Source organism: Kineococcus sp. NBC_00420, assembly GCF_036021035.1.
Lineage (GTDB): Bacteria > Actinomycetota > Actinomycetes > Actinomycetales > Kineococcaceae > Kineococcus.
In genome coordinates this window covers 1,322,817-1,380,487 of record NZ_CP107930.1, presented here as the reverse complement: position 1 = coordinate 1,380,487, position 57,671 = coordinate 1,322,817, and the positions used below count along the sequence as shown (strand labels likewise).

54 protein-coding genes, 1 pseudogene and 1 riboswitch (2 of these 56 cut by a window edge) are annotated in these 57,671 nt (G+C 72.5%); of the genes and pseudogenes, 39 read left to right on the top strand and 16 right to left on the bottom strand.

What is annotated here, in order from left to right:
* The 12 genes from OG218_RS06695 to OG218_RS06640 form a co-directional block, all read left to right on the top strand.
* A protein-coding gene (locus OG218_RS06695) for a serine O-acetyltransferase (protein ID WP_328292426.1) crosses the window boundary here: on the top strand, positions 1-631 show its 3' portion. Its footprint begins 11 nt before the window's first position; only the last 631 of its 642 coding nucleotides appear in the window; its start codon lies beyond the left edge, outside the window; its stop codon occupies positions 629-631.
* Between the two features lie 69 nt (positions 632-700).
* On the top strand, positions 701-2,767 hold the full coding sequence (locus tag OG218_RS06690; RefSeq protein WP_328292425.1) for an HAD-IIIC family phosphatase: 2,067 nt from the start codon (positions 701-703) through the stop codon (positions 2,765-2,767).
* On the top strand, positions 2,764-3,030 hold the full coding sequence (locus OG218_RS06685) for an acyl carrier protein (protein WP_328292424.1): 267 nt from the start codon (positions 2,764-2,766) through the stop codon (positions 3,028-3,030). Before OG218_RS06690 ends, OG218_RS06685 begins: the two co-directional genes overlap by 4 nt.
* Positions 3,031-3,055: 25 nt before the next feature.
* Positions 3,056-4,141 carry a redox-regulated ATPase YchF gene (ychF, locus tag OG218_RS06680; RefSeq protein ID WP_328292423.1) on the top strand — a complete coding sequence of 362 codons (1,086 nt, stop codon included), beginning with the start codon at positions 3,056-3,058 and terminating at the stop codon, positions 4,139-4,141.
* Between the two features lie 582 nt (positions 4,142-4,723).
* Positions 4,724-6,364 carry a peptide ABC transporter substrate-binding protein gene (locus tag OG218_RS06675; protein ID WP_442906466.1) on the top strand — a complete coding sequence of 547 codons (1,641 nt, stop codon included), beginning with the start codon at positions 4,724-4,726 and terminating at the stop codon, positions 6,362-6,364.
* 144 nt (positions 6,365-6,508) lie between these two features.
* Positions 6,509-7,435: an ABC transporter permease gene (locus OG218_RS06670; RefSeq protein ID WP_328292421.1), complete on the top strand. Its 927-nt coding sequence runs from the start codon at positions 6,509-6,511 to the stop codon at positions 7,433-7,435.
* Positions 7,428-8,405 carry an ABC transporter permease gene (locus tag OG218_RS06665; RefSeq protein WP_328292420.1) on the top strand — a complete coding sequence of 326 codons (978 nt, stop codon included), beginning with the start codon at positions 7,428-7,430 and terminating at the stop codon, positions 8,403-8,405. Before OG218_RS06670 ends, OG218_RS06665 begins: the two co-directional genes overlap by 8 nt.
* Positions 8,402-10,138, top strand: a complete 1,737-nt coding sequence (locus tag OG218_RS06660; RefSeq protein ID WP_328292419.1) for an ABC transporter ATP-binding protein — start codon at positions 8,402-8,404, stop codon at positions 10,136-10,138. The genes OG218_RS06665 and OG218_RS06660 overlap by 4 nt, the downstream gene beginning before the upstream one ends.
* 117 nt (positions 10,139-10,255) lie before the next feature.
* Entirely contained in the window at positions 10,256-10,411 is a 156-nt protein-coding gene (locus OG218_RS06655; RefSeq protein ID WP_328292418.1) for a hypothetical protein, read from the top strand.
* A 132-nt stretch (positions 10,412-10,543) separates the two neighbouring features.
* On the top strand, positions 10,544-11,179 hold the full coding sequence (locus OG218_RS06650) for a DUF3105 domain-containing protein (RefSeq protein ID WP_328292417.1): 636 nt from the start codon (positions 10,544-10,546) through the stop codon (positions 11,177-11,179).
* Positions 11,179-11,835, top strand: a complete 657-nt coding sequence (locus OG218_RS06645; protein ID WP_328292416.1) for a DUF305 domain-containing protein — start codon at positions 11,179-11,181, stop codon at positions 11,833-11,835. The genes OG218_RS06650 and OG218_RS06645 overlap by 1 nt, the downstream gene beginning before the upstream one ends.
* A complete protein-coding gene (locus OG218_RS06640; RefSeq protein ID WP_328292415.1) occupies positions 11,832-12,230 on the top strand; it encodes a (deoxy)nucleoside triphosphate pyrophosphohydrolase in 399 nt (132 codons plus the stop codon). Before OG218_RS06645 ends, OG218_RS06640 begins: the two co-directional genes overlap by 4 nt.
* Before the next feature lie 67 nt (positions 12,231-12,297).
* On the opposite strand, the gene OG218_RS06635 is transcribed toward OG218_RS06640, so the two are convergent.
* Positions 12,298-13,977, bottom strand: a complete 1,680-nt coding sequence (locus tag OG218_RS06635) for a BCCT family transporter (RefSeq protein WP_328292414.1) — start codon at positions 13,975-13,977, stop codon at positions 12,298-12,300.
* A 228-nt stretch (positions 13,978-14,205) separates the two neighbouring features.
* On the opposite strand from OG218_RS06635, the gene typA reads away from it, so the two are divergent.
* The 4 genes from typA (at position 14,206) to OG218_RS06615 (ending at position 21,093) form a co-directional block, all read left to right on the top strand.
* Complete coding sequence (gene typA, locus OG218_RS06630; protein WP_442906372.1) at positions 14,206-16,098, top strand: translational GTPase TypA; 1,893 nt, start codon at positions 14,206-14,208, stop codon at positions 16,096-16,098.
* 230 nt (positions 16,099-16,328) lie between these two features.
* Positions 16,329-17,267, top strand: a complete 939-nt coding sequence (gene mshB, locus OG218_RS06625) for an N-acetyl-1-D-myo-inositol-2-amino-2-deoxy-alpha-D-glucopyranoside deacetylase (RefSeq protein WP_380162437.1) — start codon at positions 16,329-16,331, stop codon at positions 17,265-17,267.
* 219 nt (positions 17,268-17,486) lie between these two features.
* The gene (locus OG218_RS06620; RefSeq protein ID WP_328292411.1) at positions 17,487-19,460 is read left to right on the top strand and encodes an AAA family ATPase; all 1,974 of its coding nucleotides are present in this window, start codon (positions 17,487-17,489) and stop codon (positions 19,458-19,460) included.
* 231 nt (positions 19,461-19,691) lie between these two features.
* A riboswitch (SAM riboswitch) is annotated at positions 19,692-19,802 on the top strand.
* Positions 19,803-19,848: 46 nt separating this feature from the next.
* On the top strand, positions 19,849-21,093 hold the full coding sequence (locus OG218_RS06615; protein ID WP_328292410.1) for an acyl-CoA dehydrogenase family protein: 1,245 nt from the start codon (positions 19,849-19,851) through the stop codon (positions 21,091-21,093).
* Position 21,094: 1 nt separating this feature from the next.
* Here the strand turns inward: OG218_RS06615 and OG218_RS06610 are convergent, their stop codons facing one another.
* Positions 21,095-22,114, bottom strand: a complete 1,020-nt coding sequence (locus tag OG218_RS06610; protein ID WP_328292409.1) for an NAD-dependent epimerase/dehydratase family protein — start codon at positions 22,112-22,114, stop codon at positions 21,095-21,097.
* A gap of 128 nt (positions 22,115-22,242) precedes the next feature.
* On the opposite strand from OG218_RS06610, the gene OG218_RS06605 reads away from it, so the two are divergent.
* Positions 22,243-23,067 carry a helix-turn-helix domain-containing protein gene (locus OG218_RS06605; RefSeq protein WP_328292408.1) on the top strand — a complete coding sequence of 275 codons (825 nt, stop codon included), beginning with the start codon at positions 22,243-22,245 and terminating at the stop codon, positions 23,065-23,067.
* Here OG218_RS06605 and OG218_RS06600 read toward each other — a convergent pair.
* Positions 23,043-24,041: a GNAT family N-acetyltransferase gene (locus OG218_RS06600; protein WP_328292407.1), complete on the bottom strand. Its 999-nt coding sequence runs from the start codon at positions 24,039-24,041 to the stop codon at positions 23,043-23,045. The genes OG218_RS06605 and OG218_RS06600 overlap by 25 nt on opposite strands.
* Positions 24,042-24,144: 103 nt before the next feature.
* Here OG218_RS06600 and fdxA point away from each other — a divergent pair, with 103 nt between their 5' ends.
* The 3 genes from fdxA (at position 24,145) to OG218_RS06585 (ending at position 27,012) form a co-directional block, all read left to right on the top strand.
* Positions 24,145-24,471 carry a ferredoxin gene (gene fdxA / locus OG218_RS06595; protein WP_328292406.1) on the top strand — a complete coding sequence of 109 codons (327 nt, stop codon included), beginning with the start codon at positions 24,145-24,147 and terminating at the stop codon, positions 24,469-24,471.
* A 1-nt stretch (position 24,472) separates the two neighbouring features.
* The gene (gene dapC / locus OG218_RS06590; RefSeq protein WP_328292405.1) at positions 24,473-25,645 is read left to right on the top strand and encodes a succinyldiaminopimelate transaminase; all 1,173 of its coding nucleotides are present in this window, start codon (positions 24,473-24,475) and stop codon (positions 25,643-25,645) included.
* An 80-nt stretch (positions 25,646-25,725) separates the two neighbouring features.
* Positions 25,726-27,012, top strand: a complete 1,287-nt coding sequence (locus OG218_RS06585) for a citrate synthase (protein ID WP_328292404.1) — start codon at positions 25,726-25,728, stop codon at positions 27,010-27,012.
* Positions 27,013-27,097: 85 nt separating this feature from the next.
* On the opposite strand, the gene OG218_RS06580 is transcribed toward OG218_RS06585, so the two are convergent.
* Both OG218_RS06580 and dapD read right to left on the bottom strand, forming a co-directional pair.
* The gene (locus OG218_RS06580; protein WP_328292403.1) at positions 27,098-27,958 is read right to left on the bottom strand and encodes a hypothetical protein; all 861 of its coding nucleotides are present in this window, start codon (positions 27,956-27,958) and stop codon (positions 27,098-27,100) included.
* A gap of 73 nt (positions 27,959-28,031) precedes the next feature.
* A complete protein-coding gene (gene dapD, locus OG218_RS06575) occupies positions 28,032-29,015 on the bottom strand; it encodes a 2,3,4,5-tetrahydropyridine-2,6-dicarboxylate N-succinyltransferase (RefSeq protein WP_328292402.1) in 984 nt (327 codons plus the stop codon).
* 71 nt (positions 29,016-29,086) lie between these two features.
* On the opposite strand from dapD, the gene dapE reads away from it, so the two are divergent.
* From dapE to OG218_RS06540, 7 genes are all read left to right on the top strand, one after another.
* Complete coding sequence (dapE, locus tag OG218_RS06570; RefSeq protein ID WP_328292401.1) at positions 29,087-30,223, top strand: succinyl-diaminopimelate desuccinylase; 1,137 nt, start codon at positions 29,087-29,089, stop codon at positions 30,221-30,223.
* Positions 30,220-30,870 carry a TIGR00730 family Rossman fold protein gene (locus OG218_RS06565; RefSeq protein WP_328292400.1) on the top strand — a complete coding sequence of 217 codons (651 nt, stop codon included), beginning with the start codon at positions 30,220-30,222 and terminating at the stop codon, positions 30,868-30,870. The genes dapE and OG218_RS06565 overlap by 4 nt, the downstream gene beginning before the upstream one ends.
* Positions 30,867-31,148, top strand: coding sequence for a DivIVA domain-containing protein (locus OG218_RS06560; RefSeq protein WP_328292399.1), 282 nt, complete (start codon positions 30,867-30,869; stop codon positions 31,146-31,148). The genes OG218_RS06565 and OG218_RS06560 overlap by 4 nt, the downstream gene beginning before the upstream one ends.
* Positions 31,127-31,630, top strand: coding sequence for an SRPBCC family protein (locus OG218_RS06555; protein WP_328292398.1), 504 nt, complete (start codon positions 31,127-31,129; stop codon positions 31,628-31,630). The genes OG218_RS06560 and OG218_RS06555 overlap by 22 nt, the downstream gene beginning before the upstream one ends.
* Positions 31,627-32,868: a hypothetical protein gene (locus OG218_RS06550; protein WP_328292397.1), complete on the top strand. Its 1,242-nt coding sequence runs from the start codon at positions 31,627-31,629 to the stop codon at positions 32,866-32,868. Before OG218_RS06555 ends, OG218_RS06550 begins: the two co-directional genes overlap by 4 nt.
* A 157-nt stretch (positions 32,869-33,025) precedes the next feature.
* On the top strand, positions 33,026-33,193 hold the full coding sequence (locus OG218_RS06545) for a DUF3117 domain-containing protein (RefSeq protein WP_106210338.1): 168 nt from the start codon (positions 33,026-33,028) through the stop codon (positions 33,191-33,193).
* Positions 33,194-33,276: 83 nt separating this feature from the next.
* Complete coding sequence (locus tag OG218_RS06540) at positions 33,277-34,821, top strand: leucyl aminopeptidase family protein (RefSeq protein ID WP_328292396.1); 1,545 nt, start codon at positions 33,277-33,279, stop codon at positions 34,819-34,821.
* A gap of 21 nt (positions 34,822-34,842) precedes the next feature.
* On the opposite strand, the gene OG218_RS06535 is transcribed toward OG218_RS06540, so the two are convergent.
* Complete coding sequence (locus OG218_RS06535; protein ID WP_328292395.1) at positions 34,843-35,496, bottom strand: O-methyltransferase; 654 nt, start codon at positions 35,494-35,496, stop codon at positions 34,843-34,845.
* A 202-nt stretch (positions 35,497-35,698) separates the two neighbouring features.
* On the opposite strand from OG218_RS06535, the gene sigE reads away from it, so the two are divergent.
* From sigE to OG218_RS06515, 4 genes are read left to right on the top strand one after another with little or no spacing between them, the layout of a single operon-like run.
* Positions 35,699-36,406, top strand: coding sequence for an RNA polymerase sigma factor SigE (gene sigE / locus OG218_RS06530; protein ID WP_380161367.1), 708 nt, complete (start codon positions 35,699-35,701; stop codon positions 36,404-36,406).
* Complete coding sequence (locus tag OG218_RS06525; RefSeq protein ID WP_328292393.1) at positions 36,403-37,005, top strand: hypothetical protein; 603 nt, start codon at positions 36,403-36,405, stop codon at positions 37,003-37,005. The genes sigE and OG218_RS06525 overlap by 4 nt, the downstream gene beginning before the upstream one ends.
* The gene (locus tag OG218_RS06520; protein ID WP_328292392.1) at positions 37,005-38,315 is read left to right on the top strand and encodes a S1C family serine protease; all 1,311 of its coding nucleotides are present in this window, start codon (positions 37,005-37,007) and stop codon (positions 38,313-38,315) included. Before OG218_RS06525 ends, OG218_RS06520 begins: the two co-directional genes overlap by 1 nt.
* 9 nt (positions 38,316-38,324) lie before the next feature.
* Positions 38,325-38,711 (top strand): Sec-independent protein translocase TatB, encoded by a 387-nt coding sequence (locus tag OG218_RS06515; RefSeq protein ID WP_328292391.1) that lies wholly within the window; start codon positions 38,325-38,327, stop codon positions 38,709-38,711.
* A 3-nt stretch (positions 38,712-38,714) separates the two neighbouring features.
* Here the strand turns inward: OG218_RS06515 and OG218_RS06510 are convergent, their stop codons facing one another.
* Positions 38,715-39,860, bottom strand: a complete 1,146-nt coding sequence (locus OG218_RS06510) for a P-loop NTPase (RefSeq protein WP_328292390.1) — start codon at positions 39,858-39,860, stop codon at positions 38,715-38,717.
* Positions 39,861-39,976: 116 nt separating this feature from the next.
* Here OG218_RS06510 and OG218_RS06505 point away from each other — a divergent pair, with 116 nt between their 5' ends.
* Together OG218_RS06505 and OG218_RS06500 are read left to right on the top strand one after the other, a co-directional pair.
* Complete coding sequence (locus OG218_RS06505; RefSeq protein ID WP_328292389.1) at positions 39,977-41,344, top strand: Gfo/Idh/MocA family protein; 1,368 nt, start codon at positions 39,977-39,979, stop codon at positions 41,342-41,344.
* Positions 41,345-41,423: 79 nt separating this feature from the next.
* Positions 41,424-42,641, top strand: a complete 1,218-nt coding sequence (locus OG218_RS06500) for an MFS transporter (protein WP_328292388.1) — start codon at positions 41,424-41,426, stop codon at positions 42,639-42,641.
* Here the strand turns inward: OG218_RS06500 and OG218_RS06495 are convergent.
* The 5 genes and pseudogenes from OG218_RS06495 to OG218_RS06475 form a co-directional block, all read right to left on the bottom strand.
* A complete protein-coding gene (locus OG218_RS06495) occupies positions 42,569-43,447 on the bottom strand; it encodes a helix-turn-helix transcriptional regulator (protein WP_328292387.1) in 879 nt (292 codons plus the stop codon). The two genes, OG218_RS06500 and OG218_RS06495, sit on opposite strands and share 73 nt — an antisense overlap.
* 36 nt (positions 43,448-43,483) lie before the next feature.
* Positions 43,484-44,530, bottom strand: coding sequence for an NAD(P)-dependent alcohol dehydrogenase (locus OG218_RS06490; RefSeq protein WP_328292386.1), 1,047 nt, complete (start codon positions 44,528-44,530; stop codon positions 43,484-43,486).
* Between the two features lie 81 nt (positions 44,531-44,611).
* Entirely contained in the window at positions 44,612-46,366 is a 1,755-nt protein-coding gene (locus OG218_RS06485) for a GspE/PulE family protein (protein WP_328292385.1), read from the bottom strand.
* Between the two features lie 182 nt (positions 46,367-46,548).
* Positions 46,549-47,022 (bottom strand): annotated as a pseudogene (locus tag OG218_RS06480) (DUF1003 domain-containing protein); the annotation flags it as partial.
* A gap of 34 nt (positions 47,023-47,056) precedes the next feature.
* Positions 47,057-48,364 (bottom strand): magnesium transporter MgtE N-terminal domain-containing protein, encoded by a 1,308-nt coding sequence (locus tag OG218_RS06475; RefSeq protein ID WP_328292383.1) that lies wholly within the window; start codon positions 48,362-48,364, stop codon positions 47,057-47,059.
* A 64-nt stretch (positions 48,365-48,428) separates the two neighbouring features.
* Between OG218_RS06475 and OG218_RS06470 the strand changes: the two genes are divergently transcribed.
* Together OG218_RS06470 and OG218_RS06465 are read left to right on the top strand one after the other, a co-directional pair.
* Positions 48,429-49,028 carry a Dps family protein gene (locus tag OG218_RS06470; protein WP_328292382.1) on the top strand — a complete coding sequence of 200 codons (600 nt, stop codon included), beginning with the start codon at positions 48,429-48,431 and terminating at the stop codon, positions 49,026-49,028.
* A gap of 133 nt (positions 49,029-49,161) precedes the next feature.
* On the top strand, positions 49,162-49,968 hold the full coding sequence (locus OG218_RS06465; RefSeq protein ID WP_328292381.1) for a general stress protein: 807 nt from the start codon (positions 49,162-49,164) through the stop codon (positions 49,966-49,968).
* A gap of 88 nt (positions 49,969-50,056) precedes the next feature.
* Here the strand turns inward: OG218_RS06465 and OG218_RS06460 are convergent, their stop codons facing one another.
* Positions 50,057-51,505 (bottom strand): aminopeptidase P family protein, encoded by a 1,449-nt coding sequence (locus tag OG218_RS06460; protein WP_442906465.1) that lies wholly within the window; start codon positions 51,503-51,505, stop codon positions 50,057-50,059.
* Between the two features lie 251 nt (positions 51,506-51,756).
* Between OG218_RS06460 and OG218_RS06455 the strand changes: the two genes are divergently transcribed.
* The 3 genes from OG218_RS06455 to OG218_RS06445 are packed head-to-tail and all read left to right on the top strand — an operon-like array spanning position 51,757 to position 53,929.
* Complete coding sequence (locus tag OG218_RS06455) at positions 51,757-52,425, top strand: DUF6758 family protein (protein ID WP_328292379.1); 669 nt, start codon at positions 51,757-51,759, stop codon at positions 52,423-52,425.
* Positions 52,426-52,481: 56 nt separating this feature from the next.
* On the top strand, positions 52,482-53,330 hold the full coding sequence (locus tag OG218_RS06450) for a PHP domain-containing protein (RefSeq protein WP_328292378.1): 849 nt from the start codon (positions 52,482-52,484) through the stop codon (positions 53,328-53,330).
* Complete coding sequence (locus OG218_RS06445) at positions 53,327-53,929, top strand: MarC family protein (RefSeq protein ID WP_328292377.1); 603 nt, start codon at positions 53,327-53,329, stop codon at positions 53,927-53,929. Before OG218_RS06450 ends, OG218_RS06445 begins: the two co-directional genes overlap by 4 nt.
* A 6-nt stretch (positions 53,930-53,935) precedes the next feature.
* On the opposite strand, the gene OG218_RS06440 is transcribed toward OG218_RS06445, so the two are convergent.
* The 3 genes from OG218_RS06440 to OG218_RS06430 all read right to left on the bottom strand — a co-directional run bounded on the left by OG218_RS06440 (position 53,936) and on the right by OG218_RS06430 (position 56,991).
* Positions 53,936-54,610: an oxygenase MpaB family protein gene (locus tag OG218_RS06440; protein WP_328292376.1), complete on the bottom strand. Its 675-nt coding sequence runs from the start codon at positions 54,608-54,610 to the stop codon at positions 53,936-53,938.
* Between the two features lie 81 nt (positions 54,611-54,691).
* Positions 54,692-56,467 (bottom strand): DEAD/DEAH box helicase, encoded by a 1,776-nt coding sequence (locus OG218_RS06435; protein WP_328292375.1) that lies wholly within the window; start codon positions 56,465-56,467, stop codon positions 54,692-54,694.
* A 299-nt stretch (positions 56,468-56,766) separates the two neighbouring features.
* A complete protein-coding gene (locus OG218_RS06430) occupies positions 56,767-56,991 on the bottom strand; it encodes a DUF3107 domain-containing protein (RefSeq protein WP_328292374.1) in 225 nt (74 codons plus the stop codon).
* 185 nt (positions 56,992-57,176) lie between these two features.
* On the opposite strand from OG218_RS06430, the gene OG218_RS06425 reads away from it, so the two are divergent.
* Positions 57,177-57,671 carry the 5' portion of a DUF3152 domain-containing protein gene (locus tag OG218_RS06425; RefSeq protein WP_328292373.1) on the top strand. The gene runs 315 nt beyond the window's last position, so 495 of the gene's 810 nt are visible here — the first part of the coding sequence; its start codon is at positions 57,177-57,179; the stop codon falls past the right edge of the window.

Here is a 57,671-nt window from a genome sequence, read left to right as displayed (position 1 = left end):
CGGAGGGGGCGTTGTGGGGCACGAGAGCACGAGCGGGGTCAGGCACGGGGTGGGGTCGGGGGAAGCCGCCTCGACGGCACCGTTGTGGACGTTGCTGCGCGAGGACTTCGAGCGGCACTCCCGCTCGGTGGTGCACCCCGGGCTGCACGCGCTGGTCGTCCACCGCGTCGGTCACTGGGGGCTGTCGCAGCCGGCCCCGGTCCGCCGCCTGGTCAAGGTCGCGCACCGCCTGGTGAACCGCCTCGTCATCCAGAACGTCTACGGGACCGAGATCGCCGACGAGGCCGTCATCGGGCGCCGCGTCGCCATCGGCCACCACCAGGCCGTGCAGATCCCCGCGTTCGCGGTGATCGGCGACGACTCGACGTTGCGTTCCGGGATCACCCTGGGGTTCACCAACGGCGAGACCCGCCGCGAGGCCGTGCCGCACATCGGGCGCGACGTCTCCATCGGTCCGGGCGCGGTGCTGCTGGGGGCCATCACCATCGGCGACGGAGCCTCCATCGGGCCCAACGCCACCGTGAGCATGGACGTCCCGGCCGGGGCCGCCGCGTTCGCGCCGCCCGCCCGGATCCTCAAGCCCCAGCAGCCGCGACCGCAGTCGAGCGACACGGCCTCCTCCGCGTCCTGAGCGCGGGCAGGTCGCAGTTCTCCGGGAGTTTCCAGTCGTCCTCCGCCGGGACGCCACGAGGGGATGGACATGACGGTCGAAGAGCCGAACGCTTCGCGCACGGACGACACCACGGACGGCACCACGGACGGCACCACGGACGGCACCACGGACGAGGTCCGGGAGGCCCTCGCCGCGATCGGGGCCACCGCGGTGCCGACGTCGCGGGCCTGCCTGGCGCTGGCCAAGGCCCACCGCAGCGCCGGTTCGCCCCGTCGCAGCGCGCAGTGGGCGTTCGCCGCGACCGACGCCGCGACGAGCGGCGCCGGCGCCGACTTCGCCGCGTGGCTGGGCGCCGACCGGGTGTGGCGATCGGTGCGCGAGCAGCTGCCGCCCGCCCCGCGCACGGCGCGGGTCGCGGTCCTGGGCAGCTACACCACGACGCAGTTCACCCAGCTCCTGCCGCTGGCCTGCGCGCGCGCCGGTGTCGACGTCGAGGTCTACGAGTGCGGGTACGGGTTGTTCCGCGCGGAACTCCTCGACCCCACCAGCGGGTTGCACACCTTCGCCCCCGACGTCATCGTCCTCGCGGTCGACGAGAGCGCCGTCGACCTGCCCGCGCGCAGCGACGACCCCGAGGCGAGCGTCGAGGCGGAACTCGCCCGGTGGACGTCGCTGTGGGACACCGCCCGGTCCCGGTTCGGGGCCCGCGTCGTCCAGCACGACGTCGTCGTCCCGGCCGACGTGGCCCTCGGCCACCTCGCCGACCAGACCCCGGGGTCGCGGCACTGGATGCTCCGGCGCTTCTCCGAGCGCCTCGGCGAGCTCGCCGGAACCGCTGCGGGACAAGGGGTCGGGATCGTCGACTGCGAACGGCTGGCCTCCACGGTCGGCAAGCGCACCTGGATCGACGCGCGCTACGTCCACGCCGCGAAGCAGGCCGTCGCGCTGGGGTGCGTGCCGCTGCTCGCCCAGCACACCGCCGCCGTCATCGGCGCCCAGTACGGCCGCTCGCGCAAGTGCCTCGTCCTCGACCTCGACAACACCCTGTGGGGCGGGATCCTCGGTGAACTCGGCCCGCACGGCATCGAGATCGGGCACGGCGCCCGCGGCGAGGCGTTCACCGCCTTCCAGCGCTACGTCCTCGACCTCAAGGAGAAGGGCGTCGTCCTGGCGATCTGCTCCAAGAACGACGAGGCCCACGTCCGCGAGGCGTTCGAGCAGAACCCCGAGATGCTGCTCTCCCTGGACGACGTCGCCGTCCTCGAGGCCGGCTGGGGGGACAAACCCACGGCCGTGCGCTCCATCGCCCGCACGCTGGGCATCGGCGAGGACTCCCTCGTGTTCGTCGACGACAACCCCGCCGAACGCGAGGCCGTCCGGGAACTCCTCCCCGACGTCGACGTCGTCGCGCTGCCCCGCGAACCCGCCGGCTACGTCGCGGCGCTCGCCGACTACCCGTTCTTCGAGACCGAGGCGCTCACCGCCGAGGACGCCGCCCGCACGGCGCAGTACAAGGCACGGGCGCAGGCGGTGGAGGTGCGCGAGAACGCCGGGACCCTCGAGGAGTACCTGGCCTCGTTGGACATGCACGCCGAGGTCGCGGACCTCGGGCCGGACAACCTGGCCCGGGTGGCGCAGCTGCTCGGCAAGACGAACCAGTTCAACCTCACGACCCGTCGCCACTCCCTCGCCGACGTCGAGGCGATGGCGCAGGACCCGGCGTGGACGGCGCAGGTCGTGCGGGTCCGCGACCGCTTCGCCGACCACGGGGTCGTGGGGGTGCTCCTGGCCCGCCGGGACGGCGACGTCCTCGACGTCGACAGCTGGCTGCTGAGCTGCCGGGTCATCGGGCGCACGGTCGAGGACGAGATGTTCGGGGTGCTCGTGCGCACGGCGGACTCGCTGGGGTGCACGTCGCTGCGGGGCACCCACGTGCCCAGCGCGAAGAACTCCCAGGTGGCGGGGCTCTACGAGCGCCTCGGCTTCGAGCAGGGGGGCCGGGACGGATCGTCCACGGTCTGGACGCTGGAACTGCCGGCCGCGGTGAGCACACCGGGGCTGGTGCAGGTGGAGGTGGCGCGGCGCGTCATCGACCTCAGGGACGTGCCGTCGGCACGTCTGGACGACGAGCAGAAGGTGGAGGTGTCCTGGTGAGCGAGCAGTCGAACCGAACGCTGGGTGGGGACGGCGTCGAGGGACGCATGCTGCAGGTCTTCCGCGAGGTGCTGGCGGTCGACGACCTCCAGCTGAGCGACGCCAGCACGGCGGCCGACGTGCCGGGGTGGGACTCGCTCGCCCACATCAACATCATGTACTCCCTCGAGGCGGAGTTCGACGTGCAGTTCTCCGACGAGCAGCTGACCTCCTTCCAGGACGTCGGCGAGCTGCGGCGCTTCCTGGTCGAGCAGGCGGGCTGAGCGCAGCGGGTAGGGTCCTGTACCCGTGGCACTCACCATCGGCATCGTCGGCCTGCCCAACGTCGGCAAGTCCACCCTCTTCAACGCGCTCACCAAGAACGACGCGCTCGCGGCGAACTACCCGTTCGCCACGATCGAGCCGAACGTCGGGGTCGTCGCCCTGCCCGACCCGCGCCTCGACAAGCTCGCCGAGGTCTTCTCCAGCGAGAAGACCGTCCCGGCGATGGTCTCGTTCGTGGACATCGCGGGCATCGTCAAGGGCGCCAGCGAGGGGGAGGGGCTGGGCAACAAGTTCCTCGCCAACATCCGTGAGGCCGACGCGATCTGCCAGGTCACGCGCGCCTTCGCCGACCCCGACGTGGTGCACGTGGCCGGTGCCGTCGACCCGGCCGACGACATCGAGACGGTGCACACCGAGCTCGTCCTGGCCGACATGCAGACCCTCGAGCGCGCGATCCCGCGGCTGGAGAAGGAGGTCAAGGGCAAGAAGGCGGACCCCGCCGTGCTCACGGCGGCCCTGGCCGCGCAGACCGTGCTCGACTCCGGCCGCACCCTCTACGCCGCGACGAAGGCCGACGACGTCGACCTCCCGCTGCTCAGGGAGCTCGGGCTGCTGACGACGAAGCCCTTCCTCTACGTCTTCAACGTCGACGAGACCGTCCTCGGCGACGCGGCCCGGATGCAGGATCTGCGTGACCTCGTGGCGCCGGCCGAGGCCGTGTTCCTCGACGCCAAGCTCGAGTCCGAGCTCGCGGAGCTCTCGGCCGAGGAGGCCGCGGAGCTGCTGGAGTCCGTCGGCCAGACCGAGTCCGGTCTGGACCAGCTGGCCCGGGTGGGGTTCCAGACCCTCGGCCTGCAGACGTACCTGACGGCCGGGCCCAAGGAGTCGCGGGCCTGGACGATCCCGCGGGGCGCGACGGCCCCGCAGGCCGCCGGCGTCATCCACACCGACTTCCAGCGCGGCTTCATCAAGGCCGAGGTCGTCTCCTTCGAGGACCTGGTGTCGTTCGGGTCGATGGCGGAGGCCAAGTCCGCGGGCAAGGTGCGCATCGAGGGCAAGGAGTACGTCATGGTCGACGGCGACGTGGTGGAGTTCCGGTTCAACGTCTGACCTTTCCGCACCACGTCGAAACACGCCCGAAACAATCCCGACACGCCTCGGAAACGGTTGTGTGACGGTTTGCTCTCGATGTCTTCCGGAGCTGGGCTGCGACGTCAGGATGTGCCACGGTGCGGGGACGCGGTGGGGTCGATGGGGATCCCACCGCTCCTCGCTCTCCGCCGGTGGCCGGTTCCCCGGACCGGAGCAACCAGCGACCAGACCGCAACAACATCGTTACCTCGGGCGCCCGAGAGGGCGTCCAACGCGCTGACCTGCGACTCTGCGTGGTTCCGTGGTTGCAGAACGTCCCGAAGAGGGTGCAGGCGCGGTCGGTGCGGGGGACACTGGAGCACGCGTGCCCGAGGCCACGACGTTTTCGGCCGGGCACGCGTCCGAAATCAGGTTGGCCCAGTGTTAGCGTGCGTTCCGACCTTTTGAGGTGGACATCCTGCTCGGCAGGAGTCGCCGAAGTTGGGCAACCTGCCCAAGAAGACATGCCCCGCGAGGAGGAGTTCCACCTTGAGCAGCTTCGAGAAGGACGACGAAGTGCAGCCCACCAAGCGTTTCGGGATCGTGAGCCGCGGACCCGTCCTGACCCGTCGTGACGGCCTCAAGGGCGCCCTGGGCGCCGCGGCCCTGGCGACCCTCGCCGCCTGCGGGGGCGGCGACGACGACAAGGGCTCCGGCAACGGCGCCAGCAGCGGCGCCTCCGGCGGCGACGTCGTCGCCAACGGCACCGAACCGCAGAACCCGCTGGTCCCGACCAACACCAACGAGGTCGGCGGCGGCCGCCTCCTCGACTCGCTGTGGGCCGGTCTCGTCTACTACAAGGCCGACGGGACCCCGGAGAACGACCTCGCGGACTCCATCGAGACCACCGACGCGCAGAACTACACGATCAAGATCAAGTCGGGTCAGAAGTTCTCCGACGGCTCCGCCGTGACCGCCAAGTCGTTCGTCGACGCGTGGAACTACGGCGCGCTGGGCACCAACGCGCAGCTCTCGAGCTACTTCTTCGAGCCGATCGCCGGCTACCCCGAGGTCCAGGCCGACCCGCCGACCGCGCAGACGATGTCCGGCCTCAAGGTCGTCGACGACACCACCTTCACCGTCGCGCTGCTGCAGCCGGAGTCCGACTTCCCGCTGCGTCTCGGCTACTCGGCCTTCTACCCGCTGCCGGACACCGCCTACACCGACATCAAGGCCTACGGCGAGAACCCGGTCGGCAACGGCCCGTACAAGCTGAAGGAGACCGGCGCCTGGCAGCACAACGTCCGGATCGACTTCGTCAAGAACGACGGCTACGACGGCCCGCGCAAGGCCCAGAACGACAGCCTCGCCTTCGTCTTCTACGAGACGTACGACGCCGCCTACTCGTCGTTGCAGTCGGGTGACCTCGACGTGCTGGACAACATCCCGTCCTCCGCGCTGGCGACCTACCAGGACGACCTCGGCGACGGGGCCGTCAACCAGCCCGCCGCGATCTTCCAGTCCTTCTGCATCCCCGAGGGCCTGGCCGGCTTCGGTGGCGAGGAGGGCAAGCTGCGCCGCCAGGCCTTCAGCTACGCCTTCGACCGCGCCGCGGTGTGCAAGGCGATCTTCAACGACACCCGCACCCCGGCCAAGGACTTCTCCTCCCCGGTCATCGCCGGCTACTCGGAGACCGTCGAGGGCAACGAGGTCCTCTCCCTCGACGCCGACAAGGCCAAGCAGCTGTGGGCGCAGGCCAACGCCATCGCCCCCTGGAACGGCAGCACGTTCACCATCGCCTACAACGTCGACGGTGACCACCAGGCCTGGGTCGACGCGGTGACCGCGGCGATCCGCCAGGTCCTGGGCATCCAGGCCGAGGGCAAGCCGTACCCGACCTTCGCCCAGATCCGCACCGAGATCACCAACCGCACCATCTCGGGCGCGTTCCGCACCGGTTGGCAGGCCGACTACCCCGGTCTGTACAACTTCCTCGCCCCGATCTACGCCACGGGCGCGGGCTCCAACGACGGGGACTACACCAACCCGGCGTTCGACGAGCTGCTGGTGAAGGCCTCCGGCACCACCGACCAGGACGCGGCCAACAAGATCCTGCAGCAGGCGCAGACGATCCTGTTCGCGGACCTCCCGGTCATCCCGCTCTGGTACTCCAACGCCAGCGGTGGGTTCGACAAGGACGCCAAGAACGTCCAGTTCGGCTGGAACAGCGTTCCGCTCTACTACCAGATCACCAAGTCCTGACGTGAGGTCCCGGGGGTGGGTCGGAGCTCTCCGACCCACCCCCGTTCGCGCGTGGACAGCCGGCCGGGAGCACACTGACCCGCCGGGACGGAATCGTGAACGGCCGGGCCGGCCATGGATGGTCGTGCCCCGAGGAGGCTCGTGATGGGTTGGTACATCGGGCGCCGTCTGTTGCAGATGGTGCCCGTCTTCTTCGGAGCCACGCTCCTGATCTACGCGCTGGTGTTCCTGCTGCCGGGGGACCCGATCCTCGCGTTGTTCGGGGACAAGCCCGTCAGCGCGACGGCCCGGGCGACGCTGACCGCGCAGTACCACCTGGACCAGCCGTTCCTCGTCCAGTACCTGCTCTTCATCAAGGGCATCTTCACCCTGGACTTCGGGACGTCCTTCTCCGGCCAGCCGGTCATCAGCCAGATCGGCCGCGCCTTCCCCGTCACGATCAAGCTCGCGGTGGTGGCGCTGGTCATCGAGGCCGTCTTCGGCATCGTCTTCGGCTTCATCGCCGGCCTGCGCCGCGGGGGGATCTTCGACTCCACCGTGCTGTTCATCAGCCTCGTGGTCATCGGCATCCCCGTCTTCGTCCTGGCCTTCATCGGCCAGTACTTCGTCGGGGTGAAGTGGGGGATCGTCCGGCCCACGGTCGGTGGTGATCCCGCGCTGACCGACCTGCTCCTGCCCGGCATCGTGCTGGGGGCGTTGTCCTTCGCCTACGTGCTCCGGCTCACGCGGAACTCCGTCGCGGAGGGCCTCTCCGCCGACCACGTCCGCACCGCGACGGCCAAGGGCCTCTCCGGACCGCGGGTCATGACGGTCCACGTGCTGCGCAACTCCCTCATCCCCGTGGTGACCTTCCTCGGCACCGACCTGGGTGCCCTCATGGGTGGCGCCGTCGTGACCGAGGGCATCTTCAACATCCCCGGTGTCGGCAACCTGCTGTACCAGTCGGTCATCCGGCAGGAGGGGCCGACCGTCGTCTCGGTCGTCACGATCCTGGTCGTCGTCTACCTGGTGGCCAACCTCGTCGTCGACCTGCTCTACGCCGTCCTGGACCCGAGGATCCGCTATGTCTGAGCCCACGCACGCGACCGGAAACCCCGGCGGCACCCTGGTGCGCCCGGGGCAGGAGCACTTCGTCGCCCCGCTGGAGGAGACCCCTCTCGCGGCCGTCGACGCCGTCGACGAGTCCGCCCCCTCGGGCGGGTTGTTCGCCGACGCCTGGAAGCAGCTGCGCAAGCGACCGATCTTCATCGTCGCCTGCCTGATCATCCTCGCGCTGATCGTCGTCTCGCTCTTCCCGTCGTGGTTCACCGACCAGGACCCGCGCTTCGTCGACCTCTCGCTCTCGCTGCAGGCGCCGTCGTCGGCGCACCCCCTGGGTGTCACCAGGGCCGGCACCGACGTCTTCGCCCGGTTGATCTACGGTGCCCGCGCCTCGGTGAGCGTCGGTCTGCTGACGACGGTCATCGTGGTGGTCATCGGCGGCGTCGTGGGGGCCCTGTCCGGGTTCTTCGGCGGCTGGCTGGACGCGATCCTCTCCCGGGTCGCCGACATCTTCTTCGCCGTGCCGCTCATCCTCGGCGCGATCGTGCTCCTGCAGACGCTCAAGGGCCGCAACGTCCTGACCGTCGCGCTCACCCTGGCCCTCTTCGCCTGGCCGCAGGTCGCGCGCATCATGCGCGGGGCCGTGCTGCAGGTGCGCAGCGCCGAGTACGTGACGGCGGCGAAGTCGCTGGGGCTCAGCCGGATGGCCACGCTGGTGCGCCACGTCATCCCGAACGCGATCGGCCCGGTCATCGTCATCGCGACGATCTCGCTCGGCACGTTCATCGCGGCCGAGGCGACGCTGTCCTACCTCAGCCTCGGGTTGCCGCCGAACATCGTGTCCTGGGGTGGCGACATCTCCAACGCCCGCGTCTCGTTGCGGACCGACCCGTGGATCCTGTTGTGGCCCTCGATCGGCCTCTCGATCACGGTGCTGTCCTTCCTCATGCTCGGCGACGCCCTGCGCGACGCCCTCGACCCGAAGGGCCGCACCCGATGAGCCCCGAGAAGAACGCCCAGCCGGTCGACCGCAGCAAACCGCTGCTGCAGGTCAAGGACCTCCAGGTCGACTTCCGTTCCGGCGGGCGGGACGTGCACGCCGTGCGCAACGCCAGCTTCACCGTCTACCCGGGTCAGACCGTCGCCATCGTCGGCGAGTCCGGATCGGGCAAGTCGACCTCGGCGATGGCCGTCATCGGTCTGCTGGCCGGGACGGGCAAGGTCGTCGGCGGGCAGATCCTGTTCGACGGCAAGGACATCGCGCACGCCAGCCGGCGTGAGTACGTCGCCCTGCGCGGCAACCAGATCGGACTCGTCCCGCAGGACCCGATGTCGAACCTGAACCCGGTGTGGAACATCGGGTTCCAGGTCAAGGAGGCCATCGAGGCCAACGGCCTGGCCAAGGGGGCGGCGGCCAAGAAGCGGGCCATCGAGGTCCTGGGCGAGGCCGGGCTCGGTGACGCCGCCCGCCGCTACAAGCAGTACCCGCACGAGTTCTCCGGCGGGATGCGCCAGCGTGCGCTCATCGGGATCGGGCTGGCCTCGCGGCCGCGCCTGCTCATCGCGGACGAGCCGACCTCGGCGCTCGACGTCACCGTCCAGCGCGGGATCCTCGATCACCTGGACTCCCTCACCGCCGACCTCGGCACGGCCGTGCTGCTCATCACCCACGACCTCGGCCTCGCCGCGGAACGGGCCGAGCACCTCGTGGTCATGTACAAGGGCCAGGTCGTGGAGTCCGGTCCGGCGCTGCAGATCCTCCGGGCGCCGCAGCACCCCTACACCCAGCGCCTCGTCTCCGCGGCGCCCTCGCTGGCGTCGCGGCGCATGCAGTCCGAGCACCGGGCGCGCATCGTCGAGCAGGCCGAGGCGAAGGCCGTCGGTGCGCACGCCGTCGTCGCGGCCGAGACCCCCGTCACGGTGCCGGACGCGGCGACCCCCGAGGTCATCGAGGTCCGCAACCTCACCAAGGAGTTCGTCATCCGCGGGGCCGGTCCGCGCGGGGAGAAGCTCCTCGCGGTGGACGACGTCAGCTTCTCGGTGAAGCGCGGGACGACGCTGGCCGTCGTCGGTGAGTCGGGATCCGGCAAGTCGACGGTGGCGCAGATGGTCCTCAACCTGCTGCCGGCGACGAAGGGGGAGGTGCTCTTCGACGGCGTCGACACCACCACCCTCGACCGGCGCCAGTCCTTCGCGTTCCGCCGCCGGGTGCAGCCGATCTTCCAGAACCCCTACGGATCCCTGGACCCGAGCTGGAGCATCTTCTCCTCGATCGAGGAACCGCTGCGGGTGCACGGCGTCGGGGACGCCAAGAGCCGCGAGGCCCGGGTGCGCGACCTGCTCGACAAGGTCTCGTTGCCCCAGAGCTCGTTGCGCCGCTACCCCAACGAGCTGTCCGGTGGTCAGCGCCAGCGCGTGGCCATCGCCCGGGCGCTCGCGCTGCAGCCGGAGGTCGTGGTCTGCGACGAGGCCGTCTCGGCGCTCGACGTGCTCGTCCAGGGCCAGATCCTGCGGCTGCTGAACGACCTGCAGGCCGAACTGGGTCTGACCTACCTGTTCATCACCCACGACCTCGCCGTCGTGCGCGAGATCGCCGACGACGTCGTGGTGATGCAGCGGGGCAAGCTCGTGGAGCACTCCAGCGTCGACGCGGTCTTCGACGACCCGCAGCAGGAGTACACCAAGGCCCTGCTCGAGGCGATCCCCGGAGCGCAGCTCGAACTGGGTGCCTGAACCTCGCTCGACCTCCTGGGGAGATCCCACCCGCCGGTCCTCCGGAAGGGTGGGAATCTCCCCAGAAGTCGTCCGGGGGGACTGTGCGGCACGGGGTACCGGGTCTACGGTGGTCCGATGCAGTACGTCGTCCTCGTCGTCCTCGCCATCGCTGCCGGGTTCGCCGTCGTCTACTGGCGGACCAGTCCGCGGCACCGCGTCGCCGCTGTGGAGCGCGCCGACCACGGTGACCGCGCCCGTCGGGCCCGGGAGGCCTCGCGACACCCCCAGTGAGCCGCGCTGTGGTGTGCGTCACGCTCCGGAGTGTGCTCACGGTGAACCTTCTCCGCGTCTGCGACGTTGCAGACTGAGAGATGTCGCCACCCGCCGTGGCGGTGCCCCACCACGACGGGAAGGAACACCCCCATGGCCGGCTCGACCTCCGGGGAGCCCCCACGGAACTCCGCCAGCGACCGCGCCGCCCGCGTCGCCGCGATGCAGCGCCAGGAGAAGGCCCACGCACGACGCCGCCGGGCGGTGGTCATCGCGATCCCGACCGTCGTGGTCCTCGCCGCCGCGGGCGCCGTGACGGCCGTGCTGGTGAACCGGCCCTCCCCGCCCTCGCTGGACGCGGTGAAGACCTACTCCTACAAGGGGGGTGTCCACGTCAGTGACCCGGTCACCTACGCGGAGGACCCGCCCGTCGGGGGCTCGCACTTCGACCGGTGGCTCAACTGCGGGGTCTACAACGCCCCCGTCCAGAACGAGAACGCCGTCCACAGCATGGAGCACGGCGCCGTCTGGATCACCTACCGCCCGGACCTGCCCGCCGCCCAGGTCGATCAGCTGAAGAACGACGTCGCCGACGAGACCTACACGGTGCTCTCGCCCTACGAGGGCCTGCCGGCGCCGATCGTGCTCTCCGCGTGGAACCACCAGTTGCCGGTGCAGAGCGCGGACGACCCCAGGATCGGCGCGTTCCTCTCCGAGTACGTCCAGGGCGCACAGACCCCGGAGCCCGGCGCGTTGTGCTCCAACGGCGTCGGGACGCCGACGGGCTGATGCGAGCGCTCTCCGCCCGGACGGTGCTGCTCGGCCTGGTCGCGCTGCTGCTCGCGCTGGTCCTGGGGATCATCGCGGGCCGGGCCCTGCCGACCGCGCCGGGGGCCAACTCCGTCGACGTCGGTTTCGCCCGCGACATGGCGACCCACCACTCCCAGGCGGTCTCGATGGCCTACACGGCCATCGAGGCGGCCCCGAGCCCCGAGGTGCGCCTGCTCGCCGTGGACATCGCCTCCACCCAGGGCAACCAGGCGGGCCGGATGCAGCAGCTGCTCATCAGCTGGCACCAGCCGATCTCCGGCTCCGGCACAGCCGTCATGGCGTGGATGGCGGGCACCGACCTGCACGCCCGTCACGTCGTCGAGCAGCGGCAGGGGCGGATCATGCCCGGCATGGCGACCCCGGCGGAGATGGCCCGGCTGAACTCCGAGACGGGGGAGACCTTCGAGGTCGACTTCCTCCAGCTCATGCTGCGCCACCACACCGGCGGCATCGAGATGGCCCGCTACGGCGCCGACCACGCCACCACCGACGAGGTCCGCGACCTCGCCGGCGCCATCGTCACCAGCCAGACCTCGGAGTCGCAGCTCCTCGAGAGCTACCTCGCCGCCCGCGGCGCGTCACCCCTGCCGGCCGCCTCGGCGGTGACCTCGTGAGACTCGTGGTGGGCGCGGCGATCGTCGACTCCCTCGAGGGTCCCACCCGGCTGCTCGCCGCCCGCCGCAGCGCCCCGCCCGCCCTGGCCGGGCGGTGGGAACTCCCCGGCGGCAAGGTCGAGGCGGGGGAGACGCCGCTCGAGGCCCTGCACCGCGAACTGCGCGAGGAACTCGGCGTCCGCGTCGAGCTCGGCTCCGAGGTCGTCCACCCCGACGGCGCCTGGCCGCTGAGCCCGGACCTGCAGATGCGGGTCTGGTGGGCCGTCCTGGTCGACGGCACCCCCGAACCGTTGCAGGACCACGACGACCTGCGCTGGCTGCCCCGCGGGCAGTGGCTGGGCGTGGACTGGCTCCCCGGTGACGTCCCACTGGTGTCGGTGATGCAGGGCGGCTGACCAGGGCCCGAGCAGGACGAGACCCCCGGGACCACGTCGGTCCCGGGGGTCTCGTGCTCGCGGTGGGTCAGCGGCTCTCGTCCACGGGGACCGGGCTCTCCCAGTCGTGGTCGACGGCCGTGATCCGCGGGTCCTTGGTGTCGCCGCGGCGACGCTTCGTGGCCGTCACGGCCGGGTCGCGCGTCAGGTCCTTCACCAGGGCCACGCACATCAGCACCATGATGACGAGGAACGGGGCGGCTGCGATGATCGTGATGTCCTGCAACGCTTCCAGCCCGCCGGCGAAGAACAGCACGATCGCGACGAGCCCCATCAGCCCGCCCCAGAGCGCCACGAGCCACTTCTGCGGTTCGTCGACGCCGTAGGAGCTCAGCGAGCCCATGACGATGCTGGAGGCGTCGGCGCCGGAGACGAAGAAGATCGCGACGAGGAGGACGACCAGCACCGACGTGGCCCCGGCCCAGGGGAACTGCTGCAGGAACGTGAACATCTGCGACTCCTGGTTGGCGATGCCCGCGATGTCGGCACCCCCGGTGCCCTCGACGAACTTGCGCTGCAGGTCGATCGCCGCACCGCCCAGCACGGAGAACCAGACGAGGCTGACGGCGGTCGGGATGAGCATGACGCCGACGATGAACTCGCGGATGGTGCGGCCCTTGGAGATCTTGGCCAGGAAGGCGCCGACGAAGGGCGTCCACGACACCCACCACGCCCAGTAGAACAACGTCCAGGCGCTGAGCCAGTCGGTGCCGCCGAAGGCTCCCGTGCGGAAGGCCATGGTCGGCAGCGCCGCCAGGTAGTTCCCGGCGGAGGCCGGGATCAGGTTGAGCATGAAGACGGTCGGGCCCACGACGAAGAGGAAGAACAGCAGCACCAGGGCCAGCACCATGTTGGTGTTGGAGAGCCACTTGATGCCGCGCTCGATCCCGCTGATCGCGGACAGGATGAAGCAGACGGTCAGGACGGCGATGATGATCGCCTTCACGGTGGTGCTGTTCGGGATGCCGAAGACCTCGGTGAGGCCCCCGTTCATCTGGGCGGCGCCGAGGCCGAGGCTGACGGCCGAGCCGAACAGCGTCGCGAAGATCGCGAACACGTCGATGACCCGGGCCGCACCCTTGCCGCGCTTGCCGCGCAGCAGCGGGGCGAAGGCGGCGGAGAACCCACCCGCCCGTTCCTTGCGGTAGCTGGAGTAGGCCAGGGCGAGACCCACGACGGCGTAGATCGCCCACGGGTGCAGACCCCAGTGGAAGAGCGAGTAGTTCATCGCCTCGCGCGCCGCGTCCTGCGAGCCGGCCTGCGCATCGTTCTGCGGGACGGTCATGAGGTGGGTGACGGGCTCGGTCACCCCGTAGAACATCAGCCCGATGCCCATGCCGGCGGAGAACATCATCGCGATCCACGACGCCCGGGAGTGCTCCGGGCGGTCCTCGTCGCGACCGAGGCGGATGCGGCCGAAGCGGCTGAAGGCCAGGACGAGGGCGAGGACCACGAAGCCGGTCGCGCCGAGCACGAAGGCCCAGCCGAAGTCACCGACGACGACCTCGAGGACGGCGTCCGCGCCGGACTTCAGCTGGGTCGGCCAGATCGCCCCCACGAGGAGGAAGAGCACGACCACACCCGCGGCGATCGCGAAGGTCTTCCGGTCGACGGGAGGCTTCTTCAGGCGACCGAGGTCGCGGGCGCCCAGGGTGCCGTCGGAGGTGGGTGAAGACGTGCCGGATCGGTGTTCAGGCGGTGCGGACATGGCCCCGAGAGTGACACGAAATGACTAGCCGGAGCCAACCGGGCATGACCAGAACGAGTCATCCTGGCGGTGTCGTCGCAGGTCAGAGAGGTGCTGCCCGGTTCAAGCACCGGGGTTCGACGCGGGTGCCCACAGGCGCGGATAGACTGTGGTGTCAACCCTCCTTAGCGCCCGCGCTGCGATCCAGCTGCGGGCGGTCGAGACCCCCGAGAGCGGATCGAGAACTTCATGCCCTTGAGCACCCGCGAAGACCTGCGCAACGTCGCGATCGTCGCCCACGTCGACCACGGAAAGACGACGCTCGTCGACGCGATGCTCTGGCAGTCCGGCGCCTTCCGCGCCAACGCCGACGTCAACGAGCGAGTCATGGACTCCGGTGACCTCGAGCGCGAGAAGGGCATCACGATCCTCGCGAAGAACACCTCGGTCCGCTACAACGGCCCGGGGTCGCCCGAGGGCGGCATGACCATCAACATCATCGACACCCCCGGCCACGCCGACTTCGGTGGTGAGGTCGAGCGCGGCCTGTCGATGGTCGACGGTGTCGTCCTGCTCGTCGACGCCTCCGAGGGTCCGCTGCCGCAGACCCGCTTCGTGCTGCGCAAGGCGCTCGCGGCCGGCATGCCCGTCGTCATCCTCGTCAACAAGGTCGACCGCCCCGACGCGCGCATCAGCGCCGTCGTTGAGGAGACCATCGACCTGCTGCTCGACCTCGGCGGCGACGTCGAGGGCATCGACGTCGAGCGCCTCCTCGAGGTCCCCGTCGTCTACGCCTCGGCGAAGAACGGCCGCGCCTCGCTGAACCAGCCCGAGGACGGCGGTCTGCCGGACCACGAGGACCTCGTCCCGCTGTTCCAGACGATCATCGACACGATCCCCGCGCCGGTCTACGACCCCGAGACCCCGCTGCAGGCGCACGTCACCAACCTCGACGCCTCGCCGTTCCTCGGCCGCCTCGCGCTGCTGCGCATCTTCTCCGGTGAGCTGATCAAGGGCCAGCAGGTCGCGTGGTGCAAGCACGACGGCACCATCGAGCGGGTCAAGATCACCGAGCTCCTGGTCACCGAGGCCGTCACCCGCGTCCCCGGTGAGAAGGCCGGCCCCGGTGACATCGTCGCCGTCGCGGGCATCCCGGACATCACCATCGGCGAGACCCTGGCCGACCCGGACGACCCGCACCCGCTGCCGCTCATCACGGTCGACGAGCCCGCCATCTCGATGACCATCGGGATCAACACCTCCCCGATGGCCGGCCGGGTCAAGGGCGCGAAGGTCACCGCCCGTCTGGTGAAGGACCGCCTCGAGAAGGAACTGGTCGGCAACGTCTCGATCCGCGTCCTCCCGACCGAGCGTCCCGACGCGTGGGAGGTGCAGGGCCGCGGTGAGCTGGCGTTGGCCATTCTCGTCGAGCAGATGCGCCGCGAGGGCTACGAGCTGACCGTCGGCAAGCCGCAGGTCGTCACCCGCAAGGACGAGAACGGCAAGACCCTCGAACCCTTCGAGAACCTGACGATCGACTCCCCGGAGGAGTACCTGGGCGCGATCACCCAGCTGCTCGCCGCCCGCAAGGGCCGCATGGAGACGATGACCAACCACGGCACCGGCTGGGTGCGCATGGAGTTCTACGTCCCCTCGCGCGGGCTCATCGGCTTCCGCACCGAGTTCCTCACCGACACCCGCGGTACCGGCATCGCCCACGCGCTCTTCGCGCAGTACGACCACTGGGCCGGCGAGATCCGCACCCGTCAGTCCGGTTCGCTCGTCGCCGACCGCGCCGGGGCGGCCACCGCGTTCGCGATGACCAACCTGCAGGAACGTGGGCAGATGTTCATCGAGCCCACCTCCGAGGTGTACGAGGGCATGATCGTCGGCGAGAACTCCCGCGCCGATGACATGGACGTCAACATCACCAAGGAGAAGAAGCTCTCCAACATGCGTTCGTCCACCTCGGACGAGTTCGAGCGCCTCGTGCCCCCGCGTCACCTGTCGCTAGAGCAGTGCCTCGAGTTCTGCCGCGAGGACGAGTGCGTCGAGGTGACGCCGGAGTCCGTCCGCATCCGCAAGGTCGTCCTCGAGGCGAACATGCGCGCGAAGACGGCCTCCAAGGCCAAGAAGGCCTGACCGCAGCCTCCTCAACGCTCGACCACCACCCCGCGGGGTGGTGGTCGAGCGCTTCTGCGATCACGGGGCAAACTGGGGCCATGACGACGACCCCGCGACCTCCCGAGCAGCCCGACGAGACGCCCGAGGGCGCCGCCGGCGCGGCGACGGCCGGACGGGACCCGCTGGAGATCGCCGCGGACCTCGTCGACGACGTCTCGCGCGAGCTGGACCCGGCCGACCTGGCGTCCATGGAGCAGCTGGACCAGCCCCGTCGGGTGCTCTTCGTGCACGCCCACCCCGACGACGAGACCATCGGCAGCGGCGCCACGATGGCCCGCTACGCCGAGGCCGGGGCGGGGGTCGTGCTGCTCACGGCGACGCGCGGTGAGCTGGGTGAGGTCATCCCGCCCGAGCTGGCGCACCTGACCCCGGACGAGCTCGCCGAGCACCGCACGGGCGAGCTGGCGACGGCGATGGAGGCCCTCGGCGTCACCGACCACCGCTTCCTGACCCGCGTCGACGGCAGCGGCTACCGCGACTCCGGGATGGTGTGGCTGGAGCCGGGTCGAGCGGGTCACGCGGCGCTGTCCGGGGACGACGTCGACCCGCGGTCGCTCGCGGCGGCCGATCCCGAGGAGGTCGCCGCCGACATCGCGACCGTCCTGCGCGAGGTCCGTCCGCAGGTCGTCGTGACCTACGAACCGGGCGGCGGCTACGGCCACCCCGACCACGTCCGGGTGCACGAGGCGACCATGCGCGCCCTCGTGCTCGCGGCGGGTGACCGACGCGACGGTGCCGCCCCGTGGCAGGTGGCGAAGGTCTACGAGATCGTCCAACCGGAGCAGCCCGTTCGGGAAGCCCTGCGTCGCCTGGCCGAGGCCGGTGCGGCGGGTGCGGGGGACCCGGACGGGCCGCTGCCGAGCGTCGTCGTGCCGGCCGGCGAGGTCACCACCGTCGTCGACGGGACCGGCCAGATCCCGGCCAAGATCGCGGCGCTCCGCGCCCACGCCACCCAGGTCAGCCTCGACCTCGACGGTGACGTCCCGGCCATGCGGCTCAGCAACGGTGTGCCGCAACCGATCTGGCCGTTCGAGCACTACCGCCTGGTGCACGGCGTGCCCGCCGGCCCCTTCGACGCCGACGGCCTCGAGACCGACCTCTTCGCCGGCGTCGCCCCCTCCTCCTGACCCCCCTCCGATCCGTGATCCCGCTGGGAATCCCAGCAGGATCCCGAATCGGGGGAGTGGTGTGTGTTCGGGGGATCACGCTCCGTTGCTCCAGGCGGGTGAACGCGATCGTCCGAACGCGTCACCGAGGGTGGTCGCCGGTAGCCATCGCCCGGACGACGGGGTTGGCTGGGACCACGTCCTGGCGCACCGGCCCGGACGTGACCGAGAGGAGCGGCCGTGGCTCACGTGAAGCACGCCCCGCGGACCGAGAAGGACCCCGAACGCGGCGCGCGTCCGCAGCCCCGCACCGGACGGGACAGCGCGGACGTCGGTCGCCAGCGCGAGCGCAACCGCCGCCGCCGCACCCGGTCGCTGCTCATGGTCGTGGCCCTGCTGCTGCTCGTCGTCGACCTGCGCCTGGCCTTCACCGGCTCGGTCCTGCCGCCGCTGCCGAGCGTCGACCCGATCTACGTCATGGTCTTCGTCTTCTTCCTCGCCATGATCGGCCTGCTCCTCGGGCAGACGCTGGTCTCCGGCCGCTCGCCGCACGTCGTCTACCGCCCCGAGCAGATCGACATCGGCCTCGACGACGTCAAGGGTCTGGCCGCGGTCAAGGAGGACGTCGAGCGCAGCCTCGACCTGTTCCTCGCGGCCCGCACCTTCCGGACGCAGATGGGCGGACGGCCCCGGCGCGGACTCCTGTTCGAGGGCTCGCCCGGCACCGGCAAGACGCACATGGCCAAGGCGATGGCCCGCGAGGCGGGCGTCCCCTTCCTCTTCGTCTCCGCGACCAGCTTCCAGTCGATGTGGTACGGCGCGACGGCCCGCAAGCTCCGCTCCTACTTCAAGGCCCTGCGCAAGGCGGCCCGTCGTGAGGGCGGCGCCATCGGGTTCATCGAGGAGATCGACGCCATCGCCGGCGCCCGCGGCGGCATGAGCGCCATGACGCCCGTGGACGCCGACGTCGCCACCGGGATCGTCGGCTGCGGGGGGCTCACCAACCTCGCGATGTCCTTCCCCGCCACGGGCCGGACGGCGCTGCGGACGGAACGCCTGGCCAGCAGCGAAGGCGCCAGCGGCGTCGTCAACGAACTGCTCGTGCAGATGCAGTCCTTCGACGAACCCACCACGTCCGAGCGGCTGCAGGGCTGGTTCGTCGACACCGCCAACCGGTTCCTGCCCCAGCACCGCTGGCTGCAGCGGCCGAAGAGCGAACCCGTCGAGATCCTGCTCATCGCCGCGACCAACCGCGCCGACTCCCTCGACCCGGCCCTGCTGCGTCCCGGCCGTTTCGACCGTCGGCTCAGCTTCGGCCTGCCGGACAAGGTCGGCCGCCGGGAGCTCGTCGACCACTTCCTGTCCCGCAAGGCCCACGAGGCCCCGCTCGACGAGGACGAACGTCGTGACGCGCTCGCCGGGATCACCAACGGGTACTCGCCGGTGATGATCGAGAGCCTGCTCGACGAGGCCCTCGTCAACGCCGTCCGTCGCGGTGCCGACGGGATGAACTGGAGCGACGTCGAGCAGGCCCGCCTGGTGACCGAGGTCGGCCTCGGCCAGCCCGTCGGCTACACCGACCACGAGGCGCGGCTCATCGCGACCCACGAAGCCGGACACGCCACGATCGCCTGGCTCGTCGCCCCGCAGCGCCGCCTCGAGGTCCTCACGATCATCAAGCGCGCCAACGCGTTGGGGCTGCTCGCCCACGGTGACGCCGAGGACGTCTACACCCGTTCCCGCAGCGAACTCGCCGGGCTGATCAAGATCGCGTTCGGCGGTCAGGTCGCCGAGGAGTTCTTCTTCGGCGACGTCTCGACCGGCCCGGCCGGCGACCTGCAGTCCGCGACGCAGGTCGCGGCGCAGATGGTCGGTTCGGCGGGAATGGCCGGGACCCTGGTCTCGTTCGCCGCCGTCCAGCAGGGCGCGTTCGCCGACGGGAACCTCGTCTCCCGCGTCCTCGGCGACTCCGAGGGGCGGCGACTGGTGGAGAACCTGCTGACCGAGCAGAAGGAGTTCGTCCGCGAACTCATGGACCGCAACCGCCACCTGGTGGCGGCGCTGCGCGACGCGCTGCTGGAACGGCACGAACTCATCGGTCACGAGATCACCGACGTGCTCGAGGCGGCGCAGGCCGCCCACGAGGCGCAGTCCGCACCGCCGCGGGTCATCGACCTGCGCGACACCACCTCCGGCGTCGTCCGGGGGATCTAGGACCCGTCGGGGTCGTCGCCTCAGGAGGGGAGCGACGACCGCGACGCAGGAACTCGCGCACCGTGGGAGGCCGGGGGGCCTCCGGGGGCGGTGGCGCGGGAACACAGGAACGGGAACGGTTGCTCCGGGGGGCTGGAGCAGGCGTTCCCGTTCTGCTGTCCGCCGCGGCCCGATCGGCCACCCGCGGAGCGGGCTGGACCCTCCCTCCCCACCTGTGGTTCCCTGGTCCCAGGTCATGAGCGCCAGCGACAAGCCCCGGCTCGCTGGCCGGCAACCCTCCTCGTCGTGGGGTGCCCCGGGTGACGACCTGACCTGGTGCTCCGGCACGGGTAAGGACGCTGTCCCTCCCGTTCCGGACGCCGACGCGTCCACGATCGAGGAGAGCTCCGTGAGCACCACCCTGGAACCCACTGTCGAACCCGATGTGCGGGAACGTTTCTCGCCGCTGCTGCAACGGATCGCGGCCGGCACCGTGACGCGCGAGCAGGACCACGAACTGCCACGGGACCAGGTCCGGGAACTCCTCGACGCCGGGTTCGGCCGGTTGCGCATCCCCGTCGAGGAGGGTGGTGGCGGTCTCGACCTCGTCGAGTTCACCGACCTGCTGGTCGACCTCGCGGCCGCCGACTCGAACCTGCCGCAGATCTTCCGCGGCCACATCGCCTGGGTGGAGCAGGTCCTGAGCCTGCCGGTGGGGGAGTACCGCTCGCGCTGGATCGCGCGGCTGGTCGCGGGGGAGATGGTCGGGAACTCCTGGAGCGAGGTCGGTGACGGGGTCACCGGCGAGCAGCAGACGATCGTCACCACCCGGGACGGGCGCACCGCGATCTCGGGCCGGAAGTACTACACGACCGGCACGATCTACGCCGACTGGACCGACGCGACCGCCCGCCGGCGGCTGCCGGACGGGACCCACGAGGTCGTGACCGCGCTGGTCCCCGTCCGGGGCCGGGGGGTTCGCGTCTCCGACGACTGGGACGGTTTCGGGCAGCAGCTCACCGGGACCGGGACCCTCGAGCTCGACGACGTCGAGATCGCCGCCGACGACGTCTCCCCGTTCACCACCCGGTTCCGCTACCAGACCGCGCTGTACCAACTCGTCCTGCTGGCCGTGCACGCCGGGATCGCCGCGGCGGTCGAACGCGACACCGGGCACGAGGTCCGCACCCGGACCCGCAGCTACACCCACGGGTTGGCCCCTCTCGTCAGGAACGACGCCCAGGTGCTGTCGGTGGTGGGTGAGATCTCCTCGATCGCGTTCACCGCCCGCTCGGTGACCCGCGCTGCGGCGCAGGCGGTCCAGTCCGCCGCCGACACGGCACACCTGCCGGGGACGGCGGCGGACCGGGCGGCGAACGTCGAGGCCGAGATCCGGACCGCCCAGGCCCAGGTCGTGCTCTCGGAGTCCGTCCCGCGCGCCGCGACGCTGCTCTTCAACACCCTCGGCGCGTCGGGCACCTCGCGGGCCCGCGACCTCGACCGGCACTGGCGCAACGCCCGCACGGTCGCCTCGCACAACCCGGTGATCTACAAGCAGCGGATCGTCGGCGACTGGTCGGTCAACGGCACCGAACCGCCGTTCGTGTGGGACGTCGGCACCCACGCCTCGGTGGATCCCGCGGCCGGGCGCTAGGTCACACGAGTCCGCGCTCGACCATGCTCCGACCCGCCGCCTCGACGGCCTCGGAGGCGGGTCGGGGTGCCCACCCGAGCACTCGGCGGGCCTTCTCGTTCGAGGTCCGCTTCGCGTAGCCGAGGTCGGGCACCATGGCCCGCAACGCCGGGTCGGCGTCGGCGCCGGCCCGGACGACATCGTTCGGCAGGACCTGGGTGGGGACCCGGTCGGCGTCCGCCCCGAGGGCCGAGCGCAGGATCGCGGCGATCTCCGGGAACTCCAGGGTCGGGCCGTCGGAGAGCAGGAACCGCTGTCCGGCGGCCTCCGCGCTGCCGACGGCGAGGACGTGCGCGGCGGCGACGTCGCGCACGTCGACGATCGGGAAGAACAGGTGCGGCAGCGCCGGCACCGCGCCCGTCAGCAGACGCTGCACGATCTGGTTCGCGCCGGAGACGTCCTGCCCCATGACCGGTCCCATCACCGCCACCGGCAGCAGGGTGACGAGGTCCAGGCCGTTCGCGGCGGCGAACTCCCAGGCGGCGCGTTCGGCGAGGGTCTTGCTCCTGCCGTAGGCGTCGACGCCCGGGCCGTCGATGACCGTCCAGTCCTCCTCGGTGAAGACGTGGTCGTCGTGCGGGTGGCCCCAGCTGACCGCGTGGAAGGCCGACGTCAGGACGATCCGACGAACCCCGGCGTCGCGGGCGGCGGCGAGCACCCGCAGCGTGCCCTCCCGGGCGGGGGCGATCAGGTCGTCCTCGTCCTCGACGTGGCCGGGCCGGACGGGGGAGGCGACGTGCACGACGGTGTCGATGCCCGCCGTCGCGTCGGCCCAGCCCGCGTCCTCCAGCAGGTCCGCCGCGACGAAGGTCAGGTCCTCCCCGTGCGCCGTCCCGGCGCCCTGGAGCACGGCGCGCACGGCCGCCTCCCGACCGGGGGAGCGAATCGTGGTGCGGACCTCGTGGCCCTCGGCCAGGAGCTGCAGGATGCAGTGGCCGGCGATGAAGCCGGAACCGCCGGTGACGAGAACGCGGGTGGGCACGGGGACCTCCAGATCGGGTGACTGACGGCCACCACCGTCCGTCCGAGCGGCGTCTCGGGCCAGTACCGGCTCGCTCCTGGTAGTGGCACGACCAGGCAGGACCGTCGACCGGCTGCCTACCCTGGGGTGTGGCCGACAACCTGCTGGGCGACTTCCTGCGGGCCCGCCGCGAACTCGTCACCCCCGAGCAGGCCGGCATCCCGGTGCTCGGACGGCGGCGCGTGCCCGGTCTGCGCCGCGAGGAGGTCGCGATGCTGGCCGGGATCAGTGGCGAGTACTACCTGCGGCTGGAGCAGGGGAAGTACCGCAACCCGTCGGTGCAGATCCTCGAAGCGCTGGCCCGGGTGCTGCGGCTGGACGACGAGAGCCTCGAGCACCTGCTCGGCCTGGGCACGGAGCAACCGCGCCGCCGGCCGGTGCGGCGCGGGCAGCGCGAGACCGTCCCGCCCGGGATCCTGAAGTTCCTCGACGGGCTGGGGATGCCGGCCTTCGTCGAAGGACGACACCTGGACGTGCTGGCGGCGAACCCGTTGGCGGCGGCCGTCTCCCCGCGGTTGGTGGCGGGTCGCAACCGGTTGCTCGACGTGTTCCTCGACCCCGACGAACGGGAGATGTTCCCGCAGTGGGAGCTGGTCACCGAGTTCCTCGTCGCGGTGTTCCGGCGGTCCGTGGGGACCGAGGAGGACCCGCGCAGCGTGGAACTCGTGGGGCAGTTGTCGTTGGCGAGTCCCAGGTTCCGCCGGTTGTGGGCCCGGCACGAGGTCCGCGGCAAGGGCGGCGCCCGGACGGTGCTGAACCACCCCGTCGTCGGGGAACTCACCCTCAACCGGGAGAAACTCCTCGTGGGGGAGGCCCCGCACCTCACCGTCGCCGTCTACCACGCCGACCGCGGCAGTGCGGACGCCGACAAGCTCGCCCTCCTCGCGCTTCAGGCGGAGGGCGCCACCCGGTAGTGGTAGGCGTGGTGGACGGTGAAACCCGTCCCCCCGTACAGCGCACGGGCGCCGGAGTTGTCGGCCTGCACCTGCAGGTAGGTCGAGGCCGCCCCGCGGTCGCGGGCCCAGTCGGCGATCTCGGCCAGCAGTCGCCGTCCGAGGCCCCGCCGCCGGTGCGAGGGGGCGGTCTCGACGGCCGTCACCCCGGCCCAGCCGGGGGAGAGGGAACCGCGGGCGATGGCGACGGTCTCGGTCCCGTCGAGGATGCGCAGGAACACCTGCTCGTCGGCGGAGACGAGGATGCGACGGCCGGCCGCGGGAACCGTCGGCGCTCCCTGGTAGTGGTACTGCGCCAGCCACGCGTCGTCGGGTTCCGGACGGGTCTCGACGTGCAGGCCGTCCGGGAGCGCGACCTCGCGCGCGGCGGGCAGGTCGTCCGTGGCGGCCGTCATGACCACCGTGGGGGTGCGGACGGTCCACCCGCGGGCGGTGAGGTCGTCGACCAGCGGGTCGCCCTCACCGAGACCGTCGGCGGGGTGTGCGACCGCGACCACCGCCGGCAGGCCGCGCTCGACGTAGAACCGTTCGACCCGCTCGACGGCGTCCGGTACCCCGGGGTCGCCGACGGCGAGGGCGGAGTTGGCGCGCCCGGTGAACCCCTCGCTCGCGCGCAACCGCCAGCCGCCGAGGTCGAGGCGCTCCAGCGGACGCCAGTGCTCGGCCATCGCCCGCTCGAGGTCCTCGGTGCCGATCGCGGTGTGCGGGGGTCCCTTGCGGGCCGGCGGTGGCGGGACGGCCTTGGCCGCGAGGACGTCGGCGCGGGCGAGCGTGACCTCGCCGCGCCGGGTCGCGACCCGCAGCGTGGTGTCGTCCGCGGCCACCAGGTCGCCCAGCGCGTCGGAGGCCGCACCGTCGGGGAGACGGTGTCGCACGACCACCCGGGACCCCACCTGCAGGTCCTCGATCACGTGCGTGCGGGTGACCTCGGCCACGTGCTTCCTCCAGCTGGCGGTCCTCGTGCACGACGGTCGGCGTGCGTCGGCGATACTAGGCAGCGCGTCCGGCCGCCCGTCCGCCGGAGGAGGAGGACAACCCGTGACCTACGTCATCGCGCAGCCCTGCGTCGACGTCAAGGACAAGGCCTGCATCGAAGAGTGCCCGGTCGACTGCATCTACGAAGGCAAGCGATCGCTCTACATCCAGCCCGACGAGTGCGTGGACTGTGGAGCGTGCGAGCCCGTCTGCCCCGTCGAGGCGATCTACTACGAGGACGACGTCCCCGACCAGTGGTCCGCCTTCACGGCCGCCAACGTCGAGTTCTTCGACGTCGTCGGCTCGCCCGGTGGCGCCGCCAAGATGGGCGTCATCGACTCCGACCACCCGGTGGTCGCCGCGGTCCCGCCGCAGGGCGAAGGCCACTGAGGTGAGCGCGCCGACCCAGCAGCACCCGCCGCGCCGCCGGGTCGGCGCGTCCCTGCCCGACTTCCCCTGGGACTCCCTCGCGGGGGCCAAGGCCCTCGCGGCGGCCCATCCCGGGGGGATCGTCGACCTCTCGGTCGGCACCCCCGTCGACGCGACCCCCGAGGTCGTGGCCGAGGCGTTGCGCTCGGCCGCGAACGCCCCCGGGTACCCCCAGACCTACGGCACCGCCCCGCTGCGCGAGGCCGTCGCGGCCTGGTTCGCCCGACGCCGGGGTGTCGCGACCCTCGATCCCGACGGGGTCCTGCCCACGGTCGGTTCCAAGGAACTGGTCGCCTGGCTGCCCCTGCTGCTCGGCCTCGAGGCGGGTGACGTCGTCGCCCACCCGTCGGTCGCCTACCCCACCTACGACGTCGGGGCGCGCCTGGCCCGGGCCACCCCGCTGGGCGCCGACACCGTCGAGGAGCTCGACGCCGCCTGGGAGACCGGGTCCCGCATCCGGCTGCTCTGGCTGAACTCCCCGTCCAACCCGACGGGCGCGGTGCGCACGGTCGAGGAGCTCGCCGCGCTCGTCGCCTGGGCCCGCGCCCACGACGTGGTCGTGGCCTCCGACGAGTGCTACGCCGAACTCGGCTGGGACGAGGCGCACGACGTGACCCGCGGTGGTCTCGTGCCCTCCGTCCTCGACCCGCGGGTGTGTGACGGTGACCACACCGGACTGCTCGTCGCCTACTCCACCTCGAAGCAGTCGAACCTCGCCGGCTACCGCGCCGCGTTCGTGGCGGGTGACGTCGCGCTGGTGCGCGAACTGCTCGAACTGCGCAAGCACGCCGGGATGATCGTGCCCTGGCCCGTGCAGGTCGCCCTGCAGGCCGCGGTGAGCGACGACGCGCACGTCGCGGCGCAGCGCGAGCGCTACCGCGCCCGGCGCGACCTGCTGCGTCCGGCGTTGCGGCGCGCGGGTTTCCGGGTCGACCACTCCGGAGCCGGGTTGTACCTCTGGAGCACCCGGGGGGAACCCAGCCGCACCACGATCGACCTGCTGGCGCAGCGGGGGATCCTCGCGGCCCCCGGGGACTTCTACGGGCCGCCCGGGGCGCAGCACGTCCGGATCGCGCTGACGGCGACCGACGAACGCATCGCCGAGGTCCCCACCCGTCTGGCGGACCTCGCCTGACCGTGCCCACGCGGGTGTCCTCCACAGGTGTGACGGACCTGTGTTGGGCACCGTCGGTGGGGGCGGGTACGGTCGGCGACATGGTTGACTCCGTGACGCTGAAGCACGCAGGTGGGGAGCTCGACCTCCCCGTGACCCCTGCCACCGAGGGTGCTGCCGGCTTCGGCATCGGCAGTCTCCTCAAGGAGACCGGACTGGTCACCCTCGACTCCGGCTTCACCAACACCGCCTCCTGCACGTCGGCGGTCACCTACATCGACGGCGACGCCGGGATCCTGCGCTACCGCGGGTACCCCATCGAGCAGCTCGCCGAGAAGTCCACGTTCGTCGAGACGAGCTACCTGCTCATCTACGGGCACCTGCCCTCGGCGAGCGAGCTGTCCGGCTTCACCGAGCGGATCCAGCGGCACACGTTGCTGCACGAGGACCTCAAGCGGTTCTTCGACGGGTTCCCCCGCGACGCCCACCCCATGCCCGTGCTCTCCAGCGCCGTCAGCGCGCTGTCGACGTTCTACCCCAACTCCCTCAACCCCTTCGACGAGGAGCAGGTGGAACTCTCCACCATCCGCCTCCTCGCCAAGCTGCCGACGATCGCGGCCTACGCGCACCGCAAGTCGCTGGGCCAGCCGCTGCTCTACCCGGACAACCGCCTCGGTCTCGTCGAGAACTTCACCCGCCTCGCCTTCGGCAACCCGGCCGAGGACTACGAGGTCGATCCGGTGATGTCGAAGGCGCTGGACCAGCTGCTGATCCTGCACGCCGACCACGAGCAGAACTGCTCGACCTCGACGGTGCGTCTCGTCGGCTCCGGCCAGGCGAACCTCTTCGCCTCCGTCTCCGCCGGGATCCACGCCCTCTCCGGGCCGCTGCACGGTGGGGCGAACTCCGCCGTCCTCGACATGCTCGACGCCATCCGCACCTCCGACGACGACGTCGACACGTTCATGACGAAGGTCAAGAACAAGGAGAAGGGTGTGCGCCTGATGGGCTTCGGCCACCGGGTGTACAAGAACTACGACCCGCGCGCGGCGATCGTGAAGAAGACCGCCGACCAGATCCTCTCCGGCCTCGGCGTGCAGGACGAACTCCTCGAGATCGCCATGCGCCTGGAGGAGATCGCGCTGCACGACGACTACTTCGTCGAGCGCAAGCTCTACCCGAACGTGGACTTCTACACCGGCATCATCTACAAGGCCATGGGTTTCCCGACCAAGATGTTCACGGTGCTGTTCGCGCTCGGGCGTCTCCCCGGCTGGATCGCGCAGTGGCGCGAGATGATCAACGACCCCGCCACGAAGATCGGCCGTCCCCGCCAGGTGTACATCGGCGAGGGTGCGCGCGACTACACGGAGATCTCCGGCCGCTGACCTCACGCTCCAACTCCTGGGGAGTTTTCCACCCTTCGAAAGCTCCGGAAGGGTGGAAAACTCCCCACAAGTCTTTGCGCCGGGATCAGCCGACGCGGACCTCGACACCCCCGTCGGGCAGGCCGGTGGCGGTCTGCACCCAGCCGCGGCCCGAGGTGTCGCGGGTCCAGCGGTAGCCGTTCACGCTCACCTCGGTCACCGGGTGGGTGCCTGCGCTCGCGACGGCCCAGGCGGCGATCGCCCAGGCCGTGCGTCCGGCGTCGGTGCCCTCGACCTGGAACCGGAAACCCCGGCCGCCGGTCCCGGCCACGATCGACGGCGCCAGGGTCGTCACCTGGGCGGTGGCGGCGTCGGCGACCGACTGGGCGCTGGGGGTCAGCTGCTCGTCGCCCCCGACCTCGACGCCCACGTCGACGGACCGCAGGTGGCAGGTGAAACCGCGCGGGTCGTAGCCGGTCAGCGTCGAGGCCACGAGTCGGGCCTCGGGTTCGTGGTCGCCGTAGGCGAGGGGGAAACCGCTGCGCTGCACGCGTTGCGCCGCCTCGGTGACGGGCAGGTCGCGGTAGCCGTCGACCTTCTCCAGCGCGTCGTAGAACGCGTTGCTCGCGTAAACAGGGTCACGGACCTGCTCGGGGGTGCCCCAGCCCTGGGAGGGACGCTGCTGGAACAGCCCCAGGGAGTCGCGGTCGCCGTGGTCGAGGTTGCGCATGCCCGACTCCTGCACGATCGTCGCGACGGCGATGGTCGCCGCCCGGGCGGGCATGCCGCGCCGGACGGAGAGGCCCACGACGGTGGCGGCGTTCGCCGCCTGCTCCGGGGACATCGAGGTGGACTCCCCGTCGACGCTCGCCGAGCAGCGTTCGCGCACGACCGGGGCGTCCTCGTCGCGGGTGATCCACACCACCCCGGCCGTCGCGACCACCGCGACGACGGCGAGCGTGGTCACGAGTCGCAGACGCCGGGTGTGACGTCGTCCGGGGGAGGCGGGTCGGATGCGTCCGCGGGGGCTCGCGGGCACCTCAGTTGGCGTGCAGCGCGGGGTTGAGCTCGACCTTCACGCCCTTGCGGGGAAGGGCCTCGACCTGGCCGGAGACGGAGTTGCGGCGGAACAGCAGACCGTTCGCGCCGGACAGCGTGCGGGCGGAGACCACCCGGTCCGGGGCGCCGTCCTGGCCCAGCAGGGTCACCTTGGTGCCGGCCGTCACGTAGGTCCCGGCCTCCACCACGCAGTCGTCGCCCAGCGCGATGCCGGTGCCGGAGTTCGCGCCGAGCAGGGTGCGTTCGCCGATGCTCACGACCTCCTTGCCGCCACCGGACAGCGTCCCCATGATCGAGGCACCACCCCCGACGTCGGAACCGTCGCCGACGACGACCCCCGCGGAGATGCGGCCCTCGACCATCGACACCCCGACGGTGCCGGCGTTGAAGTTCACGAAACCCTCGTGCATGACCGTCGTGCCCGGGGCGAGGTGCGCGCCGAGCCGGACGCGGTCCGCGTCGGCGATCCGGACCCCGCTCGGCAGCACGTAGTCGACCATCCGCGGGAACTTGTCGATCCCGTAGACCGTCACCGGCCCGACGTTCGCGCGCAGCGCGAGGCGGGTGCGTTCGAAGTCCGTGACGGCGCAGGGGCCTTGGTTGGTCCACACCACGTTGGCGAGGACCCCGAACAGGCCGTCCAGCACGAGACCGTGCGGCGCCACCAGGCGGTGGGAGAGCAGGTGCAGGCGCAGGTAGGCGTCGGCGGTGTCGACCGGTGCGGAGTCCAGGTCGACCTCGGTGGTCACCACGCGCTGCTTGACCCGGCGGTGCGGGTCGGAGTCCTCGAGGGAGGCGAGCTCGGCCGGGACGCCGTAGGAACCGGTGTGCGGGTTGGGTCCGAGCTCGGGGAACGGGTACCAGACGTCGAGCACCGTGCCGTCGGCGGCGACGGTCGCCAGGCCGTGGCCCCAGGCTCGTCGTGGCTGCTGCTCGGGGCTGAGGACGGGGCTCTGCTCGCTCACCCACGTGACCCTACAAGCGCCCGGGCCCTCGGTCCGACGTCGTGCCGGAGGGCGTGGCTAGGGTGAAGCACGTGACCGCCCCCACCCTCGCGCTCGACCTCTCGCCCGCTTCCCCGGGAGCTGCGCCGGACGTCGTCGAGCTGACCCGCAGGGTCTGTGACATCCCCTCGGTGAGCGGCGACGAGACCGCCCTGGCCGACGCCGTCGAGGCGGCGCTGGGTGCGCTGCCCGGTCTCGAGGTCACCCGGGACGGTGACGCCGTCGTGGCGCGCACGACCCTCGGTCGCGCCGAGCGCGTGCTGCTCGCGGGGCACCTGGACACCGTGCCGCTGACCGACCCGCCGAACCTCCCGGTGCGCCGCGAGGTCCACCCGACCGAGGGGGACGTCCTGGTGGGGCGGGGGACCTGCGACATGAAGGGCGGCGTCGCCGTCCAGCTGGCCCTCGCCCGCCTGGTCGCCGACGCCGGGCCCGGCGCCCCGCGCGACGTCACCTTCGTCTTCTACGACCACGAGGAGGTGGAGGCCGCCAAGAACGGGCTCGCCCGACTGGCCCGCAACCACCCCCACCTGCTGGCCGCCGACTTCGCGATCCTGCTGGAACCGTCCTCCGCGGTCGTCGAGGGCGGCTGCAACGGGACCCTGCGCGCCGAGGTCACCACGAACGGCCGGGCCGCGCACTCGGCCCGGGCCTGGCGCGGGTCCAACGCCATCCACGCCGCCGCACCCGTCCTCGCCCGGCTGGCGGACTACGTCCCGCGCGAGGTGGAGGTCGAGGGGCTGGTCTTCCGCGAGGGGCTCAACGCCGTCGGCATCACCGGGGGGATCGCGGGCAACGTCGTCCCCGACCGCTGCGTCGTGACGGTGAACTACCGCTTCGCCCCCGCGATCGACGCCGCCGGGGCGGAGGCCCACATGCGCGAGGTCTTCGCCGGCTTCGACGTGCGGGTCACCGACGCCGCCGACGGCGCGAAACCCGGGCTGCACCTGCCGGCGGCCGCCGACTTCGTGCGGCGGACGGGGACGACCCCGCTGCCCAAGTACGGCTGGACGGACGTCGCCCGCTTCTCCGCGCTCGGTGTCCCGGCCGTGAACTACGGTCCGGGCGACAACGCGACCGCGCACGCCGACGACGAACGCTGCCGGACGGCGGAGGTCGAACAGTGCCTCGAGGTCCTCTCGGGCTGGTTGCTGGAGGGGGTGCAGTGAGCACGATCTGCTTGTACGGCAGTGCGTCCGGGGGCATCGACCCTGCGCACGTCGAACTCGCCGCGACCGTCGGGAGGCTCATCGGGGAACGCGGGCACGACCTCGTCTACGGCGGGGGCGGCACCTCCGTCATGGGGGCGGCCGAGGCCGCGGCCCGGGCCGCGGGGGCCCGGACCACCGGGGTCATGCCGCAGGCGCTCATGGACCTCGAACTCCCGCCCGAGGGGCTGAGCGAACTCGTCGTCACCGACGACATGCGCCAGCGCAAGGCGCAGATGGACGCCCGCGCCGACGCGTTCGTCGTCCTGCCCGGCGGGCTGGGCACGCTCGAGGAACTCTTCGAGATCTGGGTCGCGCGGACCATCGGCCTGCACACCAAACCCCTGGCGGTGCTGGACTCCGGCGGGCACTACGCGGGGTTGCGGACCTGGCTCGAGGGACTCGTGGCGACCGGTTTCGCCCGTCCGCTCGTCTTCGACTGCATCCTCTGGACCGACGACCCGCTGGCCGCCCTGGAGCACCTCGAGCAGGCCCCGCGCGAGCGGGTGTCGCTGCCGAGCTCCGAGATCGTGGGCACCTTCGTGGACTTCCCCAGCCAGCCGGGCGAGGACCGGCGGGAGTCCCCGACCGGGGGAGGCCCGTCGTGACGCTGGTGCTGCTGGTCCTGGTGCTGCTCGTCCTCGGTGTCGTGGTGGCCGTCGTCGCCGGCCGGATCAGCGGCGGGATGGCTCCCGCCACCTCCACCCGGCCCTACCGCGGCCTGCCCGAAGGGCCGGTCCTGGCCACCGACGTCGACGCCGTCCGCTTCTCGCTGGGCGTCCGCGGGTACCGCATGGACGAGGTCGACGCCGTCCTGGACCGGCTGCGCGAGGAGATCCGAGAACGAGACGAGGAGCTGGCCGCGTGGCGAAGCGTCGAGGACTGACCCCCCGCACGATCGACTTCACCTCCCGGGTGGTCGTCACCGGCCGGGTCCGGCACGTCTTCGACGTCCTCACCGACTGGCCCCGCCAGACCGCGTGGGTCCCCTCGACCGTCGTGGCCCGCCCCGAGGGTGGACCCGTCGGTGTGGTGGGGGAGCGCTTCGTCGGCACCACGACGCTCGGGCCGATCGTCCTGGTCGACCCGATGGAGGTCGTGGCGTGGCAGGCGCCGGACGCGGACCGACCGGGTCGGGTCTCCATCGTCAAGACCGGTGACGTGTTCGGCGGCACGGTCGAGATCGTCGTGTCCGCGGCCGCCGACCGCGGGCAGGTGCAGGTCGAGTGGACCGAGCACATCGTCGTCCGCCCGCGGGGTCTGGGGCTGCTCGTCGCCTGCGGTGGGCCGATCCCCGCCCTGGTCGGCCGCGCCGCCTTCGAGCTCGTGCTCCGAGCGGCCCGCGAGGACCTGTCGGGTCCTTCGTGACCGCTGCCGCCGTCCCCGCCCAGAGGCTCGGACTGCGGACCCGGCTGCTGCTGGCCTGGTTGCGCTCGCCGCCGGCGGTGCGGGTCCTCGTCGTCTACGCGCTGGCCCGGGTGTTCTCCGCGATCGTCCTCGCGGAGGTCGCCCGCTTCCAGGTGGCCAGCACCTGGACGCCCGCGCACCCCGGCTACGGCGACATGCTCGGGCTGTGGGACGCCACCTGGTACCGCCGGATCGCCGAGACGGGGTACCCGAGCGCGGTGCCCCTGGGGGCCACCGGCGACGTCCAGCAGTCGGCGCTGGCCTTCTACCCGCTGGCGCCCTTCCTGGCCCGGCTGCCCATGCTGCTCGGCCTGCCCTTCACCTGGGCCGGCTCGATCGTGTCGCTGGTGGCGGGGGCGGTCGCCGCGGTCGGGGTGCACACCCTCGTCCTGCGGGCGCTGGGCGAGCGGAGCACGCCGGCGGTGGCCCGCCGCGGAGCCTGGAGCGCCGCCGTGCTGTTCTGCGTCTCCCCGACGGCGCTGGTCTTCCAGGTGCCCTACACCGAGGGGCCCGCGCTCGCGCTGCTCGTCGTCTTCCTGGGCTGCCTGCAACGCAGGCGGTACCTGCCCGCCGTCCTGGTCGCCCTGCTGCTCGGGGTGACCAGGCCCGTCGCCGTGCCGTTGTCGGTCGTCGTCGTGGTGCACCTCGCGGTGCGCGGGTGGCGGGGTCGTCGGGCCGGTGCGGTGCTCGGTGGTCGGGAGGCGCTGCGGTGCCTGGTGCTGCTGGCCGCCTCCGGTGCGGCGGGTCTGCTGTGGCCCCTCGCCGCCGGGCGGATCGCCCACCGCCTCGACGCCTACACGGCGACGATGGGGGCCTGGCGGGTCGGGGGGCAGGTCGAGTTCCTCAAGCCGTGGTGGGGGATCTCGCAGTACGTCCTCGGCGACCACGCGGGGCCGCTGCTGCTGGTCGCCGGGGTGCTCGGCTACGCGGCGTGGCTGCTCTCGCGACGCACCGCCGTCCTGGGCCCCGAGCTGCGGGCGTGGTGCCTGGCCTACGTCGGCTACCTGCTCCTCGTCCTGGACCCGTTCACCAGTCTCTTCCGCTACCTGATCTTCCTCTTCCCCCTCGGCGGCCTGGTCGCGCTCCGGCCCCGCAGCCGCCCCGTCCTGCGCGCCTGGGTCGTCTGTTCCCTTGCCCTGCAGGTGGTCTGGATCGCCTGGCTGTGGCGGTTCTCGCCCCCCGCCGACTGGCCACCGTGATCGTCGTCCCCGCAGCGCCCGGGTGGCCCCGAGATCACCGGTGAGCCCCTGCGCCCACCAGGGGGTCCCGGTGGGGGATGATGGACGCCTACACGCCGACCGCAGCACCCGGCCGCGGGCCCGGCGCGAGCACGAGACGACGAGAGGGAGCACGCCAATGGCGGCCATGAAGCCGAGGACCGGGGACGGTCCGCTGGAGGTCACCAAGGAAGGGCGCGGCATCGTCCTTCGCATGCCGCTGGAAGGCGGTGGTCGTCTCGTGGTCGAGATGACGCCCGACGAAGCCAAAGCCCTCGGAGAGGCCATCACCTCGGTCGTGGGCTGAGGCACGGACGCGGGGCGGGCACCAGGGGTGCCCGCCCCGCGTCGTCCAGCACCAGATCGCCGCACGAGAGTCAGGACGACACCGTGAGCACGCCGACCACCTCCGCCGCCCCCGACGTGCGGCGCTGGACCCCACCCGTCGTCGAGGTGCGCCGCGGCACCCTGATCTCGGCCGACCTGTCCGGGGTGAGCGTCCTGGCCGTGGCCGTCGCCCCCGGTGAGGGGGACGACGCACCGCTGCAGCCGCGTCCCGGCGCCGCCGACGCCGCTGTCCGGTACGGCATCGACCTGACCGCGCTCTGCGCTGCCGAGAAGGTCAGCGGCAAGGCGGCGACCACGACCCGCCTGCCCGTCCCCGCCCCCGAGGGCAGCCCGCAGCGGCTGGTCGTCGTCGGTGTCGGGGACTCCTCCACCACCTCCCTGCGACGCAGCGGGGCGGCGCTCGCCCGCGCCGCGAGCACCGGTGACGTCGCGACGACGCTCGCGGACGGCGTCGGGTCGGCCGGCACGCGGGCGTTCGTCGAGGGCTTCCTGCTCGCCTCGTACTCGCCTCCCGTGACGGGCCGCAAGGCCGCGGCCGAGGCCCCCGTGCGCCGGCTGGTCCTGCTCGGCGAGGTCGCCGTGGCCGACGTCCGGCACGCCGAGGTGACCGCGGGCGCGACGATCCTGACCCGCGACCTCGCCGCGACCCCGTCGAACCTCAAGGACCCCGCGTGGATGGTCGCGCAGGTGCACGAGGTCGCCGCCCCGCTGCGTCTGAAGGTCGAGGTCCGCGACGTCGACCGGCTGCGCCGCGAGGGGTTCGGGGGGCTCGTCGCCGTCGGTGCGGGCTCCGCCTCCGACCCCGCGCTGGTGCAGGTCGGCTGGACGCCCCGCGCCCGCGCCGGCGTCCCGCACGTCGTGCTGGTCGGCAAGGGGATCACCTTCGACACCGGTGGCCTGGGCCTCAAACCCCGCGAGTCGATGGTCGCCATGAAGACGGACATGGCCGGCTCGGCCGCCGTGCTGGCGGCCGTCGCGGCCGTCGCGGCGCTGAAGCTCCCGATCAGGGTCACGGGCCTGCTGGCGCTGGCGGAGAACGCCCTCGGGGCCTCCTCCTACCGACCGGGCGACGTCGTGAGGCACTACGGCGGGCGCACCACCGAGGTGAACAACACCGACGCCGAGGGCCGCATGGTCCTCGCCGACGCGATGGCCTACGCCGACGCGACCCTGGACCCCGACGTGATCGTCGACATCGCGACCCTCACCGGTGCGGCCGGCCTCGCCCTCGGCAAGCGGCACGCCGCGCTCTTCGCGAGCGACGACGCCCTCGCGGCCGAGCTGTCGGCCGCGGCCGAGGGCACCGGCGAGCGGGTGTGGCGGATGCCCCTCGTGGACGACTACCTGCCGGCGATCGCCTCCGACCTCGCCGACGCCCGTCAGGTCTCCACGACCCCCGGCCTCGGCGCGGGCGCGATCATCGCGGCGCTGTTCCTGCGCCCCTTCGTCGGTGAGCGGCGCTGGGCCCACCTCGACATCGCCGGGACCGGGCGGGCCGACGGCAACGAGCACGAGGTCACGCGCGGGGCGACGGGGTTCGGTGCGCGGCTGCTCGTGGAGTGGCTGGAAGGCCTCGCGCGCGCCTGAGCAACCCTGGCGCGGCGGCGGTCAGCCGTGCTTGACGGCGAGCAGCAGACCGTCGCCGGTCGGCAGCAGCGAGGGGTACCAGTGACCGTCCTCGAGGACCGTCCGCCCGACCTCGCGCAGGGCGACGGTCGAGGCGTCGCGGGCGGCCGGGTCGGTGACCCGGCCGTGCCAGAGGGCGTCGTCGACGACGAGGAGGCCGCCGGGGCGCAGCAGGCGGAAGGCCTGCTCGAGGTAGGCGGAGTACTCGCGCTCGTCGCCGTCGAGCAGGACGAGGTCGTAGGCGCCGTCGGTGAGGCGGGGGAGCACCTCGAGGGCGCGGCCGTTGATGAGGCGGGCCCGGTTGGGGCGGATCCCGTCGTCGGCCACGGTCTCCCGGGCGGCGCGCTGCGCCTCGCCGTCGGAGTCGATGGTGGTCACGACGCCGTCCTCGCCCATGCCGCGGAGCAGGCTGATGGTGGAGACGCCGGTGCCGGTGCCCACCTCGACGACGGTGCGGGCGCGGGTCGCGGCGGTCAGGACGGTCAGGACCGCGGCGACGCCGGGGGAGACGGGGTCGACGCCCAGGTCGGCGGCGCGGGCACGGGCCCGCTGCAGCACCTCGTCCTCGGGCACGAACTGCTCGGTGTAGGCCCAGCTGACGGGCTGCTTGGGCGGGCGGGACGTGGGCGTCGGCACGTGCGCAATGTAGTGCACGCCGCGATCTCACCCCGAGTGCTCGCCCCGCAACTCGCCGTGCACGAGAGTGGGGAGGACGGGTGAAGGGCACCGCCCAGGGGTGGGGTGGGAACTGCGCAGGTCAGACCTCCGTTGGAGCTTGTGACGCCGACCGGATGGATGTCCCGGTGGCGACTGGCTCGAGCGTGAGGAGTGGGAGACCATGGGAGCAGTGGCGGTGCCGTTCGCGGCCCCCTTCCCTGCCCGTTCCAGGAGGAACCCCGTGAGCGACGACACCGGCGACACCGCCGGGCGGTCCGTTCCACCGGCGATCGACCCGGCGGCGCTGTCGCCGTCGGCCGCGGCCTCGACGTGGGTCCCCCCCACCTGGGAGGAGGTCGTCCGCGACCACTCCGCCCGGGTCTACCGGCTGGCCTACCGCCTGACGGGGAACCGGCACGACGCCGAGGACCTCACCCAGGAGGTGTTCGTCCGCGTGTTCCGCTCGCTGTCGAACTACCAGCCCGGGACGTTCGAGGGCTGGCTGCACCGGATCACAACCAACCTCTTCCTGGATCAGGTGCGGCGCAAGCAGCGCATCCGCTTCGACGCGCTCGCGGACGACGTCAACGACAAGCTGCCCAGCACCGACGTCGGTCCCGAGCGCGCCTTCGAGCACCGCAACCTCGACGACGACGTGCAGAAGGCGCTCGACGCGCTGCCGCCGGACTTCCGCGCCGTCGTCGTCCTCTGCGACATCGAGGGCCTCTCCTACGAGGAGATCGCGGCGACGCTGGGCGTCAAGCTCGGCACCGTCCGCTCCCGCATCCACCGGGGTCGCGCCCAGCTGCGCGCCGCCCTCGCCCACCGCGCTCCCCGGCCCACCCCGCCGGGCGCGCCGCAGTTCGCCTACGGAGAGGACGGCTCGTGAGCGGAGCGCACCTCGGCGCGCGGGTCAGCCCGCTGGTCGACGGTCGGCTCGCCGCGGACGCCGAAGCCCGTGCTGCGGAGCACCTGCGCGGGTGCAGCGAGTGCGCCGACGCCGTCGAGACCGAACGCCTCGTCCGGGCGCGGGTCCAGGCCCTCGGCGTCCCGCAGATGTCCGACGACCTGGTGACCCGGCTGCTCGACATCGGCGGGCCCTCCGGCCCGCTGCACCCGCGCGACAAGCCGATGGCCGTGCCGGCCCGGCCCGTCGTCGGGGTCGCCCCGCCCTCGCGCACCGATGCCCGTCGCACCCCCGGATCGCGGGGTCCCGGTGCCCGTGAGGTCGTCCGCCGCGCCCGCCGTCGCCCCGTGGCGGCCGCGTTGGCCGGGACCTTCTCCCTCCTCGGAGCGGGGATCGTCGGGGTCCTCGTCCTGGGCGGGATGCCCGGGGGGAGCTCCCAGGCGCCCGTCGCCGAACTGCGCACCACGCCGTCGGCCGCGCCGTCGGAGGTTCCCGTGAGCCGCCAGGTGCCCTCGGTGAGCCCCTCGGTGAGCGCGAGCACGACGCCCGGCGCGAGCGCACCGGCGAACGCCACACCCTGATGGCCACCCCGTCCCCACCCTGGGGTGGCTGGGACCGACCGCAGGAGGGGGCGCACCAGCCCCCGCCCGCCCGCGACCCCTGGTCGGGGCCACCCACGAGCCCCGTCCCGACCCCGGGTGAGCAGGGCTGGTGGCAGCCCCCGGCGGGGCACGACGCCTTCCCGCCGCAGGCTCCCTCGGACCCCCACACCGCACCGCCCGCAGCTGCTCCCCGACGTGGATCGCCCGCCCGCTGGATCGGGGCGGGCAGTGCCGTCCTGGTCCTCGGCGTGGTCGGTGGCTTCGCCGGTGGGTTGGTGCAGGACGAGCTCTCCGACTCCGACGCGACCTACCCCAGCGTCGCGATCGCGTCCCCGTCGGCGGGCAGCACCGAACGTCCCGCGGGGTCCGTCGCCGGGATCGCCGCGGCCGCGCTGCCCAGCGTCGTCGCCCTCCAGGTCGAGGGCCAGGACGGCTTCGGGACCGGTTCGGGCTTCGTCCTCGAGACCTCCGCCGGGCAGGGGACCTTCATCCTCACCAACAACCACGTCGTCGCGGGTGCGCTCGACGACGGCGTGACGGTCGTCTTCGAGGACGGGGTGCAGGTGAGCGGTGACGTCGTCGGGGCCGACACCTCCTACGACCTCGCCGTCGTGCGCGTCGAGCGCACCGGCCTGCGGGCGCTGCCCTTCGGGGACTCCACGGGCGTCGTCGTGGGTGACCCCGTCGTGGCCGTGGGGGCCCCGCTGGGGCTCCAGGGGACGGTCACCGAGGGGATCGTCTCGGCGCTCAACCGACCGGTCACAGCAGGCGACGGGGGCGGCGACTCCTCCTACATCCAGGCCATCCAGACCGACGCCGCGATCAACCCCGGCAACTCGGGTGGTCCGTTGCTCAACTCCACGGGTCAGGTGGTCGGCATCAACTCCGCCATCGCCAGCCTGCCGGGCGCCGGCGGAGCGACGACGACGGGCAGCATCGGCCTCGGCTTCTCGATCCCCTCGCAGCAGGCGCGCCGCACGGCCGAGCAGCTCATCCGGACCGGCCGGGCGGTGCACCCGATCATCGGCGTGTCCCTCGACAACTCCTACACCGGCGAGGGCGTGCAGATCGTGGACGCCGCGGGCGCCGTCACCGCCGGTGGTCCGGGAGAGCGCGCGGACCTGCGACCGGGCGACGTCGTGCTCTCGATCGACGGTCGCCCGGTGACCGTGGCGGTCGAGCTCATCGTGGACATCCGGGCCCGGGAACCCGGCGAAGTGGTGGTCCTGAGCGTCCGCAGGGACGGTCGGACCATGGACGTGCCTGTCACTCTCGACGCCGACGGTTAGGATCGCCACGTGTTCGGCATCAACGGGGGCGAATTCCTCGTCCTGCTCGTCGTAGCGCTCGTGATCCTCGGACCCGAGCGGCTACCCCACTACGCCGAGCAGCTGGCCGGTCTGGTCAAGTCTGCCCGGCGCTTCGCCAAGGGGGCTCAGGCGCAGATGCGCGAGGAGCTCGGGCCGGAGTTCGACGACATCGACTGGCAGAAGCTCGACCCGCGCCAGTACGACCCGCGTCGCATCGTCCGCGAGGCCCTCACCGAGGCCTGGAACGACGACGACGACGAGCCGCCGGCCAAGAAGTCCACGCCCGCCACGGGCGGCGGACTCGACCTCGGCAAGAAGTCGTCGACGCCGGCCGCCACGCCGGCGCCCGTCCCCTACGACGAGGACGCCACCTGAGGTTCAGGCGACGCTGACGCCCAGCCGCCGGCCCGCGAGTCCGCGCGGGCGGCGGGCGAGCGTGCGGGCCAGGTCGCGCATCGCGATCGACGCGGGGGAGTCCGGGTGCGAGAGCACGACCGGCACCCCGACGTCGCCGCCCTCGCGCAGGGCCACGTCCATCGGGATCTGCGTCATCAGCGGCACGTCCGTGCCCAGCTTCTGCGACAGCGACGTCGCGACGGTCTGGCCGCCGCCGGAACCGAAGACCTCGAGGCGCTGCCCGTCGGGCAGTTCCAGCCAGCTCATGTTCTCCACGACGCCGACGACGCGCTGCTCGGTCTGCGAGGCCACCGACCCGGCGCGCTCGGCGACCTCGGCCGCGGCGACCTGCGGGGTCGTGACGACGAGGATCTCCGCCTTCGGCAGCAGCTGACCGACGCTGATGGCGATGTCACCGGTGCCGGGGGGCAGGTCGAGCAGCAGGACGTCCAGGTCACCCCAGAAGACCTCGCTCGCGAACTGCTGCAGCGCGCGGTGCAGCATCGGTCCCCGCCACGCGACGGGCTGGTTGCCGGGGACGAACATCCCGATCGAGATGACCCGCACGCCGTGGGCGCTCGGCGGGATCATCAGGTCGTCGACCTTCGTCGGCTTCCCGGTCACGCCGAGCAGGCGTGGGATCGAGAACCCGTGCACGTCGGCGTCGAGCACCCCGACCCGCAGACCGTCGGCGGCCATGGCGGCGGCGAGGTTCGCGGTGACGCTGGACTTCCCGACGCCGCCCTTGCCGGAGGCGATCGCGTAGACGCGGGTGAGGCTGCCGGGTTCGTTGAACGGGATGGTCGGCGCGGCGCTCGTCGTCCCGCGGACCTTGGTGGTGACCTCGCGGCGCTGCTCGGGCGTCATCGTGGCGAAGTGCACGCGGGCGCCCCGGGTGCCCTCGACGGTCCGGACGGCGGCGGTGACGTCGCGGGTCAGGGTGTCGCGCATGGGGCAGCCCGCGATGGTCAGCAGGACGCGGACGTCGACCAGACCGTCGGGGTCGACGTCGACGCCGTCGACCATCCCGAGATCGGTGATGGGGCGGTGCAGTTCGGGGTCGTTGACGGAGCCGAGCGCGTGCAGAACCCCTGCGCGCACGCTCTCGAGATCCTGCGTGGGCGACATGGCCCCAGGGTACGTGGCCCGTGGCGGCGTCGCGGGTCCCGGTGCGGTTGACCGCTCGGGGCGACGGTGACAGGGTTCCGCAGGAAAGCGCTTGCCGCCTCACCGTGGAGGATCTCGTGTCCGTTCGCCGCCGCTACGCCCTCGTCGGGGCGGGTTCCCGCGCGTCGATGTACCTCGGCGCCCTCGCCGGTGACCACGCCGCCGACGGGGAGCTCGTCGCGATCGGCGACACCAACCCCGGTCGCCTCGACGTCCACACCCGGCGTCTGCTCGCCGCGGGAGCGCCTGCCCCGCAACGCTTCGCCCCGGCGGAACTGGGGGAGACCGTGCGCCGCCTCGGCGTCGACCGGGTCATCGTCACCACCCCGGACGTCTTCCACGCCGACTACGTCGTGGCCGCGCTCGAGGCCGGCGCGGACGCCGTCGTGGAGAAACCCCTGACCACCACCGAGGACGGGGTCCGTCGCATCGCCGACGCCGTCGAACGCACGGGTCGCGACGTGCTGGTGACCTTCAACTACCGCTACGCGCCCCGCAACAGCGCCCTCAAGCAGCTCATCGCCTCCGGTGAGATCGGTGACGTCACCTCCGTGCACTTCGAGTGGCTGCTCGACACCGCGCACGGCGCCGACTACTTCCGCCGCTGGCACCGGCAGAAGGAGAACTCCGGCGGGTTGCTCGTGCACAAGAGCTCCCACCACTTCGACCTGGTCAACTGGTGGATCTCCGGGATCCCGACCCGGGTGTTCGCCAGCGGCGGTCTGCGCTTCTACGGGGCGGAGAACGCGGCCGCCCGCGGGCTGGGGCCGCGCCCGGAGCGGGGGAGCTCCGACTCCCCGCTGACCGACGCCTTCAGCCTCGACCTGCGCACGAACGAGAACTACCGCGAGCTCTACCTGGAGAACGAGGGGTTCGACGGCTACCGCCGCGACGCCGACGTCTTCGACGCGGGCATCACCATCGAGGACAACCTGTCCCTCGTCGTCGACCACGCGCTCGCGAGCGGGGGACGCTCGTCGATGTCGTACTCGCTCACCGCGCACGCGCCGTGGGAGGGCTACGTCGTCGGGGTCAACGGCACCCGCGGCCGGGCCGAGCTGACCGTCGTCGAACGGGGGTCCGTGCTGAGCGAGGGGGGCGCGGTGGACCCGAGCATGCACCCCGAGGCGGTGGCGCAGGAGGAGACCCGTCCGGTCTCGGAGCGCCTCGTCGTCCAGCAGCAGTTCGGGACCGCCCGCGACGTCGAGATCCCGGTCGGGGCGGGTGGGCACGGCGGCGGCGACGCTCTGCTGCTGCGCGACGTCTTCCGGGGACCGGCCGACGACCCGCTGGGTCGCACCGCGTCCTGGCGCGACGGGGTGCGGTCGGTGGTCGTCGGGATCGCCGGGAACCGCTCCCTGGAGACGGGTGAGGCGGTCCGCACCGCGGACCTCGACCTCGGTGCCGGCCGGGCCGCGCTCGGAGCCCACCGCACGCCGTCCTGACCGCTCTCCCGGACGGACGGTGGGGGTCGCGCGGACGACGGGTCGCGTGGCCGCGCCGCCGTGGCCCCATGCTGGGGCCGTGACCAGCACCACCAGCCGGACCCCCCGCGTCCCCGCCCCCCGACGACCCCGCCGGACCGCCACCGCCGACGGGCGGACCCCGTGGGGTGCCGTCGTCGCCCTCGGGGTCGGGATCTTCGCCCTCGTCACCGCCGAGTTCCTGCCCGCGAGCCTGCTGCCGCGACTCGCCGCCGACCTCGGGATCACCGAAGGGGTCGCGGGACAGGCGGTCACCGCGACGGCCCTGATGGGGATCGTCGCGGCGCCGACCGTCGGGCTGCTGTTCCCGCGGATGGACCGGCGGACCCTGCTGGCCGGACTGCTGGGGCTCGCGATCGTCTCCGACGTCCTCGTCGCGACGGCGCCCGCGTTCTGGGTCGTCCTCCTCTCCCGGTTGCTGCTCGGGATCTCGCTCGCCGGGTTCTGGGGGCTCGCCCCGTCGGTGACCGCGAAGCTGGCCGCCCCGCAGCACCTGGGCCGGGCCATGATGGTGGCCAACGCGGGCATGCCGCTGGCCACCGTCACCGCGGTGCCCGTCGGGACCTTCCTCGGGGAGACCTGGGGGTGGCGACCGGTGTTCTGGCTCGCCGTCGGCGTGACCGCCGTGGCGCTCGTCCTGCTGCTGCTGCTCGTCCCGCGCAGCGCACCGACGGGCTCGCCGAGCCTGCGCTCGCTGGGGGAGACGCTGCGCTCGCGGGTCCTGCTCCTCGGCCTGGGCGGGATCGTCCTGGTCGCCGGTGGTCACTTCACCGCCTTCACCTACATCCGCCCGGCGGTGGAGCGGGTCCCGGGGATCACCCCCGGTCAGATCGCCCTGCTGCTCTCGGTGCTCGGCGTCGCCTCCGTCTTCGGCAACCTCGCCGCCGGCGCGGCCGCCGACCGCCACCTGCGCGCCGCGCTGCTCACCTCGCCGCTGCTCATCGGCCTCGGCACCGCCTCCGTCGGGCTGTTCTCCGGCGAGTTCGTCGCGGTCGTCGTCGCGACCGGGGTCTGGGGCCTCGCGTTCGGCTCGTTGCCGACGCTGGTCCAGACCTGGCTCGCCCGCACCGCACCCGACCGGGTGGAGCAGGGCGCCGGGCTGGTCACCGCGATGTTCCAGGTCGCCATCGCCGTCGGTGCCGCCAGCGGTGGGCTGATCACGGACTCCGCCGGGGTGGGGACGACCTACGTCGTCGGGGCCGTCGCCGCCATCGCCGGTGGGGCGCTGCTGAGGGCCGCGTCGACCTCGCGCCACTGAGACGGGGCGGCGCCGGTGTGGCGGCGGAACGCCCGGCTGAACGCGGCGTCGGAGGAGTACCCGAGCCGGACGGCGGTGTCGGTGACCCCGCCCCCGTCGCTCAGCAGGCGCTTCGCCGCCTCCATCCGCACCTGCGCCAGGTAGCGGACCGGCGTCTCCCCGACGACGCTGCGGAACCGCTGCGCGAACACGGAACGCGAGGCGAACGTCAGCCGGGCCAGCCCCTCGACCGTCCACGGAGCCCCGGGGTCGTCGTGGATCGCCTGCAGCGCGCGGGAGACGTCGTCGGCGTGCAGGAAGCCCTCGAGCACCCGCGCGCTCTCGCAGCCCGACTCCACCCACCACCGGATCGCGGCGGTGGTCACGACGTTCGCCAGCTGGGCGAGCACCGGGACCGAACCCGGCCGCCCGGCGGCGGACTCCAGCGCCATCTGGCGCAGCGCGAGCTCCACGAACGGGTCCTCCACGAGCACCCCGCAGGTGACCACGGCCGCGGGCATCACCCGGACCAGCAGCACCGCGTCGCCGGTCTCCGCGACCAGTTCGCCCGCGTGCAGCTCGGCGCGCTCCAGCACCGTGACGGTGTGGGTACCGCCGCGGGGCAGCAGCAGGAACTGCCCGCCCCCCAGTCGCCGCGGCCCCTCCGGGGACAGACCGTCGACGAGCACGGCACCGCTGAGGACGAACAGGAACCGGACGTCGTCGCCCGTCCCCGCCCGGACGGTGCCGGCGTCGAGGACCTCGTGGCGGTAGTCCAGGACCGACCACCGCACGCACCGCAGGACCCGGCTCAGCTCGTCACCCACACTCCGGCAACCCCCGGGTCCCACGGGGTTGTTCCGTCAGAGCGACGGCACGACCACGGCGCGCCCGTGCAGGCTGCCCGCGGCGAGCTTCTCGTAGGCCTTCGGCGCGTCGGCCATCGCGAACGTCTCGGTGTGCACGTCGAAGACCCCCTGGTGGGCGAGGTCGACCAGCTCGATGAGCTCGTGACGCGCACCCCAGTACGGGACGGTGACGGAAGCCTCGTAGGCCTGGCGGAAGAACCCGACCTGCGCGGCGGCGGGGGTGTTCGTGATCCCGACGATCGTCACGTCGGACTCCACGTCGGCCACCGACATCGCGGTGTCGATCGTCGGCTGCGCGCCCACGAAGTCGAGGACGAGCTGAGCTCCCCGGCCCCCGAGCAGCTTCCGCACGTTCTTCGCCGCGTCCGCGTTCGAGAGGACGACGTCGTGGGCCCCGACCGAGGCGGCCAGCGCGAGCTTCTCGTCGCTGACGTCGAGGGCGATCACGCGGGCTGGGGAGAGCGCGCGCAGGATCTGGATGGCGAGGTGGCCCAGACCGCCGGTGCCGATGACCACGGCGACGGAGCCGGCCCGCAGCTTCGGCAGCGAGCGCTTGATCGCGTGGTACGGCGTGAGGCCGGCGTCGGTCAGCGGGACGGTCGTGACCGGGTCGAGGTCGCCGATCGGGACCAGGTGGCGCGGGGAGTCGACGACCATGAAGTCCGCCAGCGCACCGGGGGCGCCGAGTCCCGGCGGGTCGATCCCGAGCTCCGCCGCCCGCGGGCAGTAGTTCTCCTTGCCCTGCGCGCACAGGTGGCAGGTGCCGCAACCCCACGGGCCGTAGACGACGACGTTCGTCCCGACCTCGATGCCCTCGGCTCCCGGGCCGAGCTCGACGACGCGACCGGCGCCCTCGTGGCCCAGGGTCAGCGGCAGTCCGTAGGTGTACTGCTCCGCCGGGAGGCCCATGACGAAGTCGTCGGAGTGGCAGATCCCGGCGGCGGTGACCTCGAGGAGGACCTGCCCGGGGCCGGGGACGGGCTTCTCGATCTCCACGACCTCGGGGGCTGCTCCGATGGTCCGGTACTGCACTGCGCGCACGGTGGGTCCTCCTCGACGAGTGGTCTGTCCGTCGAGAAGTTTACTCCTGAAGCACTTTTTGAACGACAGGTGTCGCGCAGATCACCCCGCGGTGACGCGGATGACCTCCTCGAACGTGGTCTCGCCGCGCATCGCCTTGTCCAGGGCCGACTGGCGCAGCGTCTTCATGCCGATCCGCTCGGCCTCGGCGAGCAGCGCGGCCTCCGTCGCGTCGTGCATGAGCACCTTGCGCACGCTCGGGGTGACGTCGAGGACCTCGTAGACGGCGGTCCGGCCGCGGTAGCCCGACCCGCCGCACTCGGGGCACCCGGTGCCCTTGAGCGGGGTGGCGTCCAGGATGTCCTCGATGGTGAGGTCCAGCAGGGCGAGGGTGTCCTCGTCCGGGATGTAGCCGTCGGCGCAGGAGTCGCAGGGTTTGCGGACCAGTCGCTGGGCGATCGCGGCGGTCAGCGAGCTGGCCACCAGGAACGGCGCGGCCCCCATGTCGACCAGACGGGTCAGGGCTCCCACGGCCGAGTTCGTGTGCAGGGTGGAGAGCACGAGGTGACCCGTCATCGACGCCTTGAGCGCGAGCTCGGCCGTCTCGGTGTCGCGGACCTCACCGATGAGGACGATGTCGGGGTCCTGGCGCAGGACGGAACGCAGACCCGCGGAGAACGTCATCCCGACCTTCGCGTGCACCTGCACCTGGGTGATGCCGGGCAGCTGGACCTCGACGGGGTCCTCGAGGGTGATGATGTTCTTCTCGGGGCTCATCGTCGCGTGGATCGCGGCGTAGAGGGTGTTCGTCTTGCCCGAACCCGTCGGCCCGGTGATGAGCACCAGGCCCTGCGGCACCGACAGCGCCTTGTTGAAGATCACCAGCTGGTCCGGTTCGAAGCCCAGCGACTCCAGGGTCGGGACGTCGTCGCCGCGGGTGAGCAGACGGATCACGATCTTCTCGCCGTGCAGGGCGGGCAGGGTCGAGACGCGACAGTCGATGGCGGACCCGTCGACCACCACGCGGGTCCGGCCGTCCTGGGGGATGCGGCGCTCGGAGATGTCCAGGCCGGAGATGATCTTGATGCGGCTGATCACGCTGGGGGCGACGCGCTTGGGGGCCGACATGACGTCGCGCAGCAACCCGTCGACGCGGAAGCGCACGCGCAGCTGGTCGCGCTGGGACTCCAGGTGGATGTCGGAGCAGCGCAGGCGGACCGCGTCGGAGAGGATCCGGTTCACCAGCTTGACGATGGGGGCGTCGTCGTCGACGGAGCCGTTGAGGGCCGCCAGCGGGTCCTCGTCGTCGTCCTCGGTCGCGTCCTCGACCATCCGCGAGACCTGCGAGGTGTCCTCGGTCAGCGACCACGCGCGGGCCAGCTGGTCGCGGATCTGGGAGTCCATCGCGACGACGACGTGCAGCTCGGGGGTGCGGGTGTACAACTTCACGTCGTCGAGGGCGAGGACGTTCGTCGGGTCCGCGGCCGCGACGAGGAGGTACTCCGGCGTCTTGTCCAGCACCAGCACCCGGCAGCGCTCGGCGACGGCGCGCGGCAGCAGCCGGACGACGTCGGGGGCCAGGGTCAGGCGGGAGAGGTCGACGTGCTCGAGCTGCAGCAGCTCGGCGAGGCACTGGGCCAGCTCGGCCTCGGACACCATCCCGAGCTCGACGAGGATCTGACCGAGACGGCGACGCGGGCCCTCCACGTTGCGCTGCTCGGAGAGCGCGACCTCGAGGTCCTCGGGGACCAGCAGGCCCTTCTCGACGAGGACGTCCCCGAGACGCTTGCGGACCTGGGTGGCCGGCGGGGCAGCGTGAGCACCGGGGGCCCCGGGCGATTCGTCGAGAGTCGTCACCCGTTGGGTGTCGGCACCTCACCCTCCGAACCTGAATCCGCGGACTCCGGTTCAGCCGGTTGCTCGTCCAGGACCTGCGGCGAGGGGTTCGGGGCGGGCGTCTCGGTGACGCGCTTGCGCTTCTTCCCGTTCTTGCGCTTGGCGTCGCGCGAACCGCGCGAGGCGCTCGGATCGCCGTCCTCCTCGCGCAGCTCCTCAAGGATCGAGCGCAGCTCCGAACGGACGAAGTCGCGGGTGGCGACGTCACGCAGCGCGATGCGCAGCGCGGCGACCTCGCGGGTCAGGTACTCCGTGTCGGCTAGGCCGCGCTCGTCGCGGGAGCGGTCCTGCTCGTTGAGGACGCGGTCCCGGTCGTCCTGGCGGTTCTGCGCGAGCAGGATCAGCGGGGCGGCGTAGGACGCCTGCAGCGACAGGACCAGCGTCAGGAAGACGAACGGGTACTGGTCGAAGCGTAAGGCGCCCGGGGTCAGGGTGTTCCAGAGCGTCCAGACCACCACGAAGGCCGTCATGTAGACGAGGAACGTCCCCGTCCCCATGAAGCGGGCGAACTTCTCCGACGCGCGCCCGAACGCGTCGGGGTCGACCTGCGGACGGGCCAGCAGCTGACGACGCGCCTCGCGCGGGGTGTCCAGGGAGACGCTGTCGTTGCGCACCAGGCGGGGACCGGTGCGGGACCGGCCGGGTTCGCGCTCAGCCACGGGTCACGCCCCCTGCGCTCGGCTCCTCGAAGACGGGTTCCTCGGCGTCGCGCCAGTCGTCGGGCAGCAGGTGGTCGAGGACGTCGTCGGCCGTCACGGCGCCCAGCAGGTGCCCGTCCTCGTCGACCACGGGCAGCGACACCAGGTTGTAGGCGGCCAGCTGGCGCGTCACCCCCTGCAGTGTCTCCTCGGGGGAGAGGGGGGTGATGTCGTTGTCCAGGATCTGGCCCAGCGGCGTCTGCGGCGGCTCGCGCAGCAGCCGCTGCAGGTGCGCCGTCCCGAGGTAACGGCCCGTGGGCGTCTCCAGCGGCGGCCGGCAGACGTAGACGGCGGTGGCCAGCGGGACGCTCAGCTCGGTGCGGCGGACGTGGGCCAGGGCCTCGGCGATCGTCGCGTCGGGGGCCAGGACGACCGGGTCGGAGGTCATCAGACCACCGGCGGTGCGTTCGTCGTAGGCCAGCAGCCGTCGCACCGGTTCGGCCTCGTCGGGGTCCATCAACGCCATCAGCCGCTCGGCCTGCTCCACCGGCAGCTCGCTCAGCAGGTCGGCCGCGTCGTCGGGCTGCATCTCCTCCAGGACGTGGGCGGCACGGGCCCCGGCCAGGGCGGAGAGGATCTGGACCTGGTCGTCCTCGGGGAGCTCCTCGAGGACGTCCGCGAGGCGTTCGTCGTCCAGCGCCGCCGCGACCTCGAGGCGTCGCTTGGGCGTCAGCTCGTGGATGACCTCGGCGAGGTCGGCGGCCTTGAGCTCCTCGAAGGCGGCCAGCAGGTTCGTCGCGCCCTGGTCGAGGTCCGGCGCGGCGAGCCCGACGACCCCGCCGACGACGGCGTCGAGGCCGATGGTCATCGTCTCGCCGCGGCGGCGCAGGCGACCGGAGAGACCGCGCGGCGCCCGGCCGCGGCGCACGAAGAGCTTCGTCAACTGCCAGTCGCGCGGTCGGACCGGTTCCAGGCCGAGGTCCTCGATCGTCGCCTCGCCGCTGCCGTCGGCCAGGTCCACCGTGCGGTCCAGCAGTTCGGCCAGCAGCAGGGTCTCGGTGCCGCGCTGCTCGAAGCGGCGCATGTTGACGATGCCGGTGGTCAGGACCTGGCCGACCTCGACGTTGGTGACCCGGGTCATCGGGACGAAGACCCGGCGCCGGCCGGGGACCTCGACGACGAGGCCGATCACCCGGACCGGGCCGCGGGGGCGGATCATGCCGACGACGTCGCGGATGCGCCCGACCTGGTCGCCCTGAGGGTCGAAGACCGACGTTCCCGCCAGCCGGGCGGCGAAGACGCGTGTGGTGGGGCCGCTCACACCGTCCAATCTAGGCCCCGATCTTCAACGCGCGGCACCGCGGGCGGCCTCCTACCGTGACCACATGGCCAAGGAGAGCAAGAAGATGAAGTCGGAGGGTCTCCCCTCCTTCACGATCCCGGGCATGACGCTGGAACAGGGTGCCGAAGTGGCGGCCCTGCTGCAGGACCGGCTGAACGCCCTCACCGATCTGCACCTCACGTTGAAGCACGTCCACTGGAACGTCGTCGGCCCGAACTTCGTCTCCGTCCACGAGATGCTCGACCCGCAGGTCGACGCCGTCCGTGAGATGGCCGACACGACGGCCGAGCGCATCTCGACCCTGGGCCTCTCGCCCGTCGGGACCCCGGGTGCGCTCGTCGCCGACCGCTCCTGGAACGACTACTCGATCGGCCGCGCCGGCGCGATCGAGCACCTCGGCGCCCTCGACCTCGTCTACGTCGGCGTCATCGAGGACTACCGCCGCGACATCGCGGCCACCGAGGAGCTGGACCCGGTGACCCAGGACATGCTCATCGGTCAGTCCGGCCAGCTCGAGCAGTTCCACTGGTTCGTGCGCGCCCACCTCGAGACCTCCGGTGGCGCGCTGTCCACCGCCGGGGCCTCCAGCGAGGTGGAGGCCCGCGGCCAGGCCCGGGCCGGGGTCAAGCGCAAGACCGCGTGAGGTCCGTCGGGGGGCCGCGGGGCACGTCCCGCGGCTCCCCGACGTTGTGCAGGGTGTCGATGATCTCCACCTGAGACCATCGACCGATCCCGCGCGAAGGTCACGGGACGGGTAGACCGGTGAGGATGTAGAGATGTCGAACCTCGGGCCCATGGGTGGTCCGCAGCGGATCACCACCCCCACCCCGCCGTCGGGGGACGCGATCGGCCGGTACGCCACCTACTCGGAGGCGCAGCGGGCCGTCGACTTCCTCTCGGACGAGCACTTCCCGGTGCAGAACGTCACCATCGTCGGCAACGGCCTGCAGATGGTGGAACGCGTCACGGGGCGCCTGACCTACGGTCGTGCCGCGGGCGCCGGTGCCGGGTCCGGAGCCTGGTTCGGTCTGCTCATCGGCCTCATGCTGTCCGTCTTCGGCAGCGGTGGGTCCGGTGCGTTGTTCACCGGCATCCTCGTCGGGGCCGGGTTCGGGATGCTCTTCGGCGTCATCTCCTACGCGCTCACCGGCGGCCGCCGCGACTTCACCTCCTCGTCGCAGATCGTGGCCTCGGAGTACACCGTGCTCTGCCTGCCGCAACTGGCCGGTCAGGCGCGTGAGGTCCTCTCCAAGCTGCCCAACGGCCTCGGTCGTGGCACCGGCCCCGACTTCTCCAAGCCGACGGGCCAGTCGCAGTGGGGTGCCCCGGACCCGGGTGCGCGCCCCGCCCCGTGGTCGCCGCCGCCCAGTGGTGCGCACCTGCCGCCGCCGCAGCCCGGCAGCGCCCCGGCGGACCAGCCGCCGCCCCCGCCCGGTGAGCAGCAGCCCGCCCCGGAGCCGGTGATGGACCTCTCGGGTCCGACCTACGCTGAGAAGGTGGAAGAACAGCGCCGGGCCCGCCGGGCCGCCGAGCAGGCCGCGCACGACGCCTCGCAGACCCCCCCGGCGCGCGACCGGGAGTGATCCCCGGCCGTGCGTCTGGGCGCGCGGTGACCCCGGTGTCGTCCATCGACACCCCGGTCACCGCGCGCTCCCGCGTGGAGACGACGGATCAGCGCAGCGAGGCCATCCACGCCTCGACGTCGTCGGGGGTGCGGGCCAGCCCGGCGGTGAGGTTCTCGACGCCGTCGGCGGTGACGAGGACGTCGTCCTCGATGCGGACGCCGATCCCTCGCAGTTCCGCGGGGGCGAGTTCGTCCTCGGTCTTGATGTAGATGCCGGGTTCGATGGTGAACACCATCCCCTCGCGCAGTTCCGCGTCGAGGTACATCTCCTTGCGGGCCTGCGCGCAGTCGTGCACGTCGAGGCCGAGGTGGTGGCTCGTGCCGTGCGGCATCCACCGGCGGTGGAACTGCCCGCCGGGTTCCATCGAGGTCGCGACGTCCACGGGGAGCATCCCCCACTCCGCGACCCGGTCGGCCACGACCTTCATGGCGGCCTCGTGGACCTCGCGGAACCTCACCCCGGGCTTCGCGACGGCGAAGGCGGCCTCGGACGCGTCCAGGACGGCCTGGTACACCCGGCGCTGCGCGTCGGTGAAGGTGCCGTCGACGGGCAGGGTCCGGGTGACGTCCGCGGTGTAGAGGGAGTCGACCTCGACGCCGGCGTCGACCAGCAGCAGCTGACCCGCGGTCACCGCGCCGTCGTTGCGGATCCAGTGCAGCGTGCACGCGTGATCGCCTGCGGCGGAGATGGTCTCGTACCCGACGGCGTTGCCCTCGACCCGGGCGTTGCCGTCGAAGACCGCTTCGACGAGACGTTCGCCGCGCGGGTGGCCGATCGCGCGCGGCAGCGACCGGACGATCTCCTCGAAGCCGCGGATGCTGGCGGCGACCGCCGTCCGCATCTCGCCGATCTCGTGCTCGTCCTTCACGAGGCGGAGTTCGGAGAGCGCGGTGACGAGTTCCTCGTCGGCCTTGTCCAGCGCCTCGCCGCTGCGCAACGGTGCCACGAGGGCAGTGACGGCGGGGTCGGCGTCGGGCACCACGCGCAGGCCCGTCGTGGTGTCGTCGTCCAGCGAGGACCCGATCTCGTCGGTCAGGATCGCGACGTCGTGGCAGGTGATCCCGGTCTGCGCGGCGAACTCCCGGAGCGTGGGACGGACCCCCACCCACAGTTCGCCGTAGCGGGCGTCGGCGAAGAACTCCTCGGTGTCGCGCGCGGCCTGCGGGCGGACGTAGAGGACGGCCTCGTGACCCTCGGCCCGCGGGTGCAGGACGAGGACGGCGTCGGCCTCGCGGTCGCTGCCGAGCCCGGTGAGGTGCGCGAACGCCGAGTGCGGCCGGAAGCGGTAGTCGGTGTCGTTGGAGCGGCGGACGAGCGTCCCCGCGGGGACGACGAGCACCTCGTGCGGGAACAGGGAGGACAGCACCGCGCGGCGTCGCGCGGCGAACGGCGCCGACGGGGCGGCGTCGAGGTCCTCGGCGGGGCGCGGCCCCCAGCCCTCGGAGATGAACTTGCGGAACGCGGCCGAGCGGGGCGTGGCCCGGTGCGACGACATGTTCTCGCCGTCGACCTCCCCGCTGCCCTCCCCGTCGCCCTGCGTGACGGTGGCGCCGTCGGTCTCGGGGGCCTGCACGTCGAAGGTCTCCTCGACGGATCCCTCGGGCCGCTGCGTCGTCTGCGAAGTCGCTCCTGGAGTCACCCGACCATCATCGCCCGCGGTGCCCGCGTTGTCCCGCCACCCCCGCAGGTCGTGACCCCCTGTGACCAGCAGTTGACGATTCCCGGGTCGGGGGGTCACGGTGGGGCATGGGCGGTACGGCGAGGTGCCCCCGCTGCGACGGAGCGGTGCGGGCACCCAGCATCTGGCACTCCTCGGCGACCTGCGCGGTCCACGGGGAGGTGGTTCCCCTGCAACCCGCGCAGCGCGCGGACGGCGAGCACCTGGCCTGGATCGCCCGGCACTCCGACGTCCCCGTCTGGATGCCGTGGCCCCTCCCCGACGGCTGGCTCGTCACCGGGACGCGCTGCGTGCGGGACGAGAAGCACGAGGCGCAGGCCGTCGTGGTCGCGGTCTCGGGCCCGAACCACGGGGTCGGAGGGTCGCCCGTCGCGGACCTGCTGCTGGTCTCCGAACAACCGGGGACCGGTCTCGGTGCCCACCTCGCCGGCCGCGACGACGTCGACCCGGGGGAGGGGATCGTCAGCGGCCGTCCCGCGGCGCGTCCGCACGCCGGCGGTGCCGCCACGCCGCTGTGGGGGGTCGAGGCCGACGGTGACCGCGCGGTCCTGGTCGGGGAGGCCGGCGGGGTCTGGCTGTGGGCGTTGCTCTGGCCCGCCTCCGCCGGGTTGACCCTCTTCGACGACCTGCAGCTCATCGACCTGCGCGATCCCGCCCACGAACTCGACGTGCCCTGCGGGGCGTTGTCGCCCCGGGTCTCCTGGGCAGGCCCCGAGACCGCGGTCCGAGGCGCCTGAACGGGCGCGCCACGCGTGTGGACGGGATCACCGGTCACGGCACGTAAGCTCGTGGGGTGCGCATCGACCTGCACACGCACTCCAACGCCTCCGACGGGACCCAGTCGCCGGCCGACGTCGTGGCCTCCGCCGCGCAGGCCGGCCTCGACGTCGTCGCCCTGACCGACCACGACACCAGTGACGGCTGGGTCGCGGCGGTCACCGCCGGCGAGCGGCTCGGAGTTCGCGTGGTTCCCGGGGTGGAGATCAGCTGCCTGCGTCGCGGCGTCTCCGTCCACCTGCTCGCCTACCGGCACGACCCGACCGACGAACCCCTCGTCCGGATGCTGGCCGAGTCGCGCACCTCCCGCGCCAGCCGGGCCCGGCAGATGGTCGAACGTCTCGGCCCCGACACCGGTCTGCGCTGGGAGGACGTCCTCGAGCACGTCCACGGCGACGCCACGATCGGGCGTCCGCACATCGCCGACGCCCTCGTCGGCCTCGGCGTCGTGGAGGACCGCGACGAGGCCTTCGCCACGTTGCTCTCCGGTCGCAGCCGCTACTTCGTCCCGCAGACGGCCCCCGACCCGGTCGAGGCCGTCCGGCGGGTCCGCGCGGCTGGCGGGGTCCCCGTCATCGCGCACCCCGCGGCGTCCAAGCGGGGCAGCTGCATCGGCGACACCGACATCGAGGCCATGGTCGAGGCCGGTCTCGCGGGCCTCGAGGTCGACCACCGCGACCACTCCGACGCGGAACGCGCGCACCTGCGCGACCTGGCCTCCTCCCTGGACCTGCTGATCACCGGGTCGAGCGACTACCACGGCACCGGCAAGCGGAACCTGTTGGGGGAGAACACCACCGACCCCGAGGTCCTGGTCCGCATCGACGAGCTCGCCGCCGCCCCGCACGAGGTCGGGAACGCGTGAACCTGCAGCTCTTCGGGGAGACCTTCGTCACCCTGTTCGTCATCATGGACCCGTTGGGGACCGTCCCGATCTTCCTCGGGCTGACCGCGACGTTCAGCGCCACCGAGCGCTCCCGGGCGGCGCGCCAGGCCGTGTTCGTGGCCTTCGGCGTCATCGTCGCCTTCGCCCTCTTCGGTCAGCGGATCCTCGACTACCTGCACATCAGCCTGCCTTCGCTGCAGGCCGCCGGTGGTCTGCTGCTGCTGCTCATCGCCCTGGAACTGCTGACCGGCAAGAGCGACGAGCCGACGAGCACCGTCGGGGTCAACGTCGCGATGGTCCCGCTGGGGACCCCGCTGCTGGCCGGGCCGGGCGCCATCGTCGCCACCATGGTCTTCGTCCAGCAGGCGCACGACTGGGGTGACCGGGCGGCGATCGCCGCCGGGGTCATCGCGGTGCACGTGACGTTGTGGCTCGCGATGCGCTTCGCCGGTCTGGTCCACAAGGTGCTCGGCGACTCCGGCGTCCTGCTCGTCACCCGGGTCGCGGGTCTGCTGCTGTCGGCGATCGCCGTGCAGCTGGTGGCGGACGCGGTCCGGACCTTCGTCGTCGAGAGCTGACCCGGCTCAGAGTTCCCGCAGCCGGGCCCTCAGGTCCGCCCCGCTCTCCGGGGCGGGGCCCCTGCGGGCCCACGACGGCAGCACGCTGACGGCGAGACGGCAGGCCTGCGCCCAGGAACCGGGCAGCGAGTCGTCGTCGTAACCGGTCAGCGAGCGGGCCGGGGCGTCCAGGTCGACCTCGGCCCGGACCGCCGCGACGTCGGCGGCGACCTCGTCCGACGTCGCGGACAGGTCGTCCGGTTCGGCACCGAGCAGGACGGCCGTGCAGCGTTGCTCCCGGACGTAGCGCTCCGCGGCCGCTCGGGTGGGTGCTTCGCCGGCGGCGGCGGCGGTCAGCAGCACGGTGTGCACCCGCAGCGCGTGCCGCAGGGCCGCCAGGTCGGGGTCGTGACCCTCGGCCAGGACGTGCCGGCCGCCGTCGAGGGCGCGTTCGCGCGCCGCGAGCGCCATCGCCCGCACCGGGTCGCACGACGCCGCGCGCAGCAGTGCGGCCGCGTCGAGCACGCGTCGCCAGGGGTGGCGTTCGTCCTCGAGGGCCGGTCGCAGCCGGGGGTGGCGTTCCTCGACCAGCGCGGCGGCCAGCAGCGCCACCTCGAGGGTCGGCCCGGCGTGCAGGACCTGCGACACGCTCGGTGGGGCCGCGGGTCGGGCGGTGACTGGTGCTCGAGTGGTTGCCGTCACCCCACCAGGGTGCGGTCGAGTCCGGGTGGTCGCAGCTCGGACGGGTCCCGCCGGTGGTGCGGCGGGACCCGTCCGACCGGGTCAGTCGACGGCGGGAGCGGGGGCAGCGCTCTCGTCGCTGCCCTGCTCGGCGCTCGCGTCGGCGGTCTTCGCGCGGCTGCGACGACGGCGACGCGGCCGCTCCGCGGTCTCGCCACCCTCGGCGGGTGCCGGGGTCTCCGGGGTCTCCGCGACCGCGGGAGCCTCGGGGGTCACCGCCGCTCCGTCCGCCCCGACCGGGGTCTCCACGACCTGGGTCTCGTCGAGTTCGACCCCGCTGCGGGTCCGGCGGCGCTGACGGTCGCGGCGGGGACGCTCGACGCGTTCCTCGACGACACCTTCCTCGGCCGCGACAGCGGTGGGGCCGGCGTCGCGACGGGGACCACGCCCACTGTCACGCCCACCGTCGCGCCCGGACTCCCGGCCACCGTCCTTGCGGGGGCGTCGGCCCTTGCTGGCGCCGACCTCCCCGAGGTCCTCGACCTGCTCGGCCTCGAGGCCGGCGCGGGTCCGGCTCGCGCGCGGGAGGCGTCCCGTCGTGCCCGCGGGGATGTTCAGGTCGTCGAACAGGTGCGGCGAGGACGAGTACGTCTCGACGGGTTCGCCGAAGCCGAGACCGAGCGCCTTGTCGATGAGGCCCCAGCGGGGGAGCTCGTCCCAGTCCACGAAGGTGACCGCGACACCGGTGTTCCCGGCGCGGCCGGTGCGACCGATGCGGTGCAGGTAGGTCTTCTCGTCCTCGGGGCACTGGTAGTTCACGACGTGGGTGACGTCCTCGACGTCGATGCCGCGGGCGGCGACGTCGGTGGCGACGAGGACGTCGACCTTGCCGGCGCGGAACGCGCGCAGGGCCTGCTCGCGGGCGCCCTGGCCGAGGTCACCGTGGATGGAGGCGGCCGCGAAACCGCGTTCCTCCAGCTGCTCGGCGACGGAGGCGGCGGTGCGCTTGGTGCGGCTGAAGACGATGGTGAGGCCGCGACCCTCGGCCTGCAGCAACCGGGCCAGGACCTCGACCTTGTCGAGGGCGTGGGTGCGGTAGGCGAACTGCGTGATGGCCGCGACGGTGGCTCCGTCGTCGGTCGGGTCCACGGCGCGGATGTGGGTGGGCTGACGCATGTAGGAGCGCGCCATCGCCACGACCGGGCCGGGCATCGTCGCCGAGAACAGCATCGTCTGCCGGCCCGGGTTGGTCTGCGAGAGCAGGCGTTCGACGTCGGGCAGGAAGCCGAGGTCGAGCATCTCGTCGGCCTCGTCCAGGACGACGCACTTGACGTTGAAGAGGTCGAGGTGACGCTGCTGCGCGAGGTCGAGGAGACGGCCCGGGGTGCCGACGACGACGTCGATGCCCTTGGTCAGCGCGGCGATCTGCGGTTCGTAGGCCCGGCCGCCGTACACGGTGAGGATGCGGGCGGGGTAGTTGCGGCTCGCGGTCGTCAGGTCGCCGGCGACCTGGGTGGCGAGCTCGCGGGTCGGGACGATGACCAGCGCCTGCGGCTTGCCGGGGTTCGGCAGGACGTCGTAGTCGGGGTCACCCGGGACGGCGGTGCGCTGCAGGAGCGGGACGCCGAAACCGAGGGTCTTGCCGGTACCCGTCTTGGCCTGGCCGATGATGTCGTGCCCGGTCAGCGCCACGGGCAGGGTCATCGACTGGATGGGGAACGGGGTGGTGATCCCGGCTCCGGCGAGGGACTGCGCGATGCGCGCGTCGACGCCGTGCTCGGCGAAGGTGCCGACGGGCGGGGCCACGTAGGGGGCGGCCTCGGGGGTGGTCTGGTCGGACGTCTCGTGCTGGGCGTCCGTCGTGCTCGAGTCGGTCATGCGTCTCCCGTGCAGGGGGCGGCGGCGTCGACGACCCGCACGAGCTCACCGGGTGGGGAGCGCTCGAACCCTCCGTGAGGAGGTCGTCAGGCGGGACGTGCGGCCGCGTCGCGGCAATCGGCAGCCGATCGTGACTGGCGACCGGGCAACCATGAACCTGACCATGGTAGCCGTGCCACCCCGTGCCCGGCGCGTGTCGCCCCCTCACACCCCGTCACAGCGCCCCCGGCGGTGCGGCGCGACGCCGCGGTGGGGTCTCCACCGCGACGTCACACCTCGTCACACCTCGTGCCCGCCCGTCAGGACAGGCCGAAGCCCACCTTGCGGACCTCCGAGGCACCGATGTCGATGTACCCCAGCGACGCCGCCGGGACCACCACGAGGCGTCCCTTCTCGTCCACCAGCCGCAGCACCGTGCCGCCGGACAGCGCCTCGGTGACCGCCGCGGTGATCTCCTCGCTGGTCTGGGCCGACTCGAACACCAGCTCGCGTGCGACGTTCTGCACGCCGATCCGAACCTCCACCGCAGTCCCCTCCCGGGTCTCGCCGTTCCTGAACCTCGCGTGGGGCGGTTGCCGCCCGCGATCGTCAGGCCACGCTAGCCGCCGCCGGGGCGCGACCGCGTTCCGGTTCGCCGCCAGCGGACGGGGCGGAGGTGCGAGCGGGGTGGCTGCGCCCGGCTGTGCGGTACCGGTGCGAAGCTGACGCCGTGCTCCTGCGTGCCCACGACGGCGACCCCGACCGCCCCCCGGTGACCTCCCGACGGGCGGTCCTGCTCGGCGGAGCGGGGGTGCTGGCGGGACTCGCGGGGTGCACGGGCGGAGCGAGCGGCACGCCGTCGCAGGCCCCGGGGACCCCGGCACCCACCAGCTCGACGGCCGCCCCGTCCGAGGTGGCGACACCCACGGTGACGCAGCCGACTCAGCCGCCGCTGCCCGAGGGCCTCACGGCGGCCGACGTCAGCGCCGGGGTCCTGCTGCGCAGGGTCCCGCAGTCCGGTGGGGGATCCCTCGTCGTCGTGCCGGGTTCCTCGCAAGCCCCTGCCTCGCAACGGGTCCGTACCCTCCGCGTCGAGGTGGAACAGGACCTCCTCGACGCGGGCGTGCTGGACCCGGTCGCGTTCGCGGACTTCGCGCTGGGCGTCCTGAACGACCCGCGGAGCTGGGGCGCGGGCGGCACGACGAGCTTCGCCCGCACCGACGGC

Coding starts and splice junctions, on each gene's coding strand:
- OG218_RS06690 (WP_328292425.1), top strand. CDS start 701: ATGACGGTCGAAGAGCCGAACGCTTCGCGCACGGACGACACCACGGAC.
- OG218_RS06670 (WP_328292421.1), top strand. CDS start 6,509: ATGGGTTGGTACATCGGGCGCCGTCTGTTGCAGATGGTGCCCGTCTTC.
- OG218_RS06665 (WP_328292420.1), top strand. CDS start 7,428: ATGTCTGAGCCCACGCACGCGACCGGAAACCCCGGCGGCACCCTGGTG.
- OG218_RS06660 (WP_328292419.1), top strand. CDS start 8,402: ATGAGCCCCGAGAAGAACGCCCAGCCGGTCGACCGCAGCAAACCGCTG.
- OG218_RS06655 (WP_328292418.1), top strand. CDS start 10,256: ATGCAGTACGTCGTCCTCGTCGTCCTCGCCATCGCTGCCGGGTTCGCC.
- OG218_RS06650 (WP_328292417.1), top strand. CDS start 10,544: ATGGCCGGCTCGACCTCCGGGGAGCCCCCACGGAACTCCGCCAGCGAC.
- OG218_RS06645 (WP_328292416.1), top strand. CDS start 11,179: ATGCGAGCGCTCTCCGCCCGGACGGTGCTGCTCGGCCTGGTCGCGCTG.
- OG218_RS06635 (WP_328292414.1), bottom strand. CDS start 13,977: ATGTCCGCACCGCCTGAACACCGATCCGGCACGTCTTCACCCACCTCC.
- typA (WP_442906372.1), top strand. CDS start 14,206: ATGCCCTTGAGCACCCGCGAAGACCTGCGCAACGTCGCGATCGTCGCC.
- mshB (WP_380162437.1), top strand. CDS start 16,329: ATGGAGCAGCTGGACCAGCCCCGTCGGGTGCTCTTCGTGCACGCCCAC.
- OG218_RS06585 (WP_328292404.1), top strand. CDS start 25,726: ATGGTTGACTCCGTGACGCTGAAGCACGCAGGTGGGGAGCTCGACCTC.
- OG218_RS06545 (WP_106210338.1), top strand. CDS start 33,026: ATGGCGGCCATGAAGCCGAGGACCGGGGACGGTCCGCTGGAGGTCACC.
- sigE (WP_380161367.1), top strand. CDS start 35,699: ATGGGAGCAGTGGCGGTGCCGTTCGCGGCCCCCTTCCCTGCCCGTTCC.
- OG218_RS06520 (WP_328292392.1), top strand. CDS start 37,005: ATGGCCACCCCGTCCCCACCCTGGGGTGGCTGGGACCGACCGCAGGAG.
- OG218_RS06510 (WP_328292390.1), bottom strand. CDS start 39,860: ATGTCGCCCACGCAGGATCTCGAGAGCGTGCGCGCAGGGGTTCTGCAC.
- OG218_RS06470 (WP_328292382.1), top strand. CDS start 48,429: ATGGCCAAGGAGAGCAAGAAGATGAAGTCGGAGGGTCTCCCCTCCTTC.
- OG218_RS06465 (WP_328292381.1), top strand. CDS start 49,162: ATGTCGAACCTCGGGCCCATGGGTGGTCCGCAGCGGATCACCACCCCC.
- OG218_RS06460 (WP_442906465.1), bottom strand. CDS start 51,505: ATGTCGTCGCACCGGGCCACGCCCCGCTCGGCCGCGTTCCGCAAGTTC.
- OG218_RS06455 (WP_328292379.1), top strand. CDS start 51,757: ATGGGCGGTACGGCGAGGTGCCCCCGCTGCGACGGAGCGGTGCGGGCA.
- OG218_RS06435 (WP_328292375.1), bottom strand. CDS start 56,467: ATGACCGACTCGAGCACGACGGACGCCCAGCACGAGACGTCCGACCAG.